Raw genomic sequence first — 55224 nt, 5'->3', positions numbered from 1 at the left:
CCGCCGGGCTCATCCGCACCTTTCTGGCCTTCCAGCTGCCAAAGGAGGCGCCGCGGGGCTTCGTCGTCTTTTCCGGGATCGTCACCCTCCTGCTCGGCGGGGTCATCCTCGCCCATTGGCCGGTGTCGAGCCTCTGGGTGCTCGGCACGTTTTTGGGCGTCGATCTGATCTTCGCCGGCGCGAGCTGGATGGGGTTTGGCCTGTCTCTCAAGCGCGCCGGCGATAGCGGCGCCGTGGGCGCGGTCGGCGGCGAGCGCGTCGCGGTCGATCCGCCGGTCGAGGGGTTCTCGCGGGATTTCGGGCGCAAGCTTTTCGCCGAATTCCTCGGCACCTTCTGGCTCGTCTTCGGCGGCGTCGGCAGCGCGCTGATCTCGGCGGGCTTTCCCCAGCTCGGCATCGGCTTCACCGGCGTTTCGCTCGCCTTCGGCCTCACCGTGCTGACCGGCGCCTATGCCTTCGGCCCCGTCTCGGGCGGCCATTTCAACCCCGCGGTGTCGCTCGGCCTCGCGACGGCCGGCCGCTTCCCCTGGAAGGAGCTCGGCCCCTACTGGATCGCTCAGCTCGTCGGCGCAACCTTCGCGGCGTTCGTGCTGCTCCAGATCATGAAGGGCAATATCGACTTCTCGCTCGCCAACGGCTTCGCCGCCAATGGCTATGAGGATCATTCGCCCGCAGGCTTCACCTGGCAGTCCGGCTTCCTCATCGAAACCGTGCTGACGGCCTTCTTCCTGCTCGTCATTCTCGGCGTGACCGAAGGCCGCGCGCCTGTCGGCTTCGCGCCGATCGCCATCGGCCTCGCTTTGACGCTGATCCATCTTGTCGATATTCCGGTCACCAACGCCTCGGTGAACCCGGCCCGTTCGACCAGCCAGGCGGTCTTCGTCGGCGGCTGGGCGCTGGAGCAGCTCTGGCTGTTCTGGGTGGCGCCGCTACTCGGCGGCGTCATCGGCGGCCTCATCCATCGCTTCGCGCTGGCCGACGAGGCCACGGGCTAAAAGGCGATAGAGTCTTAACGATTGTCTCGCGGGTCCGGCCGTTGCGGCTGGACCCGTTTTTTTTTGTCGTTGACGCGGGGATCAGGCCCTTGCGACGGGAGCGCCCGGCGCCTGGAAGAGCGGGCCTCGAACCTGAGCGGGCTCGAGGGTTTGCGGCGCGCCGAAATAGGCGCGCACCTCGGGGGGCACTTCCGCAAGTTTCTCGCTCAGCAGCGAAATCAGGAGGCTGACGCTTTCGGCGATATCGAGCCCCGGCTGATCGAGCCACTCCGTTCCCAGAAAGGCGGAGAGTTCGTCGAGTTCGACCCGCTGGCTCTCCTGATCCATCAGCTCCGGCGGAAGATCATCCAGCCCGACGCCGAGCGCGCGGGCGAGGGCGGCGAGGGGCGACTCGCCGTTTCGCCACCCGCCGACGTGATAGGCCAAAATGGCGCGTTTGGAGCCGCGCCAGTCGCAGTCGATACGGCTCCAATCCTGGTCGAGCATGGTAAACTCCTACACGCTGCATGCTTCATCTGCGGACCGCCCCCTCCTTTGGGAGCGGCTGGATCAGGGCTGGAAGGGCGGCAGAGATTCGATGTGCTGGCCGAGGCCCACGTAGTTCTGGCTCCCGATCTGACCGACGGCCGCATCGTTGCCGAGCTTGCCGCCCGCCTTGCCGATGGCGACCTGCTGAACGCCGAAGAAATTCACGACGCTGCGCTGATCGGCGTTGACGCTGTTATTTTGTCCGAGCTGCACGCCCGCGGTGGCGCTCAGGAGCGGATTGCGAATGACGACGCCGATGAAATTCGGGTTCAGGCTCAGGAAACCACCCGCCTGCGCCTGGGCGGCTCCGGCGCAGAGAAGAACGGGGATAATCCAGTATTTCATTTCCGCTCCGCTTTTTTTGGCGCCCACCCCTCTCGACGAGGGCAGCGGCGCAATCTCGGTTCTGGCACGGGCCGTGACCGACGCGGGCCACGACCCGTCAGCATCCCGCTAGAGCGGTTCTCAGTTGGCGCCGAAGCTCAGCGGAACCTGCCCCTGAATCACGACGGCCTTGTTGACCGCCTCGCCGCCCTTGGCCGTGTTGCCGATCGACTGGCTGACGTCCATCTTCTGCGCCAGCGCGGACTTGTCGCCGGCGTTGACCGGAAGCTGCACCTGGAGGCCGAGGAACTTGTTGGTCGCGACGCCGCCCTTGGCGGTATTGCCGATCGACTGGCTGAGATTGGCCACCTGGCTGAGATCGATCGCGAAGGCGAAGGTCGTCGAAAGAGCGACGGCGGCCGAGGCGAGAAGCAGCTTTTTCATTTTGATATTCCTTCGAGAATAAGGACGAAGCCCGGACCGGTCCGAACCTCGACGGAGACTTATCCAATCCTGGGAACCTGTTACTAGTCACCAATATGGCTGATCTTGTAACGCAAGAATCGAAACAAAAGGTTATAACAAGTTACATATTGGGCAGGTTATTCTACCCAAAAGTCGTACGTAATTATACGTAGTCCCGGAGGCGCGACCATGCCGGGCGCGCCCTGTAGGCTCCGGGTTGATCCTCGGCTAGGATCAACCGGAGCAGGGCCTCCGGCGGAGACCTGCGTGCAAGTGAAGAGTTGAGAGGAGGGCTAACATGCGTTCCGCCGTTCTTGGCGCCCTTCTGTCGGCGGCGTTTTGCGGCTCGGCCGTGTTGGTCACCCTAAACGCCTTGGCCGCGCCCGCGCTGACGGGCAAATGGCGAATCCTCACGGTGGCCGGCGTCGATGAGCTGGACGCCGGGAAGAGCCGCGCCGAATTCGCCGGAAACGGCCGATTCGCCTCCACCGTCGGCTGCAACCGAATCGCCGGGGCGCCGTCGACCTCCGGCGGCCGGCTGAGCTTCGGGCCGATGATGACGACGCGCATGGCCTGCCCGCCGCCGCTCGACCGGGTGGAGCAGAATTATCTCGCCGCACTGCAAGCGGCGCGCGGCTACAGGCTCGACGGAGAGCGGCTCCTTTTCCTTGACGAAAACGGCGAAACGCTCGTTGCGCTGGAGCGCGAGAGGGAGCGCCCCTAAGCCGTGGGCGCCGTCTCCAGCCGATGCGCCGCGAGCCGCGCGGCCTCTGCGCCCGAGAGCATGGCGCCATTGAAGCCATGTTCGCCGCCGAAGGCCGAGGCGAGGAACAGCCCGCCAATGGGGGTCGCCGGCGTGCGCGGGAAGCCCATGAAGATCGGCTCCTCCGGAGGCAGCGGGGCAAAGCCGTAGACCGCGCCTTCCGGCGTGTTGAGATAGCTCGACATGGAGAAGGCGTTGAGCAGCATGCGCGAGGTCACGAGCCCCGAGATGCCGGGGTGGTCCTGCTCCAGCCGCGCCTGAATGGCGTCGAGCCAGGCCTCGCGGCGGGAGATCGCCTCTTCTTTCGTCAGCCCCTTCCAATTGTCGAAGCGGTCGAGGCCGAGGACGCTGAGAAGAATGGGCGGCTCGTCCCAGAGCCCCGAATCGACCGCGGTGAAATTGGAGACGGCGTGCAGCGGCAATTCGCCCTTCGGCATGTCCGCCATGGCCGTGGCGCCGTCGCCATACTGGTCGAACCGCCCCATGGTCGAGGGCAGGTCGATCGTGAGGAAACTCGTCAGGCCGACCGTGGCCGGCTTCGCGCTCAGGCCGAAATTTGCGGAGAAGAGCGAAGTCGAGAGCGGCCGGCGGCCGAAGGCCTCCTCCATCTTCGCGCGGGCCGGCGCTTCCATCATGGCGGCCGCCGTTGCGGGCGCGCAATTGGCGAGCACGATGCGCGCCTCGATTCGCTCCTCATTGTCGCCCGCCCGCCGCGCGACGTGACGGACTGCGACGGCCGCGCCGTCGGCGTCCGTCTCGATCTGCGAGACGAGCCGGCCCATGCGCACCTGTCCGCCGGCCCTGGTGATGCATTTGGCGAGCTTGAGGCTCAACTGCCGCGAACCGCCCTTGATGTAGGCCCCGCCCGACGCGATGTAACCGCCCTGCGCCAGCGCATAATAAATCCACCATAGCCGGCGCGGATCGTCGCCATAATAGAGAAGATTGGCCCCGAGCGCGCATTTGAGCCCCTCGGCGCCGGCGAAGTCGCGCGTGAAGATTTCGTCGAGCGAGCTCATCCAGCCGTCCGCGGCGGGCTGGACCTCCCACAGGCCGCGAGAGAATTTCGCGAGCGAGCCCTCCTCGCGCGCCTGTTTGAGGTTCCACAAAGCGTCGTGGATGTGCTCGACTTCCCCCAGAAAGCGTTTGATGGCGGCGTTCTTGTCGGGGAAGCGCGCGGCGAGCGCGTCATGCGCCGCCTCGAAACCGACCGGCAGTTCGAAGGGCTCGCCGAGAGGGCCGCCGCGCACCTTATAGAGCGGGCCGGTCGGCTGCCACTCGATCTCGTCGAGAATGCCGAGCCGGCTGAGGATATGATGTTTCACGTCGCGCGGATTGCGCGCGTCCGAGGTCTGGTGCAGCGAAGCCTCGACCCAGAGATCGCCGACCCGGTAGACCGAGGCCGCGCCGCCGATGCTGAAATTGCGCTCCAGAAGGCAAACGCTGTAACCGGCTTGCGCAAGCAGCGCGCCCGCCGTGAGGCCCCCGAGCCCGGAGCCGATCACCACGGCGTCGAATTTCCTGTCGCTCATTTTCTGGCGTCGCCTCTTTATCGTAAGTCGCCCAACTCGACGGGCGCGGTCTGGCCAAAGCCGGATTCGCCCCCAACATAACATGGCGTCGCGCGCGGGCGCGGCCCGTTCGAGGAAGCGTCAATGACAGAAGAAAGCTTTCCGGTCACGCGCAGCGAGGAGGAGTGGCGCGCGCGCCTCACGCGCGAGCAATATGAAGTGATGCGCGGCCATGGCACGGAGCGGCCGGGAAGTTGCGCGCTCAATCACGAGAAAAGGCGCGGCGTCTTTTGTTGCGCGGGCTGCGACCAGCCGCTCTTCCGCTCGGGGGAGAAGTTCGAGAGCGGCACAGGCTGGCCGAGCTTCTTCGACCCCCTGCCGGGCGCGCTCGGCTCAACGGTGGACCGCGGCTACGGCATGGTGCGCACAGAGGTGCATTGCAGCCGGTGCGGGTCCCATCTCGGCCATGTGTTCCCCGATGGCCCCCCGCCGACCGGGCTGCGCTATTGCATCAACGGGGTCGCCCTGAATTTCATCCCCGAAAACGAGCCCGCATGATAAGGCTTTCTGATCGACCGATAGGGCCGGCGCTGCGACAGGCGGGTGCGACAAAAATTTTTTCGACCTGCCTGTTTCCCGCCAAATGGCGCCCCATGGCCTCCCGTAGCGGATAGGGAAGGGCGGGGCCAACCTGGCCGCGAGACGCCGCTGTCGACATTCTGGCGCCTGCCGATTAGGCGCGATCCCGACATTGGCCTTCGAAGCGTTTCCCTAGAAAATACCGGGGGAAACGCGAATTCTTGTTGATAGTCGTCTTACCTGCCTGTTTGGATAGGCAAAGGGTAGATGGCTCGCCCCGCTCGAAGAATATGCGGCGCCCTCGATTCGCATCGTCGCGCGAGCGGGAAAGGCCGAATTGCTGCATTGCAGCGTTGCACGCGCGCGCGTGATCGGCTGCTTGACGGGCAATTTTTATTGCCGTCATACGAAGCCTGCACTCAAGGACGTTCGATGGGCTCATTGCGCGCGGCGGGCGGTCCGGGCGCGAGCCGGGCCTCGATGGGCCGAGGGCGAACTTAAGCGACGGTCGTTTGACAAGGCCGCGGACGCCAAGGCGGCGGGAGCCCCGCCGCACGCGCACCGGGGCCGATAATTTCCGGGGCCTGGCACAACGGGCTCGAGAGGGAGTGGAGCTATATGTCGTCATCTACGTCAGCCGCCGCGTCGGGCGCGAGCGGGAAAGACAACCAGCACCTTTCGCCCAAGTCCGACATCGAGATTTCGCAGGCCGCCAACATGCGGCCGATCGTCGACGTGGCGCGCGACAAGCTCGGCATTCCGGCGGAGCACATTCAGCCCTATGGCCACTACAAGGGCAAGATTTCCCTCGACTACATCTCGTCGCTCGAGGGCAAGCCGGACGGCAAGCTCATTCTCGTGACGGCGATCACGCCGACGCCCGCCGGCGAAGGCAAGACCACGACCACGGTCGGCCTCACCGACGGTCTGAACCATATCGGCAAGAAGGCGCTCTGCTGCCTGCGCGAGCCTTCGCTCGGCCCCTGCTTCGGGGTGAAGGGCGGCGCGGCCGGCGGCGGCTATGCGCAGGTCGTGCCGATGGAGGACATCAACCTTCACTTCACGGGCGATTTCCACGCCATCGGCGCGGCCAATAATCTGCTCGCCGCGCTCATCGACAATCACGTCTATTGGGGCAATTCCCTCGGCCTCGACACCCGCCGCATCTCCTGGCGCCGCGTCGTCGACATGAACGACCGCGCGCTGCGCTCGATCGTCTCCTCGCTCGGCGGCGTGTCGAACGGCTTCTCCCGCGAGGACGGCTTCGACATTACGGTGGCTTCCGAGGTCATGGCGATCTTCTGCCTCGCGTCGAATTTCGCCGATCTCCAGAAGCGTCTCGGCAATATCGTCGTCGGCCAGACGCGCGAGAAGAAGAACATTCGCGCCTCCGAGCTGAAGGCTGCGGGCTCCATGGCCGCGCTGCTCAAAGACGCGATCGCGCCCAATCTCGTGCAGACGCTCGAGAACAATCCGGCGATCATCCACGGCGGCCCCTTCGCCAACATCGCGCATGGCTGCAACTCGGTCATCGCCACGAAGTCGGGCCTGAAACTTGCTGATTACGTGGTGACGGAAGCGGGCTTCGGCGCCGATCTCGGAGCCGAGAAGTTCTTCGACATCAAGTGCCGCAAGGCGGGCCTCAAGCCCGACATCACCGTGATCGTTGCGACCATTCGCGCGCTCAAGATGCATGGCGGCGTCGCCAAGGAAGATCTGAAGGGCGAAAACGTCGAGGCGGTCGAGAAGGGCTTCGCCAATCTCAAGCGCCATATCGGCAACGTCCGCAAGTTCGGCGTGCCGGTGCTCGTCACGGTCAACAAATTCTCCTCCGACACGCCGGCCGAGATGGAGGCGCTCTATCGCCTGTGCAAGGCGGAAGGCGTCGACTGCGTCGTCGCGGACAACTGGGGCTCGGGCGGCGCCGGCGCCGCCGACCTGGCGCGCGCCGTCGTGCAGACGATCGAGTCGCAGCCCTCGAACTTTAAGCCGCTCTATCCCGACGACATGCCGCTCGCCGAGAAGGTGCGCACCATCGCCAAGGAGCTCTACGGCGCCGCCGACATCTCCTATGATGCGAGCGTCAAGGCGCGCTTCGCGGAACTGGAGAAGGAGGGCTTCGGCCACCTGCCGGTCTGCATCGCCAAGACGCAGTACAGCTTCTCGACCGATCAGAACGCCAAGGGCGCGCCCTCGGGCTTCGTGATTCCGATTCGCGAGCTGCGTCTCTCCGCGGGCGCCGAATTCGTCGTGGTGGTCTGCGGCGACATCATGACCATGCCCGGCCTGCCGAAGGTTCCGGCCGCCAACAACATCGAAGTGGGCGCGGACGGCCGCATCAGCGGCCTGTTCTGATCGTCGAGCGCCGGGGGTTTCCGGCGCCTTCGAACGCCAGCCGGCGCGCTGCGCTGGCGATATCCGTTGAAACCAGGAAAGCTCGAAGGGAGCTCAAAAATGTCCAATTCCAGAATTCCGGGCCGCAATTTCCTGTTCGTCCCGGGTCCGACCAATCTTCCCGACCGCGTCCTGCGCGCGATGATGGTCGCCTCGGAAGATCATCGTTCGCCGATTTTCCCCGATCTCGTGAAGCCGCTGTTCCCGCAGCTTAAGAAGGTCTTCGAGACGGAGAAGGGCCACGCCTTCATTTTCCCGGCGTCGGGCACGGGCGGCTGGGAAGCGGCCATCACCAACACGCTGTCCCCCGGCGACAAGGTTCTCGCCCAGCGCTTCGGCCAGTTCTCCCATCTGTGGATCGACCTCGCCAACCGCCTCGGCCTCGAGGTCATCAAGCAGGAGCTTCCCTGGGGCACGGGCAATGATCCGGCGCTGATCGAAGAGACGCTGAAGGCCGACAAGAATCACGAGATCAAGGCCGTCTTTGCCACGCACAACGAGACCGCGACGGGCGTGACCTCGGACATCGGCGCGGTGCGCAAGGCGATCGACGCCGCGAAGCATCCGGCGCTGCTCTTCGTCGACGGCGTGTCCTCGGTCGCGTCGCTGCCCTTCCACATGGACGAATGGGGCGTCGACGTCATCGTGTCGGGTTCGCAGAAGGGCTTCATGCTGCCGGCCGGCCTGCTGCTGATGGCGGCGAGCCAGAAGGCGATCGAAGCGGGCAAGACCAACAAGTCGCGCCGCGCCTACTTCGAATTCCAGGACATGATCAAGAACAACGAGACCGGCTACTTCCCCTATACGCCGTCGATCCCGTTGCTGCATGGCCTCAAGGAAGCTCTGTCGATCCTCTTCGAAGAGGGTCTCGATCAGGTCTACAAGCGCCACCACCACCTCGCCGAGGGCGTTCGCGCCGCTGTTTCGGCCTGGGGCCTCCAGACCTGCGCCAAGGAGCCGAAGTGGAATTCGGACACCGTCACCGCCATCGTGGTGCCGGAAGGCTACAATGCCGCCAAGGTCATCGAGACCGCCTACAAGCGCTATAACCTCGCGCTCGGCGCCGGCCTCTCGGAAGTCGCCGGCAAGGTGTTCCGCATCGGCCATCTCGGCGACCTCAACGAGCTGATGCTGCTCGGCGCCATCGCGGGCGCGGAAATGGCGATGCTCGACAACGGCATCAAGATCGAGGCCGGCTCCGGCGTCGCGGCCGCTCAGGCGGTCTATCGCGCCAATCCGCTCCTCAAGATGTAATTTGACGAAGCCCTCTCCCCGCACGCGGGGAGAGGGTCTCTCCCGAAACGGGAGAGCGCTGCAAGAAGAGTGAAGAACGGGGGAAGTTCATGTCGCACAAAATCGTCTTTCTGGATCGCGAAACGCTCGACGCCAATGTGCGCAAACCCAATTTCCCGCATGAATACACGGAATACGCCCAGACCTCGCCCGATCAGATCGTCGAGCGCACGAAGGACTGCGACATCATCATCACCAACAAGGTTCCGCTGCGCGAAGCGACGCTGAAGCAGCTGCCGAAGCTGAAGCTCATCGCCGTCGCCGCGACCGGCACCGACGTGATCGACAAGGCCTATACGACGGCCAACGGGATCACCGTCTCCAACATCCGCAATTACGCCTACAACACGCTGCCCGAGCATGTCTTCGCGCTGCTCTTCGCGCTGCGCCGCAATCTCGTGAACTATGTCGACAGCGTGCGCCACGGCCGCTGGGGCTACGCCAACCAGTTCTGCTATTTCGACTATCCGATTTATGACATCGCCGGATCGACGCTCGGCATCATCGGTTATGGCGCGCTCGGCAAGCAGGTCGAGAGCCGCGCCAAGGCGCTCGGCATGAAGGTTCTCATCAACGATGTGACGGACCTTCCCGGCAAGGTGGATGTGGCGACCATCCTGCGCGAGGCGGATGTCGTGACGCTGAACATTCCGCTGACGCCGGAAACGAAGAACATGATCGGCGCGAAAGAGCTCGCCTCGATGAAGAAGTCCGCCTGCATCATCAATACGGCGCGCGGCGGCATCATCGACGAAGCCGCGCTCGCCGACGCGCTGCGCAAGGGGGTCATCGCCGGCGCCGGCCTCGACGTCCTCACGGTCGAGCCGCCGAAGAACGGCAATGTCCTGCTCGATCCGACGATCCCCAATCTGATCATCACGCCCCATGTCGCCTGGGCGTCGAAGGAAGCCATGCAGGTGCTCGCCGATCAGCTGATCGACAACATCGACGCCTTCGTCGCGGGCGACCCGCGCAATATGGTGACGGCGTAAGAGGCAGGAATGGGCGCGGCTGTCACCCCGTCATGCCCGCGCCCGTCGCGGGCGTCCACGCGGCGCCGCCACTCAGAAGGGTTGCGAAGAGCGCCCGCAAGTTTTGCAACGTCGCGGCGTGAATGGCCGGGACGGGCTCGGGCCACGACGCGCGTGGCGGGCCTTGCCGAGGATCGCAAATGACCAAGAAACTTCTTTTCCTTTTCGACACCGACCCCGTCGCCAGCGTTTTCGACACGGTCGTGGGCTATGACGGCGGCGCCGACCACATCATCGGCTATGGCGGCGTGACGCCCGAAAGCGTCGGCGCGCTCGTCGACGGCTGCATCTACACGCGCGGCCCCAAGGAGAAGCAATATACGGCGATCTTCGTCGGCGGCGGCTCGATGGTCGCGGGCGAAGCGGTGTTCAAGGCGGTGAAGAAGCGCTTCTTCTCCAATTTCCGCGTCTCCGCCATGCTCGACTCCAACGGCTCCAACACCACGGCGGCCGCAGGCGTGGCGCTGCTCGCCAAGGCCGGCAATCTCAAGGGCAAGAAGGCCGTCGTGCTCGCCGGCACCGGCCCCGTCGGCATGCGCGCCGCCGCCATGCTGAACATCGAGGGCGCCGAAGTCGCCATCACCTCGCGCGAGAAGTCGCGCGCCGACGCCGCCGCCAAGGCCATTCAGGAGCGTTTCGGCTTCACGCCGACGGCGATCGAGGCGCCTGACAACGCGGCCCGCGCGAGCGCGATCAAGGGCGCGCAGATCGTCTTCGCGGCCGGCGCCATCGGCGTGCCGCTCCTCGACGAGAAGGACTGGCAGAACGATCCGACGGTGGAACTCATCGCCGACTGCAACGCCCAGCCGCCGCTCGGCGTCGGCGGCGTCGAGGCCATCGACAAGGCCAAGGAGCGCCACGGCAAGATCGTCATCGGCGCGCTGGGGCTCGGCGGCCTCAAGCTGAAGCTGCATCGTGAATGCGTGGGCAAGCTCTTCGAGAGCGCCGACAAGGTGTTCGATTGCGAAAACATTTACGCCCAAGCGAAAGAGCTGGCCTGACATGAGCGCGAAGACTGAAACGATCGGCAAATTCCTCGACGAACTCGCCAGCGACGCGCCGACCCCCGGCGGCGGCGGCGCGGCGGCGCTCTCGGGCGCCATGGGCGCGGCGCTCGTCTCGATGGTCTGCAATCTGACCATCGGCAAGAAGAACTACGAGGCCGTCTCCGAGGATCTGAAGAAGACCCTCGCCCGCGCCGAAGAGCTGCGCGCCGAACTGACGAAGGGCATCGACGAGGACGTCGTCGCCTTCAACACGCTGATGGGCGCCTATGGCCTGCCGCGCGGCACGGACGAAGAGAAGGCGAAACGCTCGGACGCGATCCAGCAGGCGCTCAAGGCCGCGACGCTCGCGCCGCTTTCCACCTGCAAGGTCTGCTACGAGGTGATCGCCCTCTCCAAGGACGCCGCCGACAAGGGCAACCTCAACGTCATCAGCGACGCCGGCGTCGCCGTGCTCGCCGCCAACGCCGGCCTGCGCAGCTGCGCGCTCAACGTCTTCATCAACGCCAAGTCGATCAAGGACCGCGACTTCGCCGAGAAGCAGCTCGCCGAGGTGAACGCGCTGCTCGCCAAGGCGAGCGCGGAGACCGAAGCGGTCTACGACGTCGTCAAAGGCAAGATCGGCGGCTGACGTGAAAAGCGCCGCCGCCCAATAAACCGCGACAAGAACGCGAGGAAGGAACGGGGAAATGGACGTCCACGAGTACCAAGCGAAGGAAATTCTGGCGGCGCATGGCGTGGCCATTCCGCCGGGCACCGTGGCTTTCAGCCCGGACCAGGCCGTTTACGCGGCGACCGAACTCGGCGGTTCGCATTGGGTGGTGAAGGCGCAGATCCACGCCGGCGCGCGCGGCAAGGCGGGCGGCGTCAAGCTCTGCCGCACCTATCACGAGGTGCAGCAGGCGGCGCGCGATCTTCTGGGCAAGCGGCTGGTGACGTCGCAGACGGGCCCCGAGGGCAAGCCCGTCCAGCGCGTCTATGTCGAGGTCGCCGATCCCTTCGAGCGCGAGATTTATCTGGGCTTCGTGCTCGACCGCAAACTCGAGCGCGTGCGCGTCATCGCCTCGAAGCATGGCGGCATGGACATCGAGGAGATCGCCCGCACCGCGCCGCACGAGATTCTTCAGGTGATCGTCGAGCCGGCGGTCGGGCTGCTGCAATTCCAGGCGCGCGAACTGGCCTTCCAGCTCGGCCTCAATCTCAAGCAGGTCTCGCGCGCCGTGCAGACCATCATGGGCGCCTATCGCGCCTTCCGCGACAATGACGCGACCATGCTCGAGATCAACCCGCTCGTCATCACCAAGGACGACAAGGTTCTCGCGCTCGACGCCAAAATGTCCTTCGACGACAATGCGCTGTTCCGCCGCCGCAACATCGTCGACATGAACGACCCCTCGCAGAGCGATCCGCGCGAGGCGCAGGCGCATGAGCACAGCCTCAATTACATCGGACTCGACGGCGAGATCGGCTGCATCGTCAACGGCGCCGGTCTCGCCATGGCGACGATGGACATGATCAAACACGCCGGGGGCAATCCGGCGAACTTCCTCGACGTCGGCGGCGGCGCCTCGCCCGAGCGCGTGGCCACCGCCTTCCGGCTCGTGCTCTCCGACCGCCGCGTCAAGGTGGTGCTCGTCAACATCTTCGCCGGCATCAATCGCTGCGACTGGGTCGCGCAGGGCGTCGTCGACGCGGTGCGCGCCGAGCGCATCGAGGATGTGCCGCTCGTCGTGCGCCTCGCCGGCACCAATGTCGAGGCCGGCAAGAAGATCATCTCCGAGAGCGGCATTCCGATCATCCAGGCCGATACGCTCGCCGAGGCCGCCGAGAAGGCCGTCGCCGCTTACAAAAGCGTCAAGTAAGGGCGGGGGAAGGACATCATGAGCATTCTCATCGACGAAAAGACGCCGATCCTCGTCCAGGGCATCACCGGCGACAAGGGCAGCTTCCACACCAAGGAAATGATCGACTACGGCAGCAATGTCGTGGCCGGCGTCACGCCCGGCAAGGGCGGCAAGACCCATCACGGCGTGCCGGTGTTCAACACGGTCAAGGAAGCCGTGCGCGAGACCGGCGCCCAGGCGTCGATCACCTTCGTCGCGCCGGCCTTCGCGGCGGACGCCATCATGGAGGCGGCGGACGCGGGCATCCGCCTCATCTGCTCCATCACCGACGGCATTCCGGCGCAGGACATGATGCGCGTGAAGCGCTATTTCCTGCGCTTCCCCAAGGATCGCCGGCCGATGATGGTCGGGCCGAACTGCGCGGGCATCATCTCGCCCGGCAAGGCCATGCTCGGCATCATGCCGGGGCACATCTACAGCCGCGGGCCGGTCGGGCTGATCTCACGCTCGGGCACGCTCGGTTACGAGGCCGCCTCGCAGCTCAAGGCGCTCGGGCTCGGCATTTCGACCTCGGTCGGCATCGGCGGCGATCCGATCAACGGCTCGTCCTTCCTCGATCACCTGGTTCTCTTCGACAAGGACCCGGAGACCGAGGCCGTGCTGATCATCGGCGAGATCGGCGGGCCGCAGGAGGCCGAGGCCGCCGCCTGGATCAAGGAAAACTTCTCCAAGCCGGTGATCGGCTTCGTCGCCGGCCTCACGGCGCCGAAGGGCCGCCGCATGGGCCATGCGGGCGCCATCATTTCGGCGGCCGGCGACAGCGCGGCCGAGAAGACCGAGATCATGAAGTCCTATGGCCTGACCGTCGCCCCCAATCCGGCGGAGTTCGGCACGACCGTCGCGAAGGTGCTGAAACGCGCCTGACGCGCCGCCGTCGCCGGGCCTGCGCGACGCGCGCGCCCGGCCGGCTCACACGCAGGGTCTGCGGCGACGCCGTTTCCGCGAGGGGGAACGCGCCGGCGCGGCCATCCCGCCGCCCGAGGGGCGCTTTGCGAACGCGCAGGGAGTTTTCATGACCGAGACAGAGAACACGAGCCGCGCGATCAGCCTCCCGTCGGCCTTTGCGACGCGGTCTGTCACGGAAGCGTCGGCCTTCCTGCGCGAGCAATTGCTGGCGGTCATCCGCCGCCACATGCCGGAAATCGAGCCGGTCGTGCGCGACAACAAGGCCGGGGCCGGGCTCGCGCCGCGTCAGATGGCGCGCGCGCTCCAGGCGCAGGGCATTCTTTTCCAGCTCGTCTCCATCGCCGAACAGGCCTACGCCATGCGCCGGCGCCGCCGCATCGAGCGCGAGAAGGGCCACGACAAGCTGCTCGGCACCTTCGATTACGTGCTCTCCAGCGCCGCCAGCGCCGGGGTGAGCGCGGCCGACGTGCATGCGCAATTGCAGACGCTGCGCATCCGGCCCGTCATCACCGCCCACCCGACCGAGGCGAAGCGCGTTTCCATTCTCGAGAAATATCGCCGCATCTATCTGCTGATGCGCGATCTCGAATCCACCCGCTGGACGGACCGTGAGCGCGAGGCGCTGGTCAAGGCGATTTACGATCAGGTCGAACTCGTCTGGCTGACGGGCGAACTGCATCTCGAAAAGCCGACTGTCGAGCACGAAGTCGCCTGGGGCCAGCATTTCTTCCAGGAGAGCATTTTCGACCTCGCGCCGGAACTGCTCTCTTCCTTCGAGCGGGCGCTCAAGCGCCACTATCCGCGCGAGAAATTCGAGGTCACGCCCTTCTTCCAGTTCGGCTCCTGGATCGGCGGCGACCGCGACGGCAATCCCTTCGTCACCAATGAGGTGACGCGCCGCACCATGCGCCAGAACGCGACCGCGAGCCTCAATTACTACCGCACGCGCGTCGTCGATCTCGTGCGCATGCTGTCGATCAGCGAACGCGCCGCCATCATCCCGCCGGCCTTCAAGGAGGAGCTGACGCGCCGCCTCGCCGCTCTTTCCGACGGCGCGGCCATCGCGCAGCGCAACCACAACGAGCCCTATCGCCAGTTCGTCACCACGATCCTGCGCAAGATCGACAATACGCTGGCGGCGACCAATGACGAGCCCGTCTCGGGGCCGCGCTACACCAGCGCCGACAAGCTCATCGGCGATCTGCTGATGCTCGAGGCGGCGCTCATGGAAGCCAAGAGCGAGGCGCTGGCGACGGATCTCGTGCGGCCGCTGCGGCGCGCGGTGGAGATCTTCCGCTTCAGCACCGTGCGTCTCGACATCCGCCAGAACACGACGCGCACCACCGCGGCCCTGCAGGAATTGTGGCGGCTGAAGACCGAAGGCGAGACGCCGCCCGACGTGCGGTCGGACGCGTGGCGCGCCTGGCTACTCAGTGAGCTCGACGCCCCGCGCGCCGCGCCGATCCCGCGCGACACGCTGACCCCCGACACGCGCGACGTCATCGAAATGTTCGAGGTCGTCGCCGACATGCGGGCGCGGCTCGACCGCGAGGCCTTCGGCAGCTTCATCCTGTCGATGACCTCCTCCGCCTCGGACGTTCTCGGCGTCTATCTGCTCGCCAAGGAGGCGGGGCTCTTCGCCGACGCCGCCGGGGTCGATCACCTCACCTTGCCGATCGTGCCGCTTTTCGAGACGATTTCAGACCTTCAGGACGCGCCGGCGATCATGCGCGACCTTCTGGCCGTTCCCGTCGTTCGCCGCAGCACGCAGGCCCAGGGCGATCTCCAGGAAGTGATGATCGGCTATTCGGACTCCAACAAGGATGGCGGCTTCCTGTCGTCGAACTGGGAGCTCTTCAAGGCGCAGGCGCGGCTCACCGAGGTCGGGCAGGAGATGGGCGTCGCCATCGCCTTCTTCCACGGCCGCGGCGGCTCGGTCTCGCGCGGCGGCGCGCCGACTGGCCATGCCATCGCGGCGCAGCCGGCGGGCTCGATTCGCGGCCGTTTCCGCGTCACCGAACAGGGCGAGGTCGTCTCCTTCAAATACGCCAATCGGGGCACGGCGGCCTATCAGATGGAGCTTCTGGCTTCGTCTGTCTTCGCCCATGCGCTGCGCTCGGAGCGTGAAGAGGCGCTGGTGCCGCGCAAGGAGTTCGACGAGGCGATGGAGGAGATTTCCGCCGCTTCCTTCGGAAAATATGACGAACTCGTCGCCGACCCGGACCTCGTCGCTTATTTTCAGGCGGCGAGCCCGCTCGAAGAGATTTCGCTGCTCAACATCGGCTCGCGGCCGGCGCGCCGTTTCGGCGCCAAGAGCCTCGCCGATCTGCGCGCCATCCCCTGGGTCTTCGCATGGGCGCAGAACCGCCATTCGATCACCGGCTGGTATGGCGTCGGCTCAGGCCTCAAGGCCTTCCTCGACGCGCGCGGCGACCGCGGCCTCGAATTGCTGCGCTGGATGTTCGAGGATTCGCGCCTGTTCCGGCTCATTCTCGACGAGGTCGAGAAGACGCTGGCGCTCGTCGATCTGCCGATTGCCCGGCAATACGCCAGCCTCGTCGCCGACGAGGCGGTGCGCGAGAAGATCTTCAAGCTCATCGAGGACGAATACGCCTTGACGCGCGAGATGGTCCTGCGCGTCACCGGCGACCGCGAGCTGACCGAGCGCTTCAAGGAATATGCGGCGCGGCTCACGCACCGCCTCTCGGTCATCAACGAGGTCAATCGCGAGCAGGTCGAGCTTTTGCGCCGTTTCCGCTCGGCGCAGGACGAAACCGTGAAGGAGGACGTGAAAGTGCCTCTGCTCATCTCCATCAGCTGCATCGCCGCGGGCCTCGGGGCCACCGGCTAAATGCATCCTGGCGCGCCTCAGAGGGTCTGTTTTCGATCCGGGCGCATCTTTGAAACGAGAGAAGAAGGAAGGAAATCGTTATGAGCTTTACGCTGATCGAACAGGCCACGCCGCGCCTGCACCGCTCCGAGCTGGCCGTTCCGGGCTCTGCGCCGGGCATGTTCGAAAAGGCCGCCCAGTCGAAGGCCGACGTCGTGTTCCTCGACCTCGAGGACGCGGTCGCGCCGGACGACAAGGAGCAGGCGCGCAAGAACATCATCCAGGGCCTCAACGACATCGATTGGGGCAAGAAGACCATGACGCTGCGCATCAATGGTCTCGACACGCATTACTGCTACCGCGACGTGGTCGACGTTCTCGAGAACTGCCCGCGCCTCGACGTGGTGCTGATCCCCAAGGTCGGCGTGCCGCAGGACGTCTACGCGATCGACATGATGATCACGCAGATCGAGCAGTACAAGAAGCGCACCAAGAAGATCGGCATCGAGGTGCTGATCGAGACCGCGCTCGGCATGGCCAATGTCGAAGCGATCGCCCAGTCGTCGAAGCGTCTCGAGGCCATGTCCTTCGGCGTCGCCGACTACGCCGCCTCGACCCGCGCCCGCACGACCGTCATCGGCGGCGTGAACCCGGACTACGGCGTTCTGACCGACAAGGACGAGAAGGGCGAGCGCGATTATTACTGGATGGATCAGTGGCACGCCGCCCAGACCCGCATGATGGTCGCCTGCCGCGCCTATGGCCTGCGTCCGATCGACGGCCCGTTCGGCGACTTCAACGATCCGGAAGGCTACAAGGCCGCCGCCAAGCGCGCCGCGGTGCTGGGCTATGAGGGCAAGTGGGCGATCCATCCCTCGCAGATCGAGCTGGCCAATGAGGTCTACACGCCCTCGGAAGCCGAAGTGACCAAGGCCCGCCGCATCCTCGCGGCGATGGAAGAGGCCGCCAAGCAGGGCAAGGGCGCCGTGTCGCTCGACGGCCGCCTCATCGACATCGCCTCGATTCGCATGGCCGAGGCGCTGATCGAGAAGGCCAACGCCATCAGCGGCTCGTAAGGACCGGGACGGCCCCTTCCCATCCCTCCCCCGCTCACGCGGGAGAGGGAGCGGGGCGGGGCCGTCGCCAAGAAAGCCGATCGCGAGCGTCCCCTCTCCCCAAAGCGGGGGAGGGTCAGGGAGGGGGCGACCCCTGCGCATTTCCGGAAGAAAGCCATCCATGTCCGACGATCACCGCCAGCTTCTCCGCGCCATGTTCGACGCCGCTGTCGGCGCCGCGCATCCGTCCCGTTGCCTGCCGCAGCATCTGGCCAGGATCGCGCCGCCCAAGGGCCGCACGGTCGTCATCGGCGCCGGCAAGGCGGCCGCCTCCATGGCCGCGGCGGTCGAGGAACATTGGAGGGGCGGGCCGCTCGACGGGCTGGTCGTCACCCGCTACGAACATGGCGCGCCCACGAAGCAGATCGAGGTGATCGAAGCCTCGCATCCCGTGCCGGACGCCGCCGGCCGCGAGGCGGCGAAGCGCATCCTGCAGAAGGTGCAGGGACTCACCGAGGACGATCTCGTGCTGGCGCTGATTTCCGGCGGCGGTTCGGCGCTGATGGCTTTGCCGGCCGAGGGCGTGACGCTCGAGGAGAAGCAGGCCGTCAACAAGGCGCTTCTGAAGAGCGGCGCCAATATTTCCGAGATGAATTGCGTGCGCAAACATCTCTCCGCGATCAAGGGCGGCCGTCTCGCCCGCGCCGCTGCGCCCGCGCGCGTCGTCGCGCTGATGATCTCCGACGTGCCGAACGACGATCTTTCCGTCATCGCCTCCGGCCCCACGGTTCCCGATCCGACGACGCGCGAGGACGCGCTCGCCGTCATCGCAAAATATAAAATCGACGCGCCGGCGGCGGTGCTCAAACATCTCTCCAGCCCGGATTGCGAGACGCCGAAGCCCGGCGACGCCATCTTCGAGCGGGTCGAGAACATCCTCATCGCGACGCCGCAGGGCTCGCTCGACGCCGCCGCCGCCGTGGCGAAGGCGGCGGGCTACACGCCCTGCATCCTCGGCGATCTCGAAGGAGAGTCGCGCGACGTGGCGCTGGTGCACGCCGGCATCGCCAAGCAGATCGCCAATCACGGCCAGCCCTTCGAGCCGCCCGTCGCCCTCATATCGGGCGGCGAGACGACGGTCACCGTGCGCGGCAATGGCAAGGGCGGCCGCGACGCCGAATTTCTGCTGGGCCTGACGCTGGCGCTCGAAGGCTTCGGCGGCATTTCCGCCATCGCCTGCGATACGGACGGCATCGACGGGGTCGAGACCAACGCCGGCGCCATGATGCTCCCCGACAGCTTCGCCCGCGCGCAGGCCAAGGGCGTCGATCTCAAGGCGCTCTTCGCCAACAACGACGCCTTCACCGCCTTCGAGGCCCTGGGCGATCTCGTCGTCACCGGCCCGACGCGCACGAACGTCAACGACTTCCGCGCCATCCTGGTGCCGAAGCGCGTCGGCGAGGGCCGTCGCGCCGAGGGAGCCGGCGGCGGCGCGAAAGCCGCGGAGGCTTCGTCCGGCTCCAATCTGCTGCGCTGGCTCGGCCTCGCGCGGTGACGGCGCGGCGCGCGTCGCCTGCGCAAGGGCCTTGGACCGAAGCGCCCGGCTTGCTAGACTGAGGACGAAAAGCGCCGGGCTTTCGAGGCCCGGCGCAGTCACGTACGGCTCGAGCGCCGACCATTCCCGAAAAGAAGATGAACAAGCCCGTGAGCCCCGAAAATTTTGACGCGCGCGCCGCCGCCGCCATGTTCGAACGCTATCGCCGCGAGGATTCGCCCCGGCCCGCGATGTGGAACGACACGCTCGACCTCATCCTCGCCCATCGCTCGCACCGCAATTATCTCGACCAGCCGCTGCCCGAGGGCGCGCTGGAGACCATCGTCGCCGCGGCGCAATCGGCCTCGACCTCCTCCAATCTCCAGGTGTGGAGCGTCGTCGCGGTCGAGGACGAGGCGCGCAAGACCCGCCTCGCCGATCTCGCCGGCGGGCAGAAGCACATTCGCGACTGCAAGCTGCTGCTCATCTGGCTCTGCGACCTCGCGCGGCTCGACGCCCTCGCCAGGGACAAGGGCCGCGAGGCGGCGGCGCTCCCTTATCTCGAAATCTTCATGACCGGCGTGGTCGACGCGGCGCTCGCGGCGCAAAACGCCGTCGTCGCGCTCGAATCGCTCGGCCTTGGCTGCTGCTATATCGGCGCCATGCGCAACAAGCCCGAAGAGGTGGCCAAGGAGTTGAACCTGCCGCAAAACGTCTTCGCCGTCTTCGGCATGACGGTCGGCGTGCCGGATCCCGCCGCCAACGCCGGCGTCAAGCCGCGCCTCGGTCCAGCGGCCGTGCTGCATCGCGAGCAATATCAGTGGGGCGACGCCCAGCGCGAGGCGGTCGAAAAGCTCGACGTGGTCTTCAAGGACTTTCAGAAAGAGCAGGGCCTGCCCGAACAGGGCTGGATCCGGCAGGTGCTCTCGCGCGTGCGCGGCCCGGACGCCATGAGCGGCCGCGATCACATTCGCGCGGCGCTGAAGGCGCTCGGCTTCGAACTGCGCTGAAGGCGAAAAACGCGGGTGGGAGTTTCCGGCTTCTTACGAGATATCGGGGCGCGGTCCCCCACCCGTCGCCGCTGCGCGGCGCCACCCTCCCCGCAAGGGGGAGGGATTGCCGTCCCCGGTTCACCATCGAGGCGATGCGGCGTGGAAACGCAAGTGTCCGAAGATGATGGGCGACCGCGCCGCGGCTCCATCCCTCTCTTTTACGGGAAGGGTGGCCAGCCAAGCCGGCCGGATGGGGCGCGCGCGTGACCCAGACCCTCGAGCGGCCGGCGCGGACCGAAATCGACGGCCAGCACGTCGTCGCCAAGATCGGCTGGCGGCTGATCCCGCTCCTGACCGCCGGTTTCTTCATCGCCTATCTCGATCGCGTGAACGTCGGCTTCGCCGCGCTCACCATGAACGAGGACATGGGCTTCACGCCAGCCTTTTACGGTTGGGCGGCCGGGATCTTCTTCATCACTTATTGCCTCTTCGAGGCGCCCAGCAATCATGTGATGCACCGCGTCGGCGCGCGCCGCTGGATCGCGCGCATCATGGTGAGCTGGGGCCTCGTCGCGGCGGCCACGGCCTTCGTGTGGAGCGAAACGAGCTTCGTCGTGCTGCGGCTGCTGCTCGGCGCGGCGGAGGCCGGCTTCGCGCCGGGCGCCATCCTTTACCTCACTTATTGGGTTCCGGCCGCGCAACGGGCGCGCCTGCTCTCGGGCTTCCTGATGGCGGTTCCGCTCGGCAGCGCCATCGGCGCGCCGATCTCGGGCGTGATCCTCACCGTGATGGACGGGGTCGCGGGCGTCTCGGGCTGGCGCTGGCTCTTTCTGATCGAGGCGCTGCCCTCGATCGCCCTCGGGTTCGTCTGTTTCTTTTATCTGCCCGACCGGCCGGTCGAGGCGAAATGGCTCACCGACCGCGAGCGCGATTGGCTTGAGGGCGAGCTCGGGCGCGAAGAGCCGGCCCATGATGAAAACTACTGGCGCGCGCTCGCCGACCGCCGCGTGCTGACGCTGGGCGTCGCCTATTTCGGCGTCGTCATGGCGCTCTACGGCTTGAGCTTCTGGCTGCCGCAGATCGTCAGGGGCTTCGGCGCGAGCCTTCTCGCGGCGGGCGTCCTGACGGCGGTCCCTTACGCCTTCGGCGCGCTCGCCATGCGGCTGTGGGGCGCGAGTTCCGACCGTCGGGGCGAAACCGTGCTGCATACGGCGATCGTCTGCGCCGTCGGCAGTCTCGGCCTCGCCGGCGCGGCTTTCGCGTCCTCGCCCGTCGTCGCGATGATCGCGCTGACGCTTGCGGCGGTGGGCGCCGTCGGCGCGCTGCCGACTTTCTGGAGTTTCTCGACGCTCGCGCTCGGCCCCGCCGACGCGGTGGTGGGGCTCGCGGTCATCAATTCCATCGGCAATCTGTCGGGTTTCGCGGGGCCGTGGCTCGTCGGCCTTATAAAAGGCGCGACCGGAGAGTTTTCTGACGCCCTGCTGGTTCTCGCTCTGGGGCCGGCGCTGACGGCGGCGCTCATCCTGCGCCTTGCGCCCCGGCGGCGCTGACGGCTAGTTGGAGTTTGGAGAGAAGCGCGTCACTCGAAAAACCGGTTTCCCCTTTTCTGCCGCGCACTCTAGAATCGCCGTTCCTGAATCGGAAAAGATCGAAATGTCGGATTTTTATCGGATCAAGCGCCTGCCGCCCTACGTCTTCGAGCAGGTGAACCGCCTGAAGGCCAAGGCGCGCGCCTCCGGCGCCGACATCATCGACATGGGGATGGGCAATCCCGATCTCCCGGCGCCGAAGCATGTCGTCGAGAAGCTCGTCGAGACCGCGGGGCGCCCGCGCACGGATCGTTATTCCGCCTCCAAGGGCATCGCCGGGCTGCGCCGCGCCCAGGCGGGCTATTATCAGCGCCGTTTCGGAGTCACGCTCGATCCCGAGACCCAGGTCGTCGCGACGCTCGGCTCCAAGGAAGGCTTCGCCAATATGGCGCAGGCCATCACCGCGCCGGGCGACGTGGTGCTCGTGCCCAATCCGTCCTATCCGATCCACGCCTTCGGCTTTCTGATGGCGGGGGGCGTCATCCGCTCCGTGCCGTCGGCGCCGGGCCCGGCCTATTTCGCCGCACTCGAACGCGCGATGATCCATTCGATCCCCAAGCCCATCGCCGTCATCGTCTGCTATCCGTCCAATCCGACGGCGGAAGTGGCGTCGCTCGATTTCTACAAGGACCTCGTCGCCTTCGCCAAGAAGCACGACATCTTCATTCTCTCGGACCTCGCCTATGCGGAGGTCTTCTTCGACGACGCGCCGCCGCCGTCCGTGCTTCAGGTGCCGGGCGCGATCGACGTGACGGTGGAATTCACCTCCATGTCGAAGACCTTCTCCATGGCGGGCTGGCGCATCGGCTTCGCGGTCGGCAATGAGCGGCTCTGCGCGGCGCTTGCGCGCGTGAAAAGCTATCTCGATTACGGCGCCTTCACGCCCATTCAGGTCGCGGCGACGGCGGCGCTCAACGGCCCCGACGATTGCGTGCGGGAGATGCGCGCGATCTACAAGAAGCGTCGCGACGTGATGGTGGAGAGCTTCGCGCAGGCCGGCTGGCCGATCCCGGCCCCTTCCGCCTCCATGTTCGCCTGGGCGCCAGTGCCGGAGCGGTTCCGCGGCATGTCGAGCCTGGATTTCTCCAAGCTCCTCATCGAGAAGGCGGATGTCGCCGTGGCGCCAGGCGAGGGCTTCGGCGAAAATGGCGAGGGCTATCTGCGTCTGGCGCTGGTCGAAAACGAGCAGCGCATCCGCCAGGCCGCGCGCAATCTGCGCCGCTTCTTCGAGACGGCCGATCAGCTACACAATGTCGTGCCGCTCGCGGCGCGGGGGTGATTGCGTTCGGCGCGCACGCCACACCGCTTGCCGGGGTTAGCGTGCGCACTCCATGGGAACGCGCTCAAGGTTTGGCGGGCAGAACGAGATTGATCTTCTCGCCCGGCCTGATGCCGAATATGTCGAAATACTCGTCTTCCGACAAAAGCTTCGCCGCTTCATCGAGAAAGTTCTGATTTCGCGCATTGAGTTCGTCAACGGTCGGTAGAACCAACGAATGCGCTTGAGCCGCAGCTGACGCTTGAAACTGAGCGCGTAGATGAAGCAGTTGCGCCGCGACGTCGAGCTTGGAGCCGAGCACCTGACCGACTTGCGCCGCAAATTCGTCTGGCTGGGGGCTGGGAGTCGTCATCGATGGTCCGGTGGTTAACGGATGGCCTCCGCCCGTGCATCCAGCGATCTTGCTTTGCCATGCAGCATGCTGGAGTCCATAGGTCCCGTAGATTGCAATGCTGACGGGGTAGCCTTTGGCCCCCGCGACGGTAAGCGCGGCGCCGCTTACGCCTGTCGCGTAAAGCACCTGGTTGGCGAGTTGGTGGCACACGCCGTCGACGCCGTAAGTGAATATAGTGCCTCGCGCGGCGTAGACAGCGACGCTGTCAGAATTTGGCGTGACGAGGCATCTGGCAAGGTTGAGGTCGCCGTTTCTGGATCCGAGCGCGCGCCCTTGCGAATGAAAGCCGCCCCAGCAGTACCAGAAATCTTCATGCGCGGCGATGACGGCCTGGATGTCAGGAAACGGATTTAATCTGCTATCGTAACTTGTTACCCACGTGTGGTCCACCGGCGCGCCGGATACGAAAGCAGGCGTAGCCCATGTAAAAAGGGTCATGGCAATATTCCATAAAATGTTTTTTGCGCATCGAGCTTGGCGCCAATTCAAGTCCGAGTGAAGCGCAACTTTCCGAATCGAGCTCTGATGTGAGCGTAGGCATTGATCGCGCCCGAAAATCAGAGGCGCGGGAGATCGAGTCGAGAGGCGAGTCTACCCCTGTCCGCTGATGCGCTCGATCTGTGCGCCGCAGTCGGAAAGTTTCTTTTCGAGGCGTTCGAAGCCGCGGTCGAGGTGATAGACGCGGTTGATCGTCGTCTCGCCGCGCGCCGCGAGCGCCGCGATCACGAGCGACACCGAGGCGCGCAGATCCGTCGCCATCACCGGCGCGCCGTCGAGATGATCGGCGCCCGTGACCACCGCCGTATCGCCATCGAGCTTGATGTGGGCGCCGAGCCGCGCAAGCTCCTGCACATGCATGAAGCGGTTCTCGAAGATCGTCTCGGTGATGCGCGAGACGCCCTTGGCGCGCGTCATCAGCGCCATGAACTGCGCCTGAAGATCGGTGGGGAAAGCCGGGAAGGGCGCCGTCACGATATCGACAGGCGAAATCCCTGAGCCGTTGCGCGTGACGCGCAGGCCCTCATTGGTCTCGATCACATGCGCGCCGGCGGCGACGAGCGCGTCGAGCGCCGCCTGCAAAATATCGGCGCGGGCGCCGGCGAGCAGCACGTCGCCGCCGGTCATCGCCACAGCCATGGCGTAGGTGCCGGCCTCGATGCGATCGGGCATGACGGCGTGACGCGCGCCCGACAGCGAAGTGACGCCCTCGATCTCGATCGTGGGCGAGCCGGCGCCGGAGATGCGCGCGCCCATCTTTTGCAGGCATTCGGCGAGATCGACGATCTCGGGCTCGCGCGCGGCGTTGCGGATGACCGTCGTCCCCCGCGCGAGCGAAGCCGCCATCAGCGCCGTATGGGTGCCGCCGACCGTGACTTTGGGAAAGTCGATTTCTCCGCCGACGAGGCCGTCCCTGGCCGAGCCGACGACATAGCCATTTTCGATCTCGATCCGGGCGCCGAGTTTTTGGAGCGCCATCAGCAGGAGATCGACGGGCCGCGTGCCGATGGCGCAGCCGCCGGGAAGCGAGACGCGGCATTCGCCCATGCGGGCGAGGAGGGGCGCGAAGACCCAGAAGCTCGCGCGCATCCGCGAGACGAGCTCATAGGGGGCGGTCGTATCGACGATCTCGCGGGCGGTGAAATGAACCGTGCGGCCGGCGTTCTCCGTATCGCCCCGGCGCTTGCCGGAGATGGTGCAGTCGACGCCGTGATTGCCCAGAATGCGCTCGAGTTGCGTCACATCCGCAAGCAGCGGCATGTTTTCGAGCGTCAGCGTCTCCCTGGTGAGCAGCGAGGCGATCATCAGCGGCAGGGCGGCGTTCTTGGCGCCGGAAATGGGGATGACGCCGTTGAGCGGCGCGCCGCCGACAATCCTGATCTTGTCCATTACGCCTCGCTGTCGTCTTTCTGCGCGGCGGCCCGCAGCGCCCGTTCACGGACCTTGCGGCGCGCCAGATTGGCCCGCAGCGCAGCCGAAAGCGCGGCCGCGTTTTTCTTTCCCGCCGTCTTTGAAGGTTTCTCGCCCGAATCCGACGCTTTTGCGGCGGGAGGGGGCTCCTGTCCTCGTTCCGTCATCGCCTCGTCAACCGGGATAGAGCGTGAGCGTCTTCCTAGGGCGTCGCGGCAGGGGTGGCAAGCGCGGGCGCCTTCCGCTCTCAAAGCGCCCGCACGACGAGCGTCGCATTGATCCCGCCAAAGGCGAAGGAGTTGGAGAGCGCCACGCGGATCGGCATTTTGCGGGCCTCGTTGGGGATCGCGTCGACCGGGCATTTGGGGTCGGACTCGACGAAGTTGATCGTCGGCGGGGCAATCTGCTCGCGCAGCGCGTTGATCGTCACGGTGAGTTCGAGCCCCCCGCTCGCCCCGAGCGCATGGCCGTGAATGGGCTTAGTGGAGGAAACGGGAGGCGGCCTGTCGCCGAAGACCGCGCGCATCGCTTCGGATTCGGTAATGTCGTTGGCGTAGGTCGCGGTGCCGTGGGCGTTGAGGTAATCGACGGCCGAGGGCGCAAGTCCGGCGCTCTCCAGCGCGAGCCGCATGCAGCGCGCCGGACCTTCGACATCGGCGCGCAGCGGATCGAAGGCGTCGCTCGTCGTGCCATAGCCCGCGAGTTCGCACAGCGGCGTCGCGCCCCGGGCGAGGGCGGTCTCAAGAGTCTCGAGGATGAAGACCGCGGCGCCCTCGCCGAGCGTCATGCCGTTGCGCCGGGCCGAAAAGGGCCGACAGAGATCGGGGGTGAGCACGCGCAGCGCCTCCCAGGCGCGCATCGAGCCATTCGTCACGCAGGCCTCCGCGCCGCCGGCAATGGCGCGGTCGGCGCGGCCGGCGCGCAGCATTTCGAAGGCCTCGCCGATCGCCTGGGTCGCCGAGGAGCAGGCCGAGGCGAGGGCGAAGGTCGGCCCCTTGGCGCCGTAGCGCATGCCGAGCGTCGTCGGCGCGGCGCTCGGGATCAGGCGCGGCACCGCAAGCGTGTCGGGGCGCTTGCCCTCCGCATATTCGCTGTAGGAGGTGTCGTCGATGGTTGTGGCGCCGCCGATGCCCGTGCCGATGACGACCGCCGTGCGCGCGCCGCCGACCTCCTTGCGCGCAAAGCCCGCCTGCGCCAGCGCCTCGTCAGCGGCGACGATCGAATACTGGGTGAAGGGATCGCAATAGGGCAGGAGCTCCGGCTCGATATGCCCGGCCGGGTCGAAGTCGGGAACCTGCGCCGCGATCTTGATGCGCCCCGGATAGGGGCGCGCGAGCGTCAGCGGCCGGATGCAGGAGACGCCGCCCTTCGCCGCGGCCCAGAGGGGCGCCGCGCCGACGCCCGCCGCCGAGACGGCGCCCATGCCCGTGATGACGACCCTGCGGGAAGAAAGCTTTGTCGTCATACGGTTCGTCCCCTCGCAAGAACCATCGCGGCGGGCGCCGCCCAATCAAGAATTCTCTCAATACTCCTGTTAAAGGCGCGGGGCCTCGAAACGCAAGCGGGGTCATGCGTTCCAGCGCCGACGCGCCGCCTTGCCTCGCCCGGCCCTGTCCCCTATAAGCTCGCGCTCGGCGCCTGCGTTTCCGACACCCCTGGAGGCGAGCGGCGCTTTTTCTTTTTTGAAAGGACACCGACATGGCCGAGATGAAGACGCTCGCGGCCACGGTGCGCAGCGGGACCGGCAAGGGGGCCGCCCGCAGCGTTCGCCGTGAGGGCCGTATTCCAGCAGTACTGTATGGCGGCGGCGAAGCGCCCTTGCCGATTTCGCTCGACAAGAAGGCGACGACCCAGCTGATCTTCGCGGGCCACTTCCTCACGACGATCTTCGAGCTCGAGATCGACGGCAAGAAGGAGCGCGCCATTCCGCGCGACTACCAGCTCGACGTCGTGCGCGACTTCCCGCTCCACGTGGATTTCCTTCGCCTGAAGCCCGGTTCGCGCCTCAAGGTGAACGTGCCGGTCCACTTCATCAATCAGGACCAGTCGCCCGGCCTCAAGCGCGGCGGCGCGCTCAACATCGTCTACCACACCATCGAAATGACGGTGCCGGCGGACGCCATTCCCGAGGCGGTCACGGCCGATCTCTCGGGCATGGACTTCAACGATTCGCTGCACATCTCGGCGATCCCGTTGCCCGAGGGCTGCAAGCCCACCAATCCCGACAAGGACTTCACCGTGGCGAGCCTCGCCCCGCCGGCTGGCGGCGGCGAAGAGGCGGCCCCCGCAGCCGCTGCGGAAAAGAAGAAGTAAGAATGACGAGACCCTCTCCCGCGCGCGGGAGAGGGTTCTTCTTCACGGATCGGCGCCGTCATGCTGCTCTTCGTCGGCCTCGGCAATCCCGGCCGCCAATACGCCAGAAATCGCCACAACATCGGCTTCATGGCTCTCGAGGCCATCGCCCGCCGCCATGGCTTCGCGCAAGCGCGGTCGCGTTTTCAGGGCCTCGCCAGCGAGGGAACGATCGCGGGCGAGAAAGTTCTGCTGCTCCAGCCGCAAACCTATATGAACGAGAGCGGCCGCTCGGTCGGCGAGGCCGCGCGCTTCCACAAGATTCCGGTTGGCGACATCGTCGTCTTTCACGACGAGCTCGACCTCGCGCCTGCCAAATGCCGAATCAAGATCGGCGGGGGCGTCGCGGGCCACAATGGCCTGCGCTCCATCACCGCCCATGTCGGCAACGACTACAAGCGCGTGCGCATGGGCATCGGCCATCCCGGCGACAAGGCGCTGGTGCACGGCTATGTGCTGAATGATTTCGGCAGGAGCGAGGAGCCCTGGGTCGAGGCGCTCTGCGACGCCCTCGCCGACAATGCGCCGCTTCTCGTCAAGGGCGACGACGCCGGGCTCCAGAACAGGCTTCACCTCGCCATGGAGGCGAAGGGCTTCGACGTCGTGAAGCGGGTCGGGGAAAAGTAACCTCTCTAAACGGCGCATGAACGCCGCTCTCAGCAGCTGTTCAGCACGGATACGCGATGCTCCTCTTCATCGAGACGCGGTCTCGATAGAGCCGAGGAGCCGAAAGATGATTCGCACGCTTGTTCTCGCCGTCGCCCTTCTCGCCGCCGCGCCGGCCTTCGCCGAGGGTCCGGCAACGAAAGCCTCTCCCGCCGCGGCGCCGTCAACCAAAATGGCCCCGGAGGCGCAGCGCCTCGATCTCAACTCCGCGACGATGGAGCAGCTTCTGTCCGTCAGGGGGTTCAACAAGAGCGTCGCCGAGGCGATCGTGAAGGCGCGTCCCTTCAAGAGCGTCGAGGACCTCACAGCGAAAAAAATCGTTTCGAGCGACGTTCTCGGCCCTGTGAAGGATCAGCTCATCGTCCGCTGAGCGCGGCTGCAAAACGAAGCGCCCGCCCGCGCCGGCGGGCGTTTCCGCCTGTCCACCGAGACCTTTGACGGCCGCGCTTCGCCCCCTTTCACAAATTCCGGGGAGCGCCTATATTCGGTTTGCCGCTTCACGGCGGCTATGGCGATAAACGAACATCGGAATAAACCATTCGGACCCGGGGGCGGTACCCGGCGCCTCCACCAGAGCCCGTCACGGCGGGCTGCGGCGGGGGCGAAATAGGATCGACGAGGGTGTAAAGGGTGCTTTTTCGCTCGGCATGATACCGCCGTTATCGGGTCAAACCTTATAGTTGCCAACGACAACTATGCTCCGGTGGCCGTCGCCGCGTAATGCGGCGCCCACACCGGGATCAAAGCCCTAGGGGTTAGCACTTCTAGGCGGGGCTCGGAGGCGCCTGGCAACAGAAGCCTCCACTTCATTTTTCCCGTCTCCGCGGCGGGGCGGAGTGCGAGACGATCGGCTCCAGGGACAAGCGCATGGCGACCGATCTCATTCGTTACGACCTTCTCGTTCAGGACGCGATGCGCGGCGTGGTGCGCAAGGTTTTGGGGGATGTGGCCGAGAGCGGCTATCTTCCCGGCGACCATCATTTCACCATCAGCTTCCGGACGGACGCGCCGGACGTGAAGATTTCCCGCCGCCTGGCCGAGCAGTGGCCCCAGGAGCTGACGATCATCCTTCAGCACCAGTATTCCAATTTGGTGGTGGACGAAGAGGGGTTCGGCGTCACGCTCTCCTTCCGCTCGATTCCCGAACATCTCTACATCCCTTACGCGGCGATCACCGGCTTCTATGATCCGTCCGTCGAATTCGGCCTGCGCTTCGAGACCGCCGATTTCGAGGAAGAGGAAGACGAGGACGCAGAAGAAGCGCCGCGCCGCCCGAGCCTCGTGACCGCGGAAAAGGCCGAGGCGAAGGCCGCGCCCGCCAAAGCGGAGAAGCTTGCGCCCTCGAAATCCCGAGCGGCCGACAAGGCCGAGCCGCCCGCCGCGCAAGAAGCCGAGGGCCAGGGCGAGGGCGACGCCAAGGTCGTGTCCATCGACGCCTTCCGCAAAAAGACCTGATGGGCGAGATCGTCAATCTGCGCCGCGCCCGCAAGGAGCGCGCCCGGCGCGAGAAAGACGCGCAGGCGCAGCAGAACCGCGCCGTCTTCGGGCGCAGCAACGCCGAGCGGACGCTGGCGACCGCGCAAGAGCGCCTGGAGGCGCGACGGCTCGACGCGCATAAGCGCGAGCCCGGAGAAGAGCCGGCGTGAACGACAGGGCCGAGCCGGGCGCCCGCTCCGGCCGCGTCGTCAAACATTCGGTCCTCATTGCGGGCCATCGGACCAGCATATCGCTCGAAGACGCGTTTTGGCGCGCCTTGAAGGACATTGCGGCTCAGGAGGGCATCTCTCTCGCGGCGCTCGTCGCGCGGGTCGACGCGGGACGGGGCGACGCGAATCTTTCTTCGGCGCTGAGGGTTTTCGTTCTGGAGCGGGCGATGTCGGCGGCGCGCTGAAGCGTCAGAAGGGCTCGATGAAATCCGCCATGTTGGGCACGAGGCGGACCCGGTAGCGCGCATTCTCACAGACGAGGATCCACACGGCTTCATCGGGCCGCGACGCCGCCGCGTCGCGCTTTGCGCTCTTGGGCGCGTCGCAGGGATACCCCTGCAGCCGCACATGCGCGGCAATGACGTTGCGGGGCGTTTCCTGCGCCTGCGCCGGCGCTCCGCCGGCCAGCAACAGCGCGCCGATCGAAAACCAAATTCTCCGCATCCCATCCGCTCCCGCGCCGCTCGAAAAAGAGTCGCCGTCAAAATGACAGGCCTGATCCACGGCGTCGAGTGGCGCGCCAGCGGCGATCAGGGCGCGGCGCCCGAGAAAAGGCCCCGCAGGAACAGAAGCGACGCGCCCGCAAGGATCACGAGGCGCAAGAGCAGGGAAATGGCTCGGTTGCTGTGGTTCTGTCGCATGGTGGCGTCGGCGCCAAAGGCCGCTCCGATGACGACGCCCATTGAGACACAGCCGCCCTTTTGGCCGCGTGAACGCAGTCTTAAAGATTGTTAAGCTCGCGCGAACCTTTAGCCTTCGATCTCCTCGCGCTTGATTTCGAGCTCCAGCCATTCCTCCTCTGCGGCGGCGAGCGCCGCCTCGATGCTTGCGAACATCTCGCTCGCCCGGGCGAATTTGGCGGGGTCTTTCGCATAAAGCTCCGGATCGTCGAGAAGCCCCTGCAATTTGGCGCGTTTTTCCTTGAGCTCCTCCATTTTGGCGGGGAGGGTCTGGAGCGCGTGCTGCTCCTTGAAGGAGAGCTTCGCTTTTGCCGGCTGCCGCTCGGCGGGCTTCTCCTTCGGCGCCTTCTCTTTCGGGGCCTCCCGCAAGGCGGCGCTTCCGCGCGCCTCGACGCCGCGGCCGCGCTGCGCGACCATGTCGCTGTAGCCGCCGGCATATTCCACCCAGCGCCCGTCGCCCTCGCTCACCAGCACGCTCGTCGCGACCCGGTCGAGAAAATCGCGGTCGTGCGACACGACGATCAGCGTGCCGGGATAATCTGCCAGCATCTCCTCGAGGAGGTCGAGGGTTTCGAGGTCGAGGTCGTTCGTCGGCTCGTCGAGCACGAGAAGATTGGAGGGCTTGGCCAGCGCCCGGGCGAGCATGAGGCGGCCCCGCTCCCCGCCCGAGAGCTTGCCGATGGGCGTGCGCGCCTGTTCGGGCTTGAAGAGAAAGTCCTTCATGTAGCCGACGACGTGGCGCCGCTCGCCGTTGATTTCGACCGTATCCGAGCCGCCGCCGGTGAGGGCGTCCTGCAGCGTCGTCTCGGGCTTCAGGCTGGCGCGGCTCTGGTCGAGGGTCGCCATTTCGAGCCCGGCGCCGAGCTTCAGCCGGCCGCTGTCGGGCGGGAGGGCGCCGGTCAGGAGAGAGATGAGCGTCGTCTTGCCCGCGCCATTGGCGCCGACGACGCCGAGTCGGTCGCCGCGCAGGATGCGCGTCGTGAAATTGTCGACGATGACGCGCTCGCCATAGCTTTTGCGCAGCTTCACCGCCTCGATGACGAGCTTGCCGGACAGCTGCGCCTCGCTCGCTTCGAGCTTCACTTCGCCCGTCGGCATGACGCGGTTGCGCCGTTCGGCGCGCAGCGTCTGGAGCCCGGCCAGCCGCTTCACATTGCGCTTGCGCCGGCCCGAGACGCCGTGGCGCAGCCAATGCTCCTCATTGACGATCTTGCGCTCGAGCTTGTGCGCCTGTTTCTCCTCCTCCTCGAGCTCGCGGTCGCGCCAGGCCTCGAAGTCGGCGAAGCCGCGCGAGAGATGGCGGGCGCGGCCGCGGTCGATCCAGACGGTCTCGCGGGTGAGATCCTGAAGGAATCGCCGGTCGTGGCTGATGATGACCATCGCCGAGCGCAGCGCGTCGAGCCGTTCTTCCAGCCACAGGATGGTGGGGAGGTCGAGATGGTTCGTCGGTTCGTCGAGCAGCAGAATGTCGGGCTCCGGCGCCAGCGCGCGGGCGAGCGCCGCCCGGCGTGCTTCGCCGCCCGAGACCTTCGACGGGTCTTCGTCGCCCGTCAGGCCGAGGTCGTCGAGCAGCGTCCGTGCGGCATGCGGATCGTCGAGCGGGCCGAGCCCCGCCTCGACATAGGCCGCCGTGGTCGAAAAGCCCGAGAAATCCGGCTCCTGCGGCAGATAGCGCAAGGAGGCGCCGGGCTGGAGAAACCGGACGCCGGCGTCCGCCTCGATCTCGCCGGCGGCGATCTTGAGCAAAGTGGATTTGCCGGAGCCGTTGCGGCCGACGAGGCAGATGCGCGCGCCGGGGGCGACCGAAAGCTCGGCCCCCTCCAGCAAGGGCTTGCCGCCGAGGGTGAGCATGACGCCCTGCAGGGCGAGGAGGGGGGGCGGGGCCATTGCGCGGGAACCGTGTCTCGTGTCTCTCTTGGGGTTGGAGCCTTTTTCCACGGCCCGGCGCGGTTTGCCACCCCTCGCGCGGCCAAATCTGCAAGGGAGGCAAAATGTCCTTCACGCCTGAGGAGATCGCCGCCGGCCAGGCGATCTACACGCCCGGAATGCTGAATTTCTACGACCTGCGCGTGCTGTGGGTTTCGAACCGCCTCATCTGGAAATGCCCGACGCCCCGGCTGCTCGCCCATTACGACCGCCATGTCACGGCCAATCACCTCGATGTCGGCGTCGGTAGCGGCTATTACCTCGACAAATGCCGCTTTCCCGCCGCCCATCCGCGCCTTGCGCTGATGGATCTGAACCCGAATTCGCTGGCCTTCGCCGCCCGGCGCATCGCCCGCTACCGGCCCGAAACGCACATCCGCAACGTGCTGGAGCCGATCTCTTTCGACGGCGCGCCCTTCGACTCGGTCGCCGTCAATTATCTGCTTCACTGCCTGCCGGGCGACATGGCCGCCAAGGCGATCGTCTTCGACCATCTCGCGCCGCTGATGGCGCCCGGCGCCGTGATCTTCGGCTCGACCCTGCTGCAGGGCGGCGTGGAGAGAAGCGCGGCGGCGCGCTGGCTCATGGACTATTACAATTCCGACGGCGTCTTCTCGAACACGCGCGACGATCTTGCGGCGCTGCGCCGCGAGCTGGAGAGGCGTTTCGCCGAGGTCTCGGTCGAGGTCGTGGGCTGCGCCGCCCTGTTTTCGGGACGGCGGGCGTGACTCAGCTCGAAAAACCCAGCGCCTTCCGCACCCGCGCCGAATAACCATAGAGGTCGGGGCGCTGCACCAGCCGGCCCGCGTCGTCCACGTAAGCGGTGAAATAGACGATGTGCACGGGCAGGGGTTTCGAGAGATTGATATAGCGCTCGCTGTCGCCCACGAGCCGCTTCACCCGCTCCTGCGACCAGCCGCTTCCCGGTCCGAGCACGGCTTCGGCCAGAGCGAAGGGCTGATCGACGCGCATGCAGCCATGGCTGAAGGCGCGATGCGACTGGGCGAAGAGTCCCCGCGACGGCGTGTCGTGCATATAGACGGCGTAATCGTTGGGGAAGACGAATTTCACTCGGCCGAGCGCGTTCTTCTCGCCCGGCGGCTGGCGCACGACCATCTGCCCGTTGCGGTAGGAAACCTCGTAACCCGCGCCGACGCCGCCACGCCATTCCTTCTGGATGATGGATTGCGGCACATACCACGACGGATTGACGATGATCTCGACCATCTCGTCGGAGAAGATTGGCGTCGGCGTCTGCTCCTTGCCGACGATCACGCGGGTGCGATGAGCCACCGCGCCGTTGCGAATGACCGCGAGTTCGAAATCGGGGATGTTCACCTCGATCCGGTTGTCGCCCATGTCGCGCGGCAGCCAGCGCCAGCGCTCCATATTGGCGACGATCTCGGCCTCGAGATGCGAGGTCGACGGGCCGCCCAGCGTCTCCATGCGCCGCCGCTTCGCCTTGGCGGGCGGCAGGGCGTCGGTCTGGGCCACGCCAGCCTCGGCGGCGGCGAGACGGTCGTCGAACTCCGGCAGGCCGGCGCGGTTGGTTCGCAACTCCACGAGTTTCTCGCGCAGTTGCTGATAGCCGAAATGGGGCGGGTTGAAGTTTTGCAGGGTCTCGCCCGCGCGCTCCTTCGCGTCCGCGACCTCGGCCACGGCCCGGGCGGGATCGGGAAGGGCGGTCTTTGCGCCGATGAGGCGGGAGAGCCGCTCGGGCTGGAGACGGCCGCCGCGCGCCTGATGGGCATAGAGGGCGACAGCCTCGGAAAGGGCCAGCTCGCCGGCGACGCTGGCGCCCGTCTCCGCGGAGGGAATCGTCGCGCCGCGCAGGTCGAGCCCGTCTTCATTCGCCGCGCGCAGGCGCGCAATGGCGGAGCCGGCGGCCTCGCGCCAGCCGGCGCCCTCCGTCCAGAAGGGCGCGAAATGGCGCGCGGCATAGGCGCGCGCGAGTTTGGCGCGCAGGGCGCGGCGCGCGGCGTCGCGGGCGACCTCGGGCGCGGCGCTCCAGTCCGATAGCGCCAGCGCCAGCCCGCGCTGATCGTCGGGAAGCAGGCTCCAGGCGAGATCGAGTTCGTCCGGCGCGGCGGGCACGACGCGCAGCTTGGCGGCGGTGAGAGCGACGAGAGGCGGCGCGTCTATGGCGGGAAGCGCGTCGGCCGCGAGCGGGGCGACGGTCGGGGCCTTGTCGAGCCCGCTAAGCGCGACGGTGGCGGGCGGGGCCAGGAGATCCGGACGGCGCGGCGTCGCGGCCTGAGCCGAGCTCAGCGCCGCCGCGAGCGCGACGCCGGAAAGTCCGAACCGAACAATATACGCAAGCATGGCTGCCCCCGAAGGAAAGCGACGCACGGCGCGAAGATTGGGAACTGTCAAGGATATGGCGCGTCGCCGCCGGCGCGCGAGCCCTTCATGGAAAAAACTAGCGCGCGTCGGCATCCCTGTGAATCCCGCGCCGCCCAGCCTGGGCGCAGGCCGCGAGAATTTCCGCGACTGTGGCGCAAGGGCAACATGGCGGCGGGCGGCAGGGAACGCGCAGGCTTTCCAAGCGCGAAGGCCGGGCGGCGCCTTCGCCGCGGGGACCTCAGGCGGCGTGACGCAAGGGCCTCAAGGGGATCAGCGCCACCATGTAGCGGGCAAGGTCCTCCGCGATCTCCGGAACGCGCTTGAGCTCGGTGAGGCTGCGCGGCGCCGGGACAGGACAATTGTTTTCTTCCGCGACCTCGATCCATAGCGCAAGCGCCTCTGCGGCGTTGGCCATGGCTTCGTCGTCCGTGTCCCCCGCCGAGACGCAGCCCGCAAGATCGGGAAACCAGACCCCGACGGCCTTTCCCTCTTCTTCCTCGACGATGGCGACGTGATGGGTCATGCGCACGTCAATCCTTCGGCCACCCTGCCGCTTTGTAGATTGTCCAGACGAGACCGGAGCCAAGGTCTTTCTTCGGGTGAGACAGGGAGATTATGGGGCCTGTCTTCGGGTTGCGAAAGACATGGTGCGAGCCGGAGACGCGCAGGAGACTCCAACCTCCTGTCCGAGACGGAAGCGGGATTCCGTCACTCACCGCGCCTGCAAAAAGCTCTCCAGCACCATCTTGCGCCCGGCCTTGTCGAAATCGACCGTGCATTTGTTGCCGTCGACCGCCGCCACGGTGCCGGGGCCGAATTTGAGGTGAAACACGCGCGCGCCCGCGCGATAGTTCGAGGCCGTCGATGCGCGCGCGATGATTTCGCCCTCGATCGTCAGCGGCGGCTTCGAGCGCGCCGGCTTGTCGCTGGCCGGCTCTCTCCGCGCGGCCTGGGCGCGTTTCCAGCCGGGGGTCGAATAGTCGGAGCCATAGACGTCGAGATTGGCGAAGCGCGAGACGCCATAGCCGCCATAGTGCGAACCGTTCGGCGCCTCGACGACCTCCACATGGGTCGGGGGCAGATTGTCGACGAAGCGCGAGGGGACGGTCGGCTGCCAGAGGCCGCGAATGCGGCGATTGCTCGCGAAGAAGATCCGGGCGCGGCGCTTCGCCCGCGTGAGGCCGACATAAGCGAGCCTCCGCTCCTCTTCGAGACCCGCGCGGCCCTGTTCGTCCAGCGAGCGCTGATGCGGGAACAACCCCTCCTCCCAGCCGGGGAGATAGACGGTCTCGAATTCGAGGCCCTTGGCGGCGTGCAGCGTCATGATCGAGACGCGCGCCTGCTCCTTGCCTTCTTCCGCTTCCATGACGAGCGAGACATGTTCGAGGAACGCGGCGAGGTCGGGGAAGTCCTCCATCGCGCGCACGAGTTCTTTCAGGTTTTCGAGCCTCCCGGCGGCTTCCGGCGTCTTGTCCTCGCGCCACATCTGCGTATAGCCGGACTCGTCCAGCACCATCTCGGCGAGTTCGTTCTGCGGCTTTGCGTCGATCAGGCCGCGCCAGCGGTCGAAGTCGGCGATGAGGCTTTTGAGCGCGCCGCGCGGTTTCGCTTTCAGTTCCTCGCTCTCGACGAGGACGCGGGCGGCCTGCATCAGGGGAACGCGCTCGCGGCGGCCGTATTCGTGCAGCATTTGCAGCGTGGCGTCTCCGAGCCCCCGCTTCGGCGTATTGACGATGCGCTCGAAGGCCAGATCGTCGGCGGGCTGGGCGACACAGCGCAGATAGGCGAGCGCGTCGCGGATTTCCGCCCGCTCGTAGAAGCGCGGGCCGCCGATGATGCGATAGGGCAGGCCGATCTCGACGAAACGCTCCTCGAATTCGCGCATCTGGAAGGAGGCGCGCACGAGGATCGCGACGTCCTCGAGCGAATGGCCCCGGCGCTGGAGTTGCTCGATGTCCTCGCCGATGATTCGGGCTTCCTCCTCGCTGTCCCAGACGCCGGTGAGCGTCGGCTTCTCGCCTTCTTCGCCGTCGGTGAAGAGCGTCTTGCCGAGGCGGCCCTCATTGTGCGCGATGAGATGCGAGGCGGCGGCGAGAATATGGCCCGTCGAGCGGTAATTGCGTTCGAGCCGCACGATTTTTGCGCCCGGAAAATCCTGCTCGAAGCGCAGGATGTTTTCCACTTCCGCGCCGCGCCAGCCGTAGATGCTCTGATCGTCGTCGCCCACGCAGCAGACGTTGCGCCGCCCCTGCGACATCAGCCGCAGCCAGAGATATTGGACGGTGTTGGTGTCCTGATATTCATCGACCAGAATATATCGGAACCGCTTCTGATAATCGGCGAGGACGTCGGGATTGTCGCGCATGAGGCGCAGCGACTCGAGCAGCAGATCGCCGAAATCGACGGCGTTGAGAATCTTGAGCCGCTCCTGATAGAGCGCGTAAAGCGCCGCCCCCTTGCCATTGGCGAAGCTCTCGGCTTCGCCGGCCGGAACCTGGTTCGGCGAAAGGCCCCGGTTCTTCCAGCCGTCGATGCGCGTCGCGAGAGCGCGGGCCGGCCAGCGCTTGTCGTCGACGTTCTCCGCCTGCAAGACCTGCTTCAGCAGCCGGATCTGGTCGTCCGTGTCGAGAATGGTGAAATTGGGCTTGAGCCCCACGAGCTCGGCGTGGCGGCGCAGGATCTTGGCGCTGATGGCGTGAAAGGTGCCGAGCCACTGCATGGCCTGCGCGCCCTCGCCGACGAGCATTTCCACACGCTCGCGCATTTCGCGCGCGGCCTTGTTGGTGAAGGTGACGGCGAGGATCTCGTGGGCGCGCGCCTTGCCGAGCGCAAGGAGATGCGCAATGCGCGTGGTGAGCGCCCGCGTCTTGCCCGTGCCGGCGCCGGCGAGCACCAGCACCGGCCCGTCGAGCGTCTCGACCGCCGCGCGCTGCTCCGGATTGAGCCCGTCGAGATAGCGCGGCCGCTGCGCCGCCACCGCGGCGCGGGCGGCGAGCCCGCCGGCCTGCGGCGTGTAATCGTCTAGATCGGACAACCGTTTCTCCCCGATGATTCACTTTTCAGCATATAGGAGAACGGAACGCGAATCACGATCTGCCGCCCGCGTGGCCGGCGCCGACTCTGTTACTTGACCGATTCGAACTGTTGCAGCGCGAGCTCCGCCTGTTCCGTGGCTTTGGCGACGCGCTTGTCGTAGCTCGTGCCCTTGGCGAGCTTCACGGCCTTGCGCAGATATTTGATGCCCTTGCGGATCGGATCGACGGGCGTCTGCCAGACGGCGCTGCGGGCGCGGTCGATCGCGTCTTCGGCATGTTCGACGAAGGAGCCGGCCTGAAGCTGCTTGCCCGCGTCGATGGCGGCGCGCGTCTCCGTGATCGCCTCCTCGAGATAGTTCGGGTCCGCGACGGCGGGCCGGGCGAAAAGGCCGAGGCCAAGGCCTATGCCGAGCCCCATGCTCAAAGCGACAATCATCAATCGACGCGACGTCATTTTTGCGCTCTCCCTGAAAACGGCCAGGCCGAAACTGACGCCCATGTTGCGCATTTTTGCGCTGGCCTCAACTTTTGGCCCCCGATCGCCTATCAGCCTGTCCTGCGTGGAGGGTCACAAGGAGCGGCGTCATGCGCATATTCGTGCTGACCGGGGCGGGCGTCTCGGCTGAAAGCGGGCTGGGCACATTTCGCGACGCATCGGGGACGGGCCTCTGGGCGCGCTTCGATCCGATGACGCTCGCAACGCCCGAAGCCTTCGCGCGGACGCCCGAGGCCGTTCACGAATTCTATAATTTCCGCCGTCGCAACCTGCTGTCGGCGCGCCCCAACGCGGCCCATGACGCGCTGGCCCGGTTGCAGCGGGAGATGGCCGCGAGGGGCGGCGCGGCGATGCTCGTCACGCAGAACATCGACGATCTGCACGAACGCGGCGGCGCGCGGGAGGTGATCCATATGCATGGGGAGTTGCTGAAAGCGCGTTGCGCCGCCTGCGGCGGCCTGCGCGACCAGCGCGCGGACCTCTCCACTGCGGATCGCTGCGGCGACTGCGGCCGCGTCGGCGCCATGCGGCCGCATGTGGTCTGGTTCGGCGAGACGCCGCTCCACATGGAGGAGATCACAGCAGCCCTCGCGGCGGCGAGCCTCTTCGTCTCCATCGGAACCTCGGGCTCCGTCTATCCGGCGGCGGGCTTCGTCTCGCTGGCGCGCCGGCTCGGCGTCGCCACATGCGAAATCAATCTCGAGCCTTCCGACAACGCCGGGCAATTCGATCAGACGCGCTATGGCGCAGCGAGCGAGCTGGTTCCGGCCTGGGTCGAGGAGATGTTGCGATAGCCGGGAAAGGTCAGTTGTCGCCGGGCAGTTCGGGCAGGGGGAGGATCTCTATGCCGTCCTCGAGCAGCGCCTTCGCCTCCTCGAACGTGGCGCGGCCCCTTATGGGCCGGCGCTCGATCTCGCCGTCCTCCATTCCGCGCGCCTCCTGCGGGAAGCGCTCGCCGACATCCTCTGTCCCGGCGACGACCTTCTCGCGCAGTTTGCGGATCATTCCGCGCAGTCGCGCCGCTTCGGCGTCGCGGCCGCCGCGGGCCACATGGGGCGCCATCACGGCGCGGGTGACGCTCGTCGAGGCGCAGTAGGGGCAGGAAACCAGGCGCTGGGACGATTGGGTCTCAAAAGTCTCGCTGTCCCGGAACCAGCCGTCGAAATTGTGCCCTTCCTCGCAGACGAGCGCGTAGCGGATCATGCCGGCGCCCCCGCCGAAAGCAGCGGGTCGAGCCCGCCGGCGCCATCGAGCGCATGAAGGTCGTCACAGCCGCCGATATGCCTGCCATTGATGAAGATCTGCGGCACGGTCGTGCGGCCGCCGGCGCGTTCGCTCATCGCCCGGCGTCCGGCCGGATCGCCGGCGACGCTGATCTCCACGAAGGCCGCGCCCTTGTTTGTGAGCAGTCTTTTTGCGGCAATGCAGTAGGGACAGGTGGGGGTCGTGTAGATCTCGATATGCGCCATTGGGATTTGAGCCCTCGTCCGGCGATTTCATTGCACCGCTTATACGCCCGAAGTCACGCGCTTGTCACGGCCCGGGCGAAGACCAGCAGATCGACGCGCGCCGCGCCGGCGCGAAGCAGCGCGCGCGCCGCGGCGTTGGCTGTCGCCCCGGTCGTCAGAACGTCGTCGACGAGGAGAATGTTTCGGCCTTCCAGACGGGACGCCCGCTCGGGGTCGATGCGGAACGCTCCGGAAAGATTGGCGGCGCGCTGGGCGCGGGAAAGCCCGACCTGTGGGGCCGTCGCCTTCACGCGCAGGAGCGCCAGCGTTTCGACTGGCACGCCGCTTTCGCGCGACACGATTCGGGCGAGTTCGGCCGACTGATTGAACCGCCTGGCCGCGAGCCGCAGGCGATGCAGGGGAATGGGCGCCAGGAGATCGGCCTCGGCGAGGAGGTCGGCCCCGGCGCGGGCCATCCAGCGTCCCATCGGTCCCGCGAGCTCCAGGCGGTCATGATATTTCAGCCGATGCGCGAGCGAGCGCGCCTTGTCGCTGTCGTAGCGCGCGACGGCCCGCGCCCGCGAGAAGACGGGCGGATTGGCGGCGGCCTCGGGCGAGATCAACCCGGCCTGTCCGAGATCCTGCTCGAAGGGCGTGCCGAGCCTTTCGCAAAATGGTCGCTCGATGAAGGCGACCTCGCGCCAGCAGTCGGCGCAGAGCGCGCCATGTTCGGCGACGGCGCGGCGGCAGGCGAGACAGGCCGGCGGATAGACCAGGTCGAGCAGCGCGGCGCCCGCGCGTCTGGCCACGGCGGCGAGGGGACCAAGGCTGACGGGACGAAGCGGCATCTTTGCTTTTTAACGCGGGGCCTCGTCCCTGTCCGCCCCCGAAAGCGGGAGAAGGGCTCTCCAGATCGTCGGGAAGGGTTGGGGACGGGGCGCTATCCGAGCAGCCCGCCCCGCGCCGGCGCGAGCGGATTATTCATCAGCGCCTCGGCGTCGGGCGTATCGACCGCCGGCCGGGAGATGAGCGCCGCATAGAGGCCCTCGACGAAGGCGCGGTCGAGGTCCTTCACGATGAAGACGATGCGGGTGCGGCGATCCGTGTCGGGCCAGGCCTCGAGACGGTGCGGCGGATGGAAGACGTGCTGCACGCCATGGATGACCACCGGGCGCTCGGGCGCGTCGGAGAGAGCGACGATTCCCTTCACGCGCAGCAGGCGCGGTCCATGGGTGTGGCGCAGCAGATCGATGAAAATATCGAAGGAGGGCGGGGTGAAGGGCGTGTCGCCGGTCAGGCAGAAGGCCTGAATATGGTCGTCGTGGCGGTTGACGTCGTGATGGTGATGGCCGTGGCCCGCATGGTCGTGACCGTGATGCTCCTGCGCCTCCACGGCCTCGGCGTTGAGCCAGTCGCGCACCCGGGGGGTCTTGGCGCCGAGATCGTAGAGGCCGCAGTCGAGCAGCGCCTGCGGCGTGGCCTCGCCTCTCGCCGCGACGAGGATGCGGGCCGTCGGATTGAGGGCGCGCAGACGCGCGGTCAGGCGCTCCTCATGGGCCGCGCCTTCGGCCAGATCGGTCTTCGTGACGACCAGACGGTCGGCGACGGCCGCCTGCTTCACGGCCTCCTCATGCGCATCGAGCGTCGACTCGCCATTGACCGCATCCACCACGGCGATGACGCCGTCGAGGCGGAAACGCATCACGAGATAGGGGTGGCTCATGATCGTGTGGAGGATCGGGGCCGGATCGGCCAGCCCCGTCGTCTCCAGCACGACGCGGCGGAATGGCGCGATCCGCCCGTTGTCGAGCCGGCGCAGCAGGTCCTCGAGCGTATGGACGAGATCGCCGCGGATCGTGCAGCAGACGCAGCCCGAACTCATCATCACCATGTCGCCGTCGATCTTCTCGATGAAGAGATGGTCGAGGCCGACCTCGCCGAACTCATTGATGAGGACGAGCGTGTCGGAAAGCTCGGGCGCGGCGAGCAGCTCATTGAGCAGCGTCGTCTTTCCTGCGCCGAGAAATCCGGTGAGGATGGTCAGGGGAAGAGGCGGCGGCGGCCGGCGGGCCGCCGCTGGGGCGCTGTCGCTCACGGAGTCTTGACCTGCGGTTTGGCGGCGGTCTGCGTCTTGGTCGGCGCCGGCTTGGCGGCGGCGGCGGCGGCTTTCGCGGGCTGGGCGGGCTTGCCCGTGGCGTTGGCTTTGGCGCCGGCCTTGGCGGCGGCTTTGGCGGCGGCCTTTGCCGGCTTCTCCGGCTTTTCGTCGCCCGCCGCCTTGTCGTCCACGGCGATATCGTCGACGGGCGCCGGCGTGGCGACGGGCGAGACGCGCTTGGCGGCGCGCTTCGCGCCCCGTTTGGCCTGGCGCATGTTCACGGCGTCGGGCGCCGCCCGGCTGATCGGCGAGGCTTCGCCGCCCGCGGGCTCGGGGTTGTTGGCGTAGGCGGAATAATCGGTCTGCTCGCCGATCGGCGCGCCGGGCGCGCGGGCGCGCGCCACGGGACCGGCATAGCCCGGCGCGCGGCCGGCGTAGACGGGCACCGGATCGAAATGCGGACGCGGCAGGCGCGCGAGATCCTTGGCGCTGATCCGCTGCTGGGCCGAGGCGGCGTCGAGCAGCGGGACGCCAGTCGATCCGCCGCCGATCGGAATGGAGACGTCCTCGACCTCGTTCATGAATTCGGCCATGGCCGGGCCGCGGTTGCGGCAGACGCTGTCGCGCAGATCGGGGGCCGGGCCGGGACCGGGAGCGGCGATCGAGGCGAGCGATCCGGAGGCGCTCGACTGGAAGCCGCGATCGAGCAGGGCGGCGGCCTTGGCCGTGCGCGCGGCGGCGGACGGCGCGCCGAGCACGACGGCGATCAGCCGCTGATTGCCATGGCTGGCGGAGGCGACGACATTGAAGCCGGCAGGGCAGGTGAAGCCCGTCTTCATGCCGTCGGCGCCGGGATAGCGTCCGAGCAGGCCGTTGTGCGTGGGATGGATCTGCCGGCCGAACTGCATGGCCCCGATGTTCCAGAGGTTGGCGTATTCGGGAAATTGCAGATAGAGCGCCCGGCCCAGGATCGCGAGATCGCGCGCTGAGGTGACCTGCCGCGTATCCGGCAGGCCGTTGGGATTGACCCAGGTGGACTGCGTCATGCCGAGCTTTTGCGAGGCGTGGTTCATCTCCTCGGCGAAGGCCTCGACCGAGCCCGAGACGCCCTCCGCGATGGCGACCGCGATGTCATTGGCCGATTTCACCATCAGCATGATCAGCGCGTTCTGCAGCGTCACCTCGGAGCCCGGCCGAAAGCCCATCTTCGAGGGCGCCATGCGGGCGGCGCGCGGCGACATCATCAGCGGCGTGTCCATCGTGATGCGGCCGGCGCGCACCGCGTCGAGGGCCACATAGGCGGTCATCAGCTTGGTCAGCGACGCGGGATACCAGGAGGCGGTCGGCTGGTCCTGCGAGAGCACCGCGCCCGAGGATACGTCGATGACGAGCGAAGGCGAGCCCTGCGCGGCGGGAATGGCGAGGGTCGCGAGGACGGACGCAAATGCGCCGAGACGTGCCAGTCTCCTCAACGTCGTCATTGGCAAATGCCTCTCGTAGGTCGCGCCGGCCGGCGGCAGCAGGTGGGAAAATAAAGTTAATCCGAAACGCACCAATTGGGGGGAAATTGTGGCGCGGCCAGCCTGCCGGGGGCCCGGCGGGCCGCTCGGCGCCCGCCCCGCCGGCCAACCGGCCGATCTTTTCGCGGTAGCCTTTGCGGCCTGCGCGCCGGCGGCGTCTGTCGCTCTCCCGCGATTTTTCGGGCGTTCCGCGCCGGGATGTGCTAGCGGATGTCACGAGCGAAACAAGAAAAAGGGCGTTCGGCGCCGCCCCTTCCAAGAGCGGCTCCGCCTTTTTCGCCAAGGAACGGCTTTCGCCAAGGGACGGCGCGGCCAGGCGCCGAAACGCTTCGACGTGATCGACAAACTCGAATTTCTCATCACCGTCGCCAGCGAAAAGAGCTTTTCGCGCGCGGCGGAACTCTGCGGCGTCACTCAGCCGACGCTCTCCGCAGGCATCAAGCAGCTCGAGGATTCGCTCGGGGTGCTGCTCGTCAACCGCTCATCCCGCTTCCACGGGCTGACGGCCGAGGGCGAGCGCGTGCTGGAATGGGCCAAGCGGATCGTGGGCGACGCCCGCGCCATGCGCCAGGAAGTGCGGACCCTGCGGGAGGGCCTCTCCGGCCAGCTCAAGATCGCCGTCATTCCCACGGCCGAGGGCATCGTCTCGGCGTTGACGACCCCCTATCGCGAGAAGCACCCGCATGTGCGCTTCAAGGTCGTCTCGGCGTCCAGCGCGGAGGTGCTGGCCATGCTCGACAATCTCGAGATCGACGCGGGCGTCACCTATCTCGACAACGAGCCTCTGGGCCGCGTGCGGACCGTGCCGCTCTGTTCGGAGCGCTACAGGCTGTTGACGACGGCGGGCAATCCGCTCGGCGACCGCGACCGCGTCACCTGGGCCGAGGTCGGGCGCATCGATCTGTGCCTTCTGACGCCCGACATGCAGAATCGCCGGATCATCGAGCGACTCATTGGCGCAGGCGGCGCGGAGCCGACGCCGATCCTGGAGTCGAACTCGGTCATTCTCCTTTACGACCATGTGAAATCCGGCCGGTGGGCGACCATCCTTCCGGAAAAACTCGCGAAAACAATGGGCGCCTCGCCGCCCTTGCGCTCCATTCCGATCGTCGAGCCCGAGGCGGGGCATGAAATTGGACTGGTCGCGCCTCTGCGCGATCCGGTCATTCCGCTCGTCGGCGCGCTCGTCGCGGAGGCGAAGACGCTCGCCGAAAGTGGCAGGCTGGATGATTGATAGGCAGACCCTATGGCCTGACGGCGCGGACGCTATTGATCAAGTCGGGGATTTCCGGCACTGTCCTTGGAACAAAACCAATCAAGGGCGCTTGTCTTGAGCTCGACGCCCGAAGCGAGGGAAGAAATGGCTGGCGCTGCTCCTTATAGCGACGAGCGGGCGCGGGAGATCATTGCGGCCCATATGGGCCTCGAAGGTCCTGCATTGCCCATATTGCATGCGCTTCAGGCTGAATTCGGCTGCGTTCCGGAATCCGCCGTGCGCGAGATGGCGAGCGCGCTGAACATCAGCCGCGCCGAAATGCATGGCGTCGTCACCTTCTATCACGACTTCCATTCCTCGCCCCATGGCCGGCATACGCTGAAAATCTGCCGCGCCGAATCGTGTCAGTCGATGGGCGCCGAGAAGCAGGCGAATGAATTCCTCGCCCGCAACAAGCTCGAATGGCACCAGACGACGCCCGACGGCTCCCTGACGGTCGAGCCGGTCTATTGCCTGGGCCTGTGCGCCCACAGCCCCGCCGCCCTTTACGACAACGAGCCGATCGGGATGGTCGACGCCGAGACGCTGGACGGTCTCGTCGAGGAGGCGAAGGGCAAATGACCAAGATTTACATTCCCCTGGACATGGCCGCCGTGGCGATGGGCGCCGACCGCCTGGCCGCCGCCGTCGCCAAGGAGGCCGCCGCGCGCGGCCTCGACGTCGAGATCGTGCGCAACGGCTCGCGTGGCATGCTCTGGCTCGAGCCCCTGATCGAGGTGGAGACGCCCGCGGGCCGCGTCGGCTACGGGCCGGCCAAGGTCAAGGACGTGGCCTCGCTGTTCGAATCGGGCTTCCTGACCGGCGGCGCGCATCCGCTGAACATCGGGGTCGTCGACGAGCACCCCTGGATGAAGCGCCAGAACCGCGTCACCTTCGTGCGCTGCGGCGTCATCGACCCTCTCTCCGTCGCCGACTATGAGGCGCATGGCGGCTTCGCCGGCCTCAAGCGCGCCTTCGAGATGGGCGCCCCTGCGGTCGTCGAGGAAGTGACCAAGTCCGGTCTGCGCGGCCGCGGCGGCGCGGGCTTCCCGACCGGCATCAAATGGAAGACCGTCGCGGATTGCGCGCCCGGCCAGAAATATGTCGTCGTCAACGCCGACGAGGGCGATAGCGGCACTTTCGCCGACCGCATGATCATGGAGGGCGATCCGCTCTCGCTCATCGAGGGCATGATCATTTGCGGCTACGCCATCGGCGGCTCCAAGGGCTATGTCTATCTGCGCTCGGAATATCCGGTCGTCGCCAAGGTCTTCCAGGCCGCGATCGAGAAGGCGCGCGAAGCCGGCTGGCTCGGCAGGAACATCAAGGGCTCGGGCTTCGACTTCGACATGGAGCTGCGCATCGGCGCGGGCGCCTATGTCTGCGGCGAGGAGACCTCGCTGCTCGAGAGCCTCGAGGGCAAGCGCGGCATCGTGCGCGCCAAGCCGCCGCTGCCGGCCCATGTCGGCCTCTTCGGCAAGCCGACGGTGGTCAACAACGTGCTCTCCATGGCGACCGTCCCGATGATTCTGGAGAAGGGCGCGAAGCACTACGCCGATCTCGGCGTCGGCCGCTCGCGCGGCACCATGCCGCTCCAGATCGCCGGCAATGTGAAATACGGCGGTCTGTTCGAGACCGATTTCGGCATTCCGCTCGGCGAGATCGTCAATGACATCGCCGGCGGCACGCGGACGGGACGCCCGGTCAAGGCGGTCCAGGTCGGCGGCCCGCTCGGCGCCTATCTGCCTGTGTCGCTTTTCGATCTGCCATTCGATTATGAGGCCTTCGCCGCGAAGGACAGTCTGATCGGCCATGGCGGCCTCGTCATTTTCGACGACACGGTCGACATGGTTTGGATGGCGCGCTTCGGCATGGAGTTCTGCGCGATCGAGAGCTGTGGAAAGTGCACGCCTTGCCGCATCGGTTCGACGCGCGGCGTCGAAACGATCGACAAGATTCGCAATGGTCAGGACGTCGAGAAGAACATCGAGCTTCTCAAGGACCTGTGCCACACGATGAAGTTTGGCTCATTGTGTGCGCTCGGCGGTTTCGCGCCTTATCCGGTCGAAAGCGCTCTTCGTCATTTCCCAGAGGACTTCCGCAAGCCGGCCCTTGAAGCCGCCGAGTGAGGTAGCCGCCATGACTCTTATCAAAGAAACAGATTACGGAACGCCGGCTTCGAAATCCGAGGACATGGTCACGCTGACCATCGACGGCAAGAGCGTCACCGTTCCGGAAGGCACCTCCATCATGCGGGCGGCGATGGAGGCGGGGACCGAGATCCCCAAGCTCTGCGCCACCGACAGCATCAAGGCCTTCGGCTCCTGCCGTCTCTGCGTGATCGAGGTCGAAGGCCGCAACGGCACGCCGGCCTCCTGCACCACGCCGGTCGCGCCGGGCATTTCGGTCAAGACCCAGACCCCGCGCCTCGCGGCGATCCGCCGCGGCGTGATGGAGCTCTATATTTCCGACCATCCGCTGGACTGCCTCACCTGCGCCGCCAATGGCGACTGTGAATTGCAGGACATGGCGGGCGCGGTGGGTCTGCGCGACGTGCGCTACGGCTATGACGGCTCCAACCACGTCTTTGCGCGCAACAATGGCGAGGCGAATTTCGCCTGGAAGCCCAAGGACGAGTCGAACCCCTATTTCACCTATGATCCGTCCAAGTGCATCGTCTGCAATCGCTGCGTGCGCGCCTGCGAGGAAGTGCAGGGCACTTTCGCGCTGACGATTTCGGGACGCGGATTCGATTCGCGCGTTTCGGCCGGCATGGACGAGGCCTTCATGGAGTCGGAGTGCGTGTCCTGCGGCGCCTGCGTCCAGGCCTGTCCGACCGCGACGCTGACCGAAAAATCGGTGATCGCCATCGGCCAGCCGGAGCATTCCGAGATCACCACCTGCGCCTATTGCGGCGTCGGCTGCACCTTCAAGGCGGAGATGCGCGGCGAGGAAGTCGTCCGCATGATCCCCTGGAAGGACGGCAAGGCCAATCACGGACACAGCTGCATCAAGGGCCGCTTCGCCTATGGCTACGCCCATCATGGCGACCGCGTCCTCGACCCGATGATCCGCGAGTCCATCGATGAGCCCTGGCGCGTCGTCACCTGGGACGAGGCGCTGACCTTCGCGGCCGACCGGCTGAAGGCCGTTCAGGCGAAATATGGCAAGGGATCGGTCGGCGCGATCACTTCGTCGCGCTGCTCGAATGAAGAGACCTATCTCGTTCAGAAGCTCGTGCGCGCCGGCTTCGGCAACAACAATGTCGACACCTGCGCCCGCGTCTGTCATTCGCCGACGGGCTACGGCCTGAACCAGGCCTTCGGCACCTCGGCCGGCACGCAGGACTTCGACTCGGTCGACGAGGCCGACGTCATTCTGGTCATCGGCGCCAATCCGACGGACGCCCATCCGGTGTTCGGCTCGCGCATGAAGAAGCGCCTGCGCGAAGGCGCCAAGCTGATCGTCATCGATCCGCGCCGCATCGACCTCGTCCGCTCGCCCCATATTCAGGCGGACTATCATCTGGCGCTGCAGCCTGGCACCAATGTCGCGATGATCACGGCGCTCGCGCATGTGATCGTCAAGGAAGGGCTCGTCAACGAATCCTTCGTGCGCCATCGCTGCGACTGGGACGAGTTCCAGGCCTGGGCCGACTTCGTCGCGCTCGACCGCAACAGCCCGGAGGCTCTCGAGTCGGTTCTCGGCGTCAAGGCCGAGGACATTCGCGGCGCCGCGCGCCTGTATGCGCGGGGCGGCAATGCGGCCATCTATTACGGCCTCGGCGTGACGGAGCATTCGCAGGGCTCCACGACGGTCATGGGCATCGCCAATCTCGCCATGGCGACGGGCAATCTCGGCCGCCGCGGCGTCGGCGTGAACCCGCTCCGTGGCCAGAACAATGTGCAGGGCTCCTGCGACATGGGCTCGTTCCCCCATGAGCTGCCGGGCTACCAGCATATTTCGGGCGCGGCGGCGCGGTCGGTCTTCGAAGCCGACTGGGGCGTCAAGCTCGACCCCGAGCCCGGGCTGCGCATCCCGAACATGTTCGACGCGGCGATCGAGGGCCGGTTCAAGGGCCTCTATCTGCAGGGCGAGGACATTCTCCAGTCCGATCCCGACACGCGCCATGTTTCGGCGGCCCTCGCCAATATGGAAATCGTGATCGTGCAGGACCTGTTCCTGGTCGAGTCGGCGCATTACGCCCACGTCTTCCTGCCGGGGTCCTCCTTCCTCGAGAAGGACGGCACCTTCACCAACGCCGAGCGCCGCATCCAGCGCATCCGCAAGGTGATGACGCCGAAGAACGGCTATGGCGACTGGGAGATCACCCAGCATCTCGCCAACAAGCTCGGCATGAACTGGAACTACAAGAACCCGTCCGAGATCATGGACGAGATCGCGCGCCTGACGCCCTCCTTCCACAACGTCTCCTATGAGTTGCTCGACGAGGTGGGGTCGGTGCAGTGGCCGTGCAACGACGAGGCGCCGGAAGGCATGCCGATCATGCACATCGACGGCTTTGCGCGCGGCAAGGGCAAATTCGTCATCACCGAATATGTGCCCACGGACGAGAAGGTGGGGCCGCGCTTCCCGCTGCTGCTGACGACGGGCCGCATCCTGTCGCAGTACAACGTCGGCGCGCAGACCCGCCGCACCGAGAACAGCCGCTGGCATGAAGAGGACGTGCTCGAAATCCATCCGCACGATGCGGAGGAGCGCGGCGTGCGCGACGGCGATTGGGTGCGCGTCCAGAGCCGCGCGGGTGACACCGCGCTGCGCGCCCTGGTCACGGACCGCGTCGCCCCCGGGGTCGTCTACACGACCTTCCACCATCCGATGACCCAGGCCAATGTCGTGACCACCGACAATTCGGACTGGGCCACCAACTGCCCCGAATACAAGGTCACCGCCGTTCAGGTGTCTCCGTCGAACGGCCCGACCCAGTGGCAGGAGCAGTATCGCGAGCTCTCCGAGAACGCTCGGCGCATTGCGACGACCATCGACGCGGCGGAATGAACGACATTCCGTCGCCTGCTCTTCGGGTAGAATGCCTGGCGCGCCGTCACGATGTGACGGCGCGTTCTTCACGCGTGATCCCCGAAGAGACGCCGGTCGCCTTCACTTATGGCGGCTCCACCCATGCGGTGATGATGGCGACGCCCGCCGATCTCGAGGATTTCGCGGTCGGTTTCGCGATCACCGAGGGGTTGGTTGACCGTCCTCAGGACGCGGGCGAGGTGGAGGTGGTGACCTCGGACCTTGGAATCGAGCTGCGCACATGGCTCGTCGGCGACCGCCAGGACGCCTATGCGGCGCGTCGCCGGTCGATGGCCGGCCCGACGGGCTGCGGCCTCTGCGGCGTCGAAAGCCTCGAGGCCGCGGCGCGCAGCCTGCCGACGCTCGACAATGCTTTGATCGTGCGGGCGGAGGCGCTCATCGACGCCATGGACCGGATGCCGGCCGCGCAGAAGATCAATCAGGAGACGCGCGCAGTGCATGCGGCGGCCTTCTGGAACCCCGATTCCGGCGCGCTGATCGTCCGCGAGGACGTCGGCCGCCACAATGCCCTCGACAAGCTCGCGGGCGCGCTCGCGCGCCAGGGCCTGGCCGCCTCGCAGGGCGTCGTGCTGATGACCAGCCGCGTCTCCGTCGAGCTCGTGCAGAAAGCCGCCCGCATCGGGGCGCCGATCATCGCCGCCGTCTCGGCGCCGACCGCGCTCGCGGTTCGCAGCGCCGAAAAATGCGGTATGACCCTCGTGGCCGTGATGCGGGGCCGCGATTTCGAAGTCTTCACCCATCCAGGACGCATCCTCGAACAGGTCTCCGCCCATGTCGCATGATTCAGTTGAGAAGCTCGTGAAAATGGCCAATCAGATCGGCTCGTTTTTTGGCGCGCAAAAAATCGGGGCCGCCGCCGGCATGGCCGAGCATCTGCGCAAGTTCTGGGCGCCCCATATGCGCGAGTCGATCTGCGAACATGTCAAACATGGCGGCGCCGGACTCGAACCCATCGCCATCGAGGCCGTCAAGATTCTCGACGCCGAGAAGAAGGGCGCGGCCTGACGCGCGCCTGCCTGTCGCGCACAAAAAGCGGTTTTCAAGAATCGATTTTTCCGGCGCGGCGGCCTTTTTCTTTTCAACTCCAAGTGAAGACGCGCCTCCCGCCGCGCTTTTTTCAGTCCGCGCGCGGCCGGCGATCGAGTGAGAGACGATGACCGACGCCCTCTGCCCCTGCCGCGTGATCGACGCCGAGAAGCGCGACTACGCAGATTGCTGCAAGCCCTATCTCGAAGAGGGCAAGACGCCCCCGACGGCGGAGGCGCTCATGCGCTCGCGCTATACGGCTTTCGCGCGCGGCGACATCGACTATCTCGAAGAGACGCTGGCCCCTGGCACGCGCGAGGATTTCGACCGCAAGGCGATCACCCATTGGGCCAGGCAGTCTCAGTGGCTCGGCCTCGACGTGATTTCCACGGAGAACGGGCTCGAGACCGACGACGAGGGCCATGTCGAGTTCATCGCCCATTTCAGCCTCGAGGGCGAAAACTACGCGCATCGCGAGCGCTCGCTGTTCTGCAAGACTGATGGTCGCTGGTATTTTCAGGAAGAGGCCAATCGAAAGAGCCAGCCGATCGTGAAGGGCGCGCAGCCCGGCCGCAACGATCCCTGCCCCTGCGGCTCTGGCAAGAAATACAAGAAATGCTGCGGCGCGGCTGCCTGAGGCTTTGCCGTTAACTGGCCATTAGGCGCTTTCGGGCATTCTCCTTTTCAAGGTCGCGGCTTCGGCTAAACTGGCTCCGTCGACCAACGAAACGCGCGCCGCGTTTCCAAAAGTCGATAGTCGCTTCGGACGGGCCCAAACCCGTGGCATGACGCCTCATCCGTCGAGCCGGCGCAACACCGGCATGTCCCTTACTTGTTCTCAGTCCAACAAGGGACAACGCAAATGGCTAGTATTCTCGTCAACCCCTCCGCCATTACCGCGCTTCAGTCGCTGCGCGCGACCCAGGCGTCGTTGAACACGACGCAGAAGGAAATCTCGACCGGCCTCAAAATTGCGAGCGCCGCCGACAACGCCTCGACCTGGTCGATCGCCGAGACGATGAAGTCGGACAAGATGGTGCTGTCGACGATCAGCGACTCGCTGTCGGGCGCGAATTCGGTGCTCAATGTCGCCGCCGCGGCGGTGAAAAGCGCCATCGGCGTGATGAATGACATCAAGAACGGCGTCACCCAGGCCCAGCAGCCGGGCGCCGACACGGCGAAGATCCTGACGAATCTGCAGCAGCTCGGCAAGCAGCTCTCCAGCATCGTGTCCTCGGCCACCTTCACCGGCCTCAATGTCATCGACGGCTCACAGACCTCTGAGAAGTTCATCGCGTCCTACGCCGACAAATCGGGCGCCTCCGATTCGGCCGTCGGGACGATCGACCTCACCCCCACGACGCTGATCGACAGCGCCGGCGGCGGAACGGGCATTCTGGAAGCGGCGCAGGGCGGCACCGCCGCGGCGGCGACGGATTTCACCAGCATGACGTCCGGCGATCTTGCCGCGGCGACCATCGCCGACACGCTGACCAACGCGGACAAGGCGCTCGCCGATCTCACGACCTACGCCTCCGAGATCGGCGCGACGCAGACGCGCGTGACGCAGCAGAACGAGTTCATCAAGACGATGGCCGAGGCGCTGACGAGCGGCGTTTCCTCGCTCGTCGACGCCGACATGAACGAAACCTCGACCCGTCTGCAGGCGCTTCAGACCCAGCAGCAGCTCGGCATTCAGTCGCTGTCGATCGCGAACCAGAATGCTCAGATGATCCTGAAGCTCTTCCAGTAACGCATGCGCGCGGCGAGGACCGCGGCCCTCTGGGTCGCGGCCCTCGCAGGCGTTTACGCATAGCTGCTTCGGACGGGCCCAGACCCGTGGCATGACGCCTTATCCGTCGAGCCGGTGCGACACCGGTATGTCCCTTGTTTTTTCTCGTACCCGAAGGGACACATCAAATGGCCAGCATCCTCGTCAATCCTTCCGCAATCACCGCCCTTCAGTCGCTGCGCACGACCCAGGCGTCGCTGAACACGACGCAGAAGGAAATCTCTACCGGCCTCAAGATCGCGAGCGCCGCCGACAACGCCTCGACCTGGTCGATCGCCGAGACCATGAAATCGGACAGCAAGGTTCTGGGGACGGTCAGCGACTCGCTCTCCGGCGCCAACTCCGTTCTCAATGTGGCGGCCGCTGCTGTGAAGAGCGCGATCAATGTGGTGAACGACATCAAGAACGGCGTCACCCAGGCTCAGCAGCCGGGCGCCGACACCGCGAAGATCCTGACCAATCTTCAGCAGCTCGGCAAGCAATTGACCAGCATCGTGTCGTCGGCGACCTTCACCGGCCTCAACGTCCTCGACGGCTCCCAGGGGAGCCCCGTGAAATTCATCGCCTCCTACTCCGATGGCACGGGCTCCAGCAACTCGGCTGTCGGCACCATTGATCTCACGCTCACCACGCTCATCGACAGCGCGGGCGGCGGGACCGGCGTGCTGGAGGCGGCGCAGGGCGGCACGGCGGCGGCGGCCACGGATTTCACCAATCTGACCTCCGGCGATCTCGCCGCGGCGACCATCGCCGATACGCTGACCAACGCCGACAAGGCGCTTGCCGATCTCACGACCTACGCCTCGCAGATCGGCGCGACGCAGACTCGCGTGACGCAGCAGAACGAGTTCATCAAGACGATGGCCGAGGCGCTGACGACCGGCGTGTCGTCGCTCGTCGACGCCGACATGAATGAAACCTCGACGCGCCTGCAGGCGCTTCAGACGCAGCAGCAGCTCGGCATTCAGTCGCTCTCGATCTCGAACCAGAACGCCCAGATGATCCTGAAGCTGTTCCAGTAAGCTTCACGCCGGGCGGGCCAGCCGAAAGGCTTGGTCCGCCCGGGCTCAATTTGTTATTAACCTTTTGTTAGTGTTTGGATTAAGGGCGCGGCGCAACGCTCGCACAAGCCCCTGCGCCGACTCTTGGCGTCACAGGAACAGGGAGCGCCTGCTTCGGACGCCATGGACCATCTCACGAAACTTTTCGATAATCTCAAAGCCCTCGGCGGCAGGAAACTCGCCGCGCTCGGGCTGATCTTCGCGCTCGTCGTCGGGATGGTGTCGCTTGCGGCCTACTATCTCTCGCGGCCTTCTTTCGAGGTGCTTTACGCGGGCCTCGATCGTGAGGATGTGAGCCGCATCGGCGCCGCTCTGAAATCGAGCGGCGTCGCCTTCGACGTCAATCCGGAAGGGAACGCCGTTTCGGTTCCCTACGGCCAGACCGCGCAGGCGCGCATGCTGCTCGCCGAACGCGGCCTGCCGCAGAGCGCCAACGCCGGTTATGAGCTCTTCGACAAGGTCGGCGCGCTCGGCCTCACCTCCTTCATGCAGGAGGTGACGCGGGTGCGCGCGCTCGAAGGCGAACTGGCGCGCACGATTCAACTCATCCGCGGCGTCAAGGCGGCGCGGGTGCACATCGTCATGCCGGACGAAGGATCGTTTCGCCGCGCCAAGCAACCGCCGTCGGCCTCCGTCATCATCCGCACGGAAGGTCCCGACGATTCGAGCGCCGCGCAGGCGATCCGCCATCTCGTCGCCTCGTCGCTGCCTGGCATGACGGTCGATCAGGTGACGGTTCTCAATACGGACGGCATGATCCTTTCGTCCTCGGACGGAGAGGCGACCGACGCCGTTCCAGTGAAGACGCTTGCCCTCGAAAAGAGCATCTCGAAAGACATACAGGACAACATCAGACGCACGCTCACGCCCTATCTGAGGTTGCCGAATTTTCAGGTGAGCGTGCGCGCTCGGGTCAACACCGACCGCAAGCAGACGAATGAAACGATCTTCGACCCCGACTCGCGCATCGAACGCTCCATCCGCACGGTGAAGGAGACGGCTCAGTCGCAAAACAACAGCGGCGCGCAATCCACGAGCGTGGAGCGCAACATTCCGCAGAACGCCGCCAACAATGGCGACGCCAAGCAGTCGAACGACGAGAGCCGCAAGAGCGAGGAGCTCACCAATTACGAGCTCTCCTCCAAGACGGTGACGACGGTGAGCGGCGGCTACACAGTCGAGCGGCTCTCTGTCGCGGTGCTCATCAACCGTTCCGCCTTCGCCGAGCCCGGCAAGGAGCCGCCCAAGCCCGAAATCGTCGATAAGCAGCTCAAGGAAATCGAGCAGCTCGTCTCCTCCGCCGCGGGCTTGAGCAAGGAGCGCGGCGACGCGCTGAAAGTGACGGCGGTGGATTTCATGTTCAACGAGCATGAAATGACGCCGGAGGAAAATCCGGGCTTCGTCGCCATGCTCGGCAGCCATCTCGGCGCAATCATCAACGCCCTGACGGCCGTCGGCATTGCGGCGATCATCGTCGCCTTTGG

Annotated in this window: 54 protein-coding genes, 1 other RNA gene and 2 pseudogenes (2 of these 57 only partly in view); 36 read left to right on the top strand and 21 right to left on the bottom strand. The window is 66.2% G+C overall.

Annotation, left to right across the window (positions count from 1 at the left end; genetic code table 11):
* Together WOC76_RS16825 and aqpZ are read left to right on the top strand one after the other, a co-directional pair.
* A pseudogene (locus tag WOC76_RS16825) lies at window positions 1-98 on the top strand (HdeD family acid-resistance protein); its annotated part reaches 343 nt to the left of the window's first position; the annotation flags it as partial.
* A gap of 204 nt (window positions 99-302) precedes the next feature.
* Window positions 303-995: pseudogene (gene aqpZ / locus WOC76_RS16820) on the top strand (aquaporin Z); the annotation flags it as partial.
* A gap of 81 nt (window positions 996-1076) precedes the next feature.
* On the opposite strand, the gene WOC76_RS16815 reads toward aqpZ, so the two are convergent.
* The 3 genes from WOC76_RS16815 to WOC76_RS16805 form a co-directional block, all read right to left on the bottom strand.
* The gene (locus tag WOC76_RS16815) at window positions 1077-1481 is read right to left on the bottom strand and encodes a hypothetical protein (protein WP_341105235.1); all 405 of its coding nucleotides are present in this window, start codon (window positions 1479-1481) and stop codon (window positions 1077-1079) included.
* Window positions 1482-1544: 63 nt separating this feature from the next.
* A complete protein-coding gene (locus WOC76_RS16810; protein ID WP_341105236.1) occupies window positions 1545-1868 on the bottom strand; it encodes a hypothetical protein in 324 nt (107 codons plus the stop codon).
* Between the two features lie 120 nt (window positions 1869-1988).
* Window positions 1989-2291, bottom strand: coding sequence for a hypothetical protein (locus WOC76_RS16805; protein ID WP_341105238.1), 303 nt, complete (start codon window positions 2289-2291; stop codon window positions 1989-1991).
* 319 nt (window positions 2292-2610) lie between these two features.
* Here WOC76_RS16805 and WOC76_RS16800 point away from each other — a divergent pair, with 319 nt between their 5' ends.
* A complete protein-coding gene (locus WOC76_RS16800; RefSeq protein ID WP_341389078.1) occupies window positions 2611-3036 on the top strand; it encodes an META domain-containing protein in 426 nt (141 codons plus the stop codon).
* Here the strand turns inward: WOC76_RS16800 and WOC76_RS16795 are convergent.
* On the bottom strand, window positions 3033-4607 hold the full coding sequence (locus WOC76_RS16795; RefSeq protein ID WP_341389076.1) for a phytoene desaturase family protein: 1575 nt from the start codon (window positions 4605-4607) through the stop codon (window positions 3033-3035). The two genes, WOC76_RS16800 and WOC76_RS16795, sit on opposite strands and share 4 nt — an antisense overlap.
* A gap of 123 nt (window positions 4608-4730) precedes the next feature.
* On the opposite strand from WOC76_RS16795, the gene msrB reads away from it, so the two are divergent.
* The 14 genes from msrB to WOC76_RS16725 all read left to right on the top strand — a co-directional run bounded on the left by msrB (window position 4731) and on the right by WOC76_RS16725 (window position 22976).
* Window positions 4731-5144 (top strand): peptide-methionine (R)-S-oxide reductase MsrB, encoded by a 414-nt coding sequence (msrB, locus tag WOC76_RS16790; protein ID WP_341105244.1) that lies wholly within the window; start codon window positions 4731-4733, stop codon window positions 5142-5144.
* A 639-nt stretch (window positions 5145-5783) separates the two neighbouring features.
* Window positions 5784-7520, top strand: a complete 1737-nt coding sequence (locus WOC76_RS16785; RefSeq protein WP_341105245.1) for a formate--tetrahydrofolate ligase — start codon at window positions 5784-5786, stop codon at window positions 7518-7520.
* A gap of 99 nt (window positions 7521-7619) precedes the next feature.
* Complete coding sequence (locus WOC76_RS16780; RefSeq protein ID WP_341105247.1) at window positions 7620-8813, top strand: aminotransferase class V-fold PLP-dependent enzyme; 1194 nt, start codon at window positions 7620-7622, stop codon at window positions 8811-8813.
* An 89-nt stretch (window positions 8814-8902) separates the two neighbouring features.
* Complete coding sequence (locus WOC76_RS16775) at window positions 8903-9844, top strand: D-2-hydroxyacid dehydrogenase (RefSeq protein ID WP_341105248.1); 942 nt, start codon at window positions 8903-8905, stop codon at window positions 9842-9844.
* A gap of 179 nt (window positions 9845-10023) precedes the next feature.
* Window positions 10024-10884 carry an NADP-dependent methylenetetrahydromethanopterin/methylenetetrahydrofolate dehydrogenase gene (locus WOC76_RS16770; protein ID WP_341105250.1) on the top strand — a complete coding sequence of 287 codons (861 nt, stop codon included), beginning with the start codon at window positions 10024-10026 and terminating at the stop codon, window positions 10882-10884.
* A 1-nt stretch (window position 10885) separates the two neighbouring features.
* On the top strand, window positions 10886-11518 hold the full coding sequence (fchA, locus tag WOC76_RS16765; RefSeq protein ID WP_341105251.1) for a methenyltetrahydrofolate cyclohydrolase: 633 nt from the start codon (window positions 10886-10888) through the stop codon (window positions 11516-11518).
* Between the two features lie 58 nt (window positions 11519-11576).
* Window positions 11577-12749 (top strand): malate--CoA ligase subunit beta, encoded by a 1173-nt coding sequence (locus WOC76_RS16760; RefSeq protein WP_341105252.1) that lies wholly within the window; start codon window positions 11577-11579, stop codon window positions 12747-12749.
* A gap of 18 nt (window positions 12750-12767) precedes the next feature.
* Window positions 12768-13655: a succinate--CoA ligase subunit alpha gene (gene sucD / locus WOC76_RS16755; protein ID WP_341105254.1), complete on the top strand. Its 888-nt coding sequence runs from the start codon at window positions 12768-12770 to the stop codon at window positions 13653-13655.
* Between the two features lie 148 nt (window positions 13656-13803).
* Complete coding sequence (locus WOC76_RS16750) at window positions 13804-16548, top strand: phosphoenolpyruvate carboxylase (protein WP_341105255.1); 2745 nt, start codon at window positions 13804-13806, stop codon at window positions 16546-16548.
* 80 nt (window positions 16549-16628) lie between these two features.
* Window positions 16629-17603, top strand: coding sequence for an HpcH/HpaI aldolase/citrate lyase family protein (locus tag WOC76_RS16745; RefSeq protein ID WP_341105257.1), 975 nt, complete (start codon window positions 16629-16631; stop codon window positions 17601-17603).
* Window positions 17604-17763: 160 nt separating this feature from the next.
* Window positions 17764-19137, top strand: a complete 1374-nt coding sequence (locus WOC76_RS16740; RefSeq protein ID WP_341105258.1) for a glycerate kinase type-2 family protein — start codon at window positions 17764-17766, stop codon at window positions 19135-19137.
* A 137-nt stretch (window positions 19138-19274) separates the two neighbouring features.
* Window positions 19275-20126 carry an NADPH-dependent oxidoreductase gene (locus tag WOC76_RS16735; RefSeq protein WP_341105259.1) on the top strand — a complete coding sequence of 284 codons (852 nt, stop codon included), beginning with the start codon at window positions 19275-19277 and terminating at the stop codon, window positions 20124-20126.
* Between the two features lie 245 nt (window positions 20127-20371).
* Window positions 20372-21658, top strand: coding sequence for an MFS transporter (locus WOC76_RS16730; protein WP_341105260.1), 1287 nt, complete (start codon window positions 20372-20374; stop codon window positions 21656-21658).
* Between the two features lie 103 nt (window positions 21659-21761).
* A complete protein-coding gene (locus WOC76_RS16725; RefSeq protein WP_341105261.1) occupies window positions 21762-22976 on the top strand; it encodes an LL-diaminopimelate aminotransferase in 1215 nt (404 codons plus the stop codon).
* A 64-nt stretch (window positions 22977-23040) separates the two neighbouring features.
* On the opposite strand, the gene WOC76_RS16720 is transcribed toward WOC76_RS16725, so the two are convergent.
* The 4 genes from WOC76_RS16720 to WOC76_RS16705 all read right to left on the bottom strand — a co-directional run bounded on the left by WOC76_RS16720 (window position 23041) and on the right by WOC76_RS16705 (window position 26743).
* Window positions 23041-23859 (bottom strand): hypothetical protein, encoded by an 819-nt coding sequence (locus WOC76_RS16720; RefSeq protein WP_341431507.1) that lies wholly within the window; start codon window positions 23857-23859, stop codon window positions 23041-23043.
* Window positions 23860-23961: 102 nt separating this feature from the next.
* Window positions 23962-25257, bottom strand: a complete 1296-nt coding sequence (murA, locus tag WOC76_RS16715) for a UDP-N-acetylglucosamine 1-carboxyvinyltransferase (RefSeq protein ID WP_341105265.1) — start codon at window positions 25255-25257, stop codon at window positions 23962-23964.
* Complete coding sequence (locus WOC76_RS16710) at window positions 25257-25445, bottom strand: hypothetical protein (RefSeq protein WP_341105266.1); 189 nt, start codon at window positions 25443-25445, stop codon at window positions 25257-25259. Before WOC76_RS16710 ends, murA begins: the two co-directional genes overlap by 1 nt.
* A gap of 80 nt (window positions 25446-25525) precedes the next feature.
* Complete coding sequence (locus tag WOC76_RS16705; protein ID WP_341105267.1) at window positions 25526-26743, bottom strand: beta-ketoacyl-[acyl-carrier-protein] synthase family protein; 1218 nt, start codon at window positions 26741-26743, stop codon at window positions 25526-25528.
* Window positions 26744-26976: 233 nt separating this feature from the next.
* On the opposite strand from WOC76_RS16705, the gene WOC76_RS16700 reads away from it, so the two are divergent.
* The 7 genes from WOC76_RS16700 to WOC76_RS16670 all read left to right on the top strand — a co-directional run bounded on the left by WOC76_RS16700 (window position 26977) and on the right by WOC76_RS16670 (window position 30187).
* On the top strand, window positions 26977-27591 hold the full coding sequence (locus WOC76_RS16700) for a 50S ribosomal protein L25/general stress protein Ctc (RefSeq protein WP_341389068.1): 615 nt from the start codon (window positions 26977-26979) through the stop codon (window positions 27589-27591).
* A 60-nt stretch (window positions 27592-27651) separates the two neighbouring features.
* Window positions 27652-28257 carry an aminoacyl-tRNA hydrolase gene (gene pth, locus WOC76_RS16695; RefSeq protein ID WP_341105269.1) on the top strand — a complete coding sequence of 202 codons (606 nt, stop codon included), beginning with the start codon at window positions 27652-27654 and terminating at the stop codon, window positions 28255-28257.
* A gap of 106 nt (window positions 28258-28363) precedes the next feature.
* Window positions 28364-28666 carry a ComEA family DNA-binding protein gene (locus WOC76_RS16690; protein ID WP_341389065.1) on the top strand — a complete coding sequence of 101 codons (303 nt, stop codon included), beginning with the start codon at window positions 28364-28366 and terminating at the stop codon, window positions 28664-28666.
* Between the two features lie 82 nt (window positions 28667-28748).
* Window positions 28749-29102: a transfer-messenger RNA gene (gene ssrA / locus WOC76_RS16685) on the top strand.
* Between the two features lie 61 nt (window positions 29103-29163).
* Window positions 29164-29751, top strand: a complete 588-nt coding sequence (locus WOC76_RS16680; RefSeq protein ID WP_341105273.1) for an SspB family protein — start codon at window positions 29164-29166, stop codon at window positions 29749-29751.
* Window positions 29751-29942, top strand: coding sequence for a DUF4169 family protein (locus tag WOC76_RS16675; RefSeq protein WP_341105275.1), 192 nt, complete (start codon window positions 29751-29753; stop codon window positions 29940-29942). The genes WOC76_RS16680 and WOC76_RS16675 overlap by 1 nt, the downstream gene beginning before the upstream one ends.
* The gene (locus WOC76_RS16670) at window positions 29939-30187 is read left to right on the top strand and encodes a ribbon-helix-helix domain-containing protein (RefSeq protein ID WP_341105276.1); all 249 of its coding nucleotides are present in this window, start codon (window positions 29939-29941) and stop codon (window positions 30185-30187) included. Before WOC76_RS16675 ends, WOC76_RS16670 begins: the two co-directional genes overlap by 4 nt.
* A gap of 4 nt (window positions 30188-30191) precedes the next feature.
* On the opposite strand, the gene WOC76_RS16665 is transcribed toward WOC76_RS16670, so the two are convergent.
* The 3 genes from WOC76_RS16665 to WOC76_RS16655 form a co-directional block, all read right to left on the bottom strand.
* A complete protein-coding gene (locus WOC76_RS16665) occupies window positions 30192-30446 on the bottom strand; it encodes a hypothetical protein (RefSeq protein ID WP_341105278.1) in 255 nt (84 codons plus the stop codon).
* 86 nt (window positions 30447-30532) lie between these two features.
* The gene (locus tag WOC76_RS16660) at window positions 30533-30685 is read right to left on the bottom strand and encodes a hypothetical protein (protein WP_341105280.1); all 153 of its coding nucleotides are present in this window, start codon (window positions 30683-30685) and stop codon (window positions 30533-30535) included.
* A 66-nt stretch (window positions 30686-30751) separates the two neighbouring features.
* A complete protein-coding gene (locus WOC76_RS16655) occupies window positions 30752-32569 on the bottom strand; it encodes an ABC-F family ATP-binding cassette domain-containing protein (RefSeq protein WP_341431506.1) in 1818 nt (605 codons plus the stop codon).
* A gap of 104 nt (window positions 32570-32673) precedes the next feature.
* Here WOC76_RS16655 and WOC76_RS16650 point away from each other — a divergent pair, with 104 nt between their 5' ends.
* Window positions 32674-33336 (top strand): class I SAM-dependent methyltransferase, encoded by a 663-nt coding sequence (locus tag WOC76_RS16650; RefSeq protein ID WP_341105283.1) that lies wholly within the window; start codon window positions 32674-32676, stop codon window positions 33334-33336.
* 1 nt (window position 33337) lies between these two features.
* Here the strand turns inward: WOC76_RS16650 and WOC76_RS16645 are convergent, their stop codons facing one another.
* The 5 genes from WOC76_RS16645 to smbP form a co-directional block, all read right to left on the bottom strand.
* Window positions 33338-34930 carry a L,D-transpeptidase family protein gene (locus WOC76_RS16645; RefSeq protein ID WP_341105285.1) on the bottom strand — a complete coding sequence of 531 codons (1593 nt, stop codon included), beginning with the start codon at window positions 34928-34930 and terminating at the stop codon, window positions 33338-33340.
* 259 nt (window positions 34931-35189) lie between these two features.
* A complete protein-coding gene (locus WOC76_RS16640) occupies window positions 35190-35474 on the bottom strand; it encodes a type II toxin-antitoxin system HicB family antitoxin (RefSeq protein WP_341105287.1) in 285 nt (94 codons plus the stop codon).
* Between the two features lie 7 nt (window positions 35475-35481).
* Window positions 35482-35730, bottom strand: coding sequence for a type II toxin-antitoxin system HicA family toxin (locus tag WOC76_RS16635; RefSeq protein WP_341431505.1), 249 nt, complete (start codon window positions 35728-35730; stop codon window positions 35482-35484).
* Window positions 35664-37985, bottom strand: a complete 2322-nt coding sequence (locus WOC76_RS16630; protein WP_341431504.1) for an ATP-dependent helicase — start codon at window positions 37983-37985, stop codon at window positions 35664-35666. Before WOC76_RS16630 ends, WOC76_RS16635 begins: the two co-directional genes overlap by 67 nt.
* Window positions 37986-38074: 89 nt before the next feature.
* Complete coding sequence (gene smbP / locus WOC76_RS16625; protein WP_341105289.1) at window positions 38075-38440, bottom strand: small metal-binding protein SmbP; 366 nt, start codon at window positions 38438-38440, stop codon at window positions 38075-38077.
* Window positions 38441-38571: 131 nt separating this feature from the next.
* On the opposite strand from smbP, the gene WOC76_RS16620 reads away from it, so the two are divergent.
* Window positions 38572-39276 (top strand): NAD-dependent deacylase, encoded by a 705-nt coding sequence (locus WOC76_RS16620; protein WP_341105290.1) that lies wholly within the window; start codon window positions 38572-38574, stop codon window positions 39274-39276.
* Between the two features lie 10 nt (window positions 39277-39286).
* On the opposite strand, the gene WOC76_RS16615 is transcribed toward WOC76_RS16620, so the two are convergent.
* The 5 genes from WOC76_RS16615 to WOC76_RS16595 form a co-directional block, all read right to left on the bottom strand.
* Entirely contained in the window at window positions 39287-39685 is a 399-nt protein-coding gene (locus WOC76_RS16615) for a DUF1178 family protein (protein ID WP_341105291.1), read from the bottom strand.
* On the bottom strand, window positions 39682-39951 hold the full coding sequence (gene grxC / locus WOC76_RS16610) for a glutaredoxin 3 (protein WP_341105292.1): 270 nt from the start codon (window positions 39949-39951) through the stop codon (window positions 39682-39684). Before grxC ends, WOC76_RS16615 begins: the two co-directional genes overlap by 4 nt.
* A 53-nt stretch (window positions 39952-40004) precedes the next feature.
* Window positions 40005-40778 (bottom strand): ComF family protein, encoded by a 774-nt coding sequence (locus tag WOC76_RS16605; protein WP_341105293.1) that lies wholly within the window; start codon window positions 40776-40778, stop codon window positions 40005-40007.
* A 92-nt stretch (window positions 40779-40870) separates the two neighbouring features.
* Window positions 40871-42025 carry a CobW family GTP-binding protein gene (locus tag WOC76_RS16600; protein WP_341105295.1) on the bottom strand — a complete coding sequence of 385 codons (1155 nt, stop codon included), beginning with the start codon at window positions 42023-42025 and terminating at the stop codon, window positions 40871-40873.
* Window positions 42022-43506, bottom strand: a complete 1485-nt coding sequence (locus WOC76_RS16595; protein WP_341105297.1) for a D-alanyl-D-alanine carboxypeptidase family protein — start codon at window positions 43504-43506, stop codon at window positions 42022-42024. The genes WOC76_RS16600 and WOC76_RS16595 overlap by 4 nt, the downstream gene beginning before the upstream one ends.
* Before the next feature lie 373 nt (window positions 43507-43879).
* Here WOC76_RS16595 and WOC76_RS16590 point away from each other — a divergent pair, with 373 nt between their 5' ends.
* From WOC76_RS16590 to fliF, 10 genes are all read left to right on the top strand, one after another.
* On the top strand, window positions 43880-44779 hold the full coding sequence (locus tag WOC76_RS16590) for a LysR family transcriptional regulator (RefSeq protein ID WP_341389053.1): 900 nt from the start codon (window positions 43880-43882) through the stop codon (window positions 44777-44779).
* A 126-nt stretch (window positions 44780-44905) separates the two neighbouring features.
* Window positions 44906-45382 (top strand): formate dehydrogenase subunit gamma, encoded by a 477-nt coding sequence (locus WOC76_RS16585; RefSeq protein ID WP_341105298.1) that lies wholly within the window; start codon window positions 44906-44908, stop codon window positions 45380-45382.
* Window positions 45379-46929, top strand: a complete 1551-nt coding sequence (locus WOC76_RS16580; RefSeq protein ID WP_341105300.1) for a formate dehydrogenase beta subunit — start codon at window positions 45379-45381, stop codon at window positions 46927-46929. The genes WOC76_RS16585 and WOC76_RS16580 overlap by 4 nt, the downstream gene beginning before the upstream one ends.
* Before the next feature lie 10 nt (window positions 46930-46939).
* Window positions 46940-49819, top strand: coding sequence for a formate dehydrogenase subunit alpha (gene fdhF / locus WOC76_RS16575; RefSeq protein ID WP_341105301.1), 2880 nt, complete (start codon window positions 46940-46942; stop codon window positions 49817-49819).
* On the top strand, window positions 49816-50643 hold the full coding sequence (gene fdhD / locus WOC76_RS16570) for a formate dehydrogenase accessory sulfurtransferase FdhD (protein ID WP_341105303.1): 828 nt from the start codon (window positions 49816-49818) through the stop codon (window positions 50641-50643). The genes fdhF and fdhD overlap by 4 nt, the downstream gene beginning before the upstream one ends.
* A gap of 22 nt (window positions 50644-50665) precedes the next feature.
* Complete coding sequence (locus tag WOC76_RS16565; RefSeq protein WP_341105304.1) at window positions 50666-50866, top strand: formate dehydrogenase subunit delta; 201 nt, start codon at window positions 50666-50668, stop codon at window positions 50864-50866.
* A 148-nt stretch (window positions 50867-51014) separates the two neighbouring features.
* On the top strand, window positions 51015-51524 hold the full coding sequence (locus tag WOC76_RS16560) for a YchJ family protein (RefSeq protein ID WP_341105306.1): 510 nt from the start codon (window positions 51015-51017) through the stop codon (window positions 51522-51524).
* A gap of 225 nt (window positions 51525-51749) precedes the next feature.
* The gene (locus tag WOC76_RS16555; protein WP_341105307.1) at window positions 51750-52640 is read left to right on the top strand and encodes a flagellin N-terminal helical domain-containing protein; all 891 of its coding nucleotides are present in this window, start codon (window positions 51750-51752) and stop codon (window positions 52638-52640) included.
* 167 nt (window positions 52641-52807) lie between these two features.
* Window positions 52808-53701: a flagellin N-terminal helical domain-containing protein gene (locus WOC76_RS16550; RefSeq protein ID WP_341105309.1), complete on the top strand. Its 894-nt coding sequence runs from the start codon at window positions 52808-52810 to the stop codon at window positions 53699-53701.
* A gap of 162 nt (window positions 53702-53863) precedes the next feature.
* On the top strand, window positions 53864-55224 hold the 5' portion of the coding sequence (gene fliF, locus WOC76_RS16545; protein WP_341105312.1) for a flagellar basal-body MS-ring/collar protein FliF. 313 nt of this gene lie beyond the right edge of the window; 1361 of the gene's 1674 nt are visible here — the first part of the coding sequence; the start codon lies at window positions 53864-53866; the stop codon falls past the right edge of the window.

The sequence above is a fragment of the Methylocystis sp. IM3 genome (assembly GCF_038070105.1).
Lineage (GTDB): Bacteria > Pseudomonadota > Alphaproteobacteria > Rhizobiales > Beijerinckiaceae > Methylocystis.
This window is presented reverse-complemented; position numbering and strand designations above follow the sequence as displayed.

Bases quoted from the DNA above. Each gene is read 5' to 3' on its own strand.
- WOC76_RS16760 (WP_341105252.1), top strand. From the start codon at position 11,577: ATGGACGTCCACGAGTACCAAGCGAAGGAAATTCTGGCGGCGCATGGC.
- murA (WP_341105265.1), bottom strand. From the start codon at position 25,257: ATGGACAAGATCAGGATTGTCGGCGGCGCGCCGCTCAACGGCGTCATC.
- WOC76_RS16655 (WP_341431506.1), bottom strand. From the start codon at position 32,569: ATGGCCCCGCCCCCCCTCCTCGCCCTGCAGGGCGTCATGCTCACCCTC.
- WOC76_RS16815 (WP_341105235.1), bottom strand. From the start codon at position 1,481: ATGCTCGACCAGGATTGGAGCCGTATCGACTGCGACTGGCGCGGCTCC.
- fdhD (WP_341105303.1), top strand. From the start codon at position 49,816: ATGAACGACATTCCGTCGCCTGCTCTTCGGGTAGAATGCCTGGCGCGC.
- WOC76_RS16645 (WP_341105285.1), bottom strand. From the start codon at position 34,930: ATGCTTGCGTATATTGTTCGGTTCGGACTTTCCGGCGTCGCGCTCGCG.
- WOC76_RS16565 (WP_341105304.1), top strand. From the start codon at position 50,666: ATGGCCAATCAGATCGGCTCGTTTTTTGGCGCGCAAAAAATCGGGGCC.
- WOC76_RS16785 (WP_341105245.1), top strand. From the start codon at position 5,784: ATGTCGTCATCTACGTCAGCCGCCGCGTCGGGCGCGAGCGGGAAAGAC.
- pth (WP_341105269.1), top strand. From the start codon at position 27,652: ATGCTGCTCTTCGTCGGCCTCGGCAATCCCGGCCGCCAATACGCCAGA.
- msrB (WP_341105244.1), top strand. From the start codon at position 4,731: ATGACAGAAGAAAGCTTTCCGGTCACGCGCAGCGAGGAGGAGTGGCGC.
- WOC76_RS16665 (WP_341105278.1), bottom strand. From the start codon at position 30,446: ATGCGGAGAATTTGGTTTTCGATCGGCGCGCTGTTGCTGGCCGGCGGA.
- WOC76_RS16660 (WP_341105280.1), bottom strand. From the start codon at position 30,685: ATGGGCGTCGTCATCGGAGCGGCCTTTGGCGCCGACGCCACCATGCGA.
- WOC76_RS16635 (WP_341431505.1), bottom strand. From the start codon at position 35,730: ATGCACGGTCGATTTCGACAAGGCCGGGCGCAAGATGGTGCTGGAGAG.
- WOC76_RS16585 (WP_341105298.1), top strand. From the start codon at position 44,906: ATGGCTGGCGCTGCTCCTTATAGCGACGAGCGGGCGCGGGAGATCATT.
- WOC76_RS16725 (WP_341105261.1), top strand. From the start codon at position 21,762: ATGTCGGATTTTTATCGGATCAAGCGCCTGCCGCCCTACGTCTTCGAG.
- fdhF (WP_341105301.1), top strand. From the start codon at position 46,940: ATGACTCTTATCAAAGAAACAGATTACGGAACGCCGGCTTCGAAATCC.
- WOC76_RS16555 (WP_341105307.1), top strand. From the start codon at position 51,750: ATGGCTAGTATTCTCGTCAACCCCTCCGCCATTACCGCGCTTCAGTCG.
- WOC76_RS16650 (WP_341105283.1), top strand. From the start codon at position 32,674: ATGTCCTTCACGCCTGAGGAGATCGCCGCCGGCCAGGCGATCTACACG.
- sucD (WP_341105254.1), top strand. From the start codon at position 12,768: ATGAGCATTCTCATCGACGAAAAGACGCCGATCCTCGTCCAGGGCATC.
- grxC (WP_341105292.1), bottom strand. From the start codon at position 39,951: ATGGCGCATATCGAGATCTACACGACCCCCACCTGTCCCTACTGCATT.
- WOC76_RS16675 (WP_341105275.1), top strand. From the start codon at position 29,751: ATGGGCGAGATCGTCAATCTGCGCCGCGCCCGCAAGGAGCGCGCCCGG.
- WOC76_RS16800 (WP_341389078.1), top strand. From the start codon at position 2,611: ATGCGTTCCGCCGTTCTTGGCGCCCTTCTGTCGGCGGCGTTTTGCGGC.
- smbP (WP_341105289.1), bottom strand. From the start codon at position 38,440: ATGACGTCGCGTCGATTGATGATTGTCGCTTTGAGCATGGGGCTCGGC.
- WOC76_RS16615 (WP_341105291.1), bottom strand. From the start codon at position 39,685: ATGATCCGCTACGCGCTCGTCTGCGAGGAAGGGCACAATTTCGACGGC.
- WOC76_RS16810 (WP_341105236.1), bottom strand. From the start codon at position 1,868: ATGAAATACTGGATTATCCCCGTTCTTCTCTGCGCCGGAGCCGCCCAG.
- WOC76_RS16550 (WP_341105309.1), top strand. From the start codon at position 52,808: ATGGCCAGCATCCTCGTCAATCCTTCCGCAATCACCGCCCTTCAGTCG.
- WOC76_RS16745 (WP_341105257.1), top strand. From the start codon at position 16,629: ATGAGCTTTACGCTGATCGAACAGGCCACGCCGCGCCTGCACCGCTCC.
- WOC76_RS16620 (WP_341105290.1), top strand. From the start codon at position 38,572: ATGCGCATATTCGTGCTGACCGGGGCGGGCGTCTCGGCTGAAAGCGGG.
- WOC76_RS16740 (WP_341105258.1), top strand. From the start codon at position 17,764: ATGTCCGACGATCACCGCCAGCTTCTCCGCGCCATGTTCGACGCCGCT.
- WOC76_RS16680 (WP_341105273.1), top strand. From the start codon at position 29,164: ATGGCGACCGATCTCATTCGTTACGACCTTCTCGTTCAGGACGCGATG.
- WOC76_RS16775 (WP_341105248.1), top strand. From the start codon at position 8,903: ATGTCGCACAAAATCGTCTTTCTGGATCGCGAAACGCTCGACGCCAAT.
- WOC76_RS16780 (WP_341105247.1), top strand. From the start codon at position 7,620: ATGTCCAATTCCAGAATTCCGGGCCGCAATTTCCTGTTCGTCCCGGGT.
- WOC76_RS16805 (WP_341105238.1), bottom strand. From the start codon at position 2,291: ATGAAAAAGCTGCTTCTCGCCTCGGCCGCCGTCGCTCTTTCGACGACC.
- WOC76_RS16705 (WP_341105267.1), bottom strand. From the start codon at position 26,743: ATGACGACAAAGCTTTCTTCCCGCAGGGTCGTCATCACGGGCATGGGC.
- WOC76_RS16690 (WP_341389065.1), top strand. From the start codon at position 28,364: ATGATTCGCACGCTTGTTCTCGCCGTCGCCCTTCTCGCCGCCGCGCCG.
- WOC76_RS16700 (WP_341389068.1), top strand. From the start codon at position 26,977: ATGGCCGAGATGAAGACGCTCGCGGCCACGGTGCGCAGCGGGACCGGC.
- WOC76_RS16770 (WP_341105250.1), top strand. From the start codon at position 10,024: ATGACCAAGAAACTTCTTTTCCTTTTCGACACCGACCCCGTCGCCAGC.
- fchA (WP_341105251.1), top strand. From the start codon at position 10,886: ATGAGCGCGAAGACTGAAACGATCGGCAAATTCCTCGACGAACTCGCC.
- WOC76_RS16605 (WP_341105293.1), bottom strand. From the start codon at position 40,778: ATGCCGCTTCGTCCCGTCAGCCTTGGTCCCCTCGCCGCCGTGGCCAGA.
- WOC76_RS16560 (WP_341105306.1), top strand. From the start codon at position 51,015: ATGACCGACGCCCTCTGCCCCTGCCGCGTGATCGACGCCGAGAAGCGC.
- WOC76_RS16580 (WP_341105300.1), top strand. From the start codon at position 45,379: ATGACCAAGATTTACATTCCCCTGGACATGGCCGCCGTGGCGATGGGC.
- WOC76_RS16710 (WP_341105266.1), bottom strand. From the start codon at position 25,445: ATGACGGAACGAGGACAGGAGCCCCCTCCCGCCGCAAAAGCGTCGGAT.
- WOC76_RS16595 (WP_341105297.1), bottom strand. From the start codon at position 43,506: ATGACGACGTTGAGGAGACTGGCACGTCTCGGCGCATTTGCGTCCGTC.
- WOC76_RS16795 (WP_341389076.1), bottom strand. From the start codon at position 4,607: ATGAGCGACAGGAAATTCGACGCCGTGGTGATCGGCTCCGGGCTCGGG.
- WOC76_RS16640 (WP_341105287.1), bottom strand. From the start codon at position 35,474: ATGACCCATCACGTCGCCATCGTCGAGGAAGAAGAGGGAAAGGCCGTC.
- WOC76_RS16750 (WP_341105255.1), top strand. From the start codon at position 13,804: ATGACCGAGACAGAGAACACGAGCCGCGCGATCAGCCTCCCGTCGGCC.
- WOC76_RS16735 (WP_341105259.1), top strand. From the start codon at position 19,275: ATGAACAAGCCCGTGAGCCCCGAAAATTTTGACGCGCGCGCCGCCGCC.